The organism is Pseudomonas sp. NY15181, assembly GCF_048068055.1.
Classification (GTDB): Bacteria; Pseudomonadota; Gammaproteobacteria; order Pseudomonadales; family Pseudomonadaceae; genus Pseudomonas.
The window spans coordinates 170,920-227,582 of the sequence record NZ_JBLUPT010000011.1; the positions used below are offsets into that span (position 1 = coordinate 170,920).

General features: G+C 66.3%; 46 protein-coding genes and 1 pseudogene (2 of these 47 only partly in view). 23 read left to right on the forward strand and 24 right to left on the reverse strand.

Translation table 11 applies throughout. The annotated features are described in order from the left end of the window. Nucleotides 1–2,210, forward strand: partial view of a LuxR C-terminal-related transcriptional regulator gene (locus ACNFBT_RS23105; protein ID WP_416753063.1) — the 3' portion only. Its footprint begins 208 nt before the window's first position; 2,210 of the gene's 2,418 nt are visible here — the last part of the coding sequence; its start codon lies beyond the left edge, outside the window; the stop codon is at nt 2,208–2,210. Here the strand turns inward: ACNFBT_RS23105 and ACNFBT_RS23110 are convergent. Next, nucleotides 2,207–4,846, reverse strand: a complete 2,640-nt coding sequence (locus tag ACNFBT_RS23110) for a LuxR C-terminal-related transcriptional regulator (RefSeq protein ID WP_416753064.1) — start codon at nt 4,844–4,846, stop codon at nt 2,207–2,209. The genes ACNFBT_RS23105 and ACNFBT_RS23110 overlap by 4 nt on opposite strands. Nucleotides 4,847–5,093: 247 nt before the next feature. Between ACNFBT_RS23110 and ACNFBT_RS23115 the strand changes: the two genes are divergently transcribed. The 10 genes from ACNFBT_RS23115 to ACNFBT_RS23160 all read left to right on the forward strand — a co-directional run bounded on the left by ACNFBT_RS23115 (nt 5,094) and on the right by ACNFBT_RS23160 (nt 15,228). Further along, nucleotides 5,094–6,221 carry a CaiB/BaiF CoA transferase family protein gene (locus ACNFBT_RS23115; RefSeq protein WP_416753065.1) on the forward strand — a complete coding sequence of 376 codons (1,128 nt, stop codon included), beginning with the start codon at nt 5,094–5,096 and terminating at the stop codon, nt 6,219–6,221. Nucleotides 6,222–6,348: 127 nt separating this feature from the next. Next, nucleotides 6,349–7,536, forward strand: a complete 1,188-nt coding sequence (locus tag ACNFBT_RS23120; RefSeq protein ID WP_416753066.1) for a lipid-transfer protein — start codon at nt 6,349–6,351, stop codon at nt 7,534–7,536. Between the two features lie 10 nt (nt 7,537–7,546). Beyond that, nucleotides 7,547–7,987: a MaoC family dehydratase N-terminal domain-containing protein gene (locus ACNFBT_RS23125; protein ID WP_416753067.1), complete on the forward strand. Its 441-nt coding sequence runs from the start codon at nt 7,547–7,549 to the stop codon at nt 7,985–7,987. Nucleotides 7,988–7,997: 10 nt separating this feature from the next. Then, on the forward strand, nt 7,998–8,417 hold the full coding sequence (locus ACNFBT_RS23130; RefSeq protein ID WP_416753068.1) for a MaoC family dehydratase: 420 nt from the start codon (nt 7,998–8,000) through the stop codon (nt 8,415–8,417). Nucleotides 8,418–8,454: 37 nt separating this feature from the next. Beyond that, a complete protein-coding gene (locus ACNFBT_RS23135; protein ID WP_416753069.1) occupies nt 8,455–9,285 on the forward strand; it encodes an SDR family NAD(P)-dependent oxidoreductase in 831 nt (276 codons plus the stop codon). A gap of 18 nt (nt 9,286–9,303) precedes the next feature. Continuing rightward, nucleotides 9,304–10,455, forward strand: a complete 1,152-nt coding sequence (locus tag ACNFBT_RS23140) for an acyl-CoA dehydrogenase family protein (protein WP_416753070.1) — start codon at nt 9,304–9,306, stop codon at nt 10,453–10,455. An 86-nt stretch (nt 10,456–10,541) separates the two neighbouring features. Beyond that, nucleotides 10,542–11,078, forward strand: a complete 537-nt coding sequence (locus tag ACNFBT_RS23145) for a DUF2889 domain-containing protein (RefSeq protein WP_416753071.1) — start codon at nt 10,542–10,544, stop codon at nt 11,076–11,078. A gap of 85 nt (nt 11,079–11,163) precedes the next feature. Then, on the forward strand, nt 11,164–12,732 hold the full coding sequence (locus ACNFBT_RS23150; protein ID WP_416753072.1) for a long-chain-fatty-acid--CoA ligase: 1,569 nt from the start codon (nt 11,164–11,166) through the stop codon (nt 12,730–12,732). Between the two features lie 44 nt (nt 12,733–12,776). Then, nucleotides 12,777–14,177, forward strand: a complete 1,401-nt coding sequence (locus tag ACNFBT_RS23155) for a DUF1254 domain-containing protein (protein WP_416753073.1) — start codon at nt 12,777–12,779, stop codon at nt 14,175–14,177. A gap of 10 nt (nt 14,178–14,187) precedes the next feature. Beyond that, complete coding sequence (locus ACNFBT_RS23160) at nt 14,188–15,228, forward strand: DUF1214 domain-containing protein (protein ID WP_416753074.1); 1,041 nt, start codon at nt 14,188–14,190, stop codon at nt 15,226–15,228. 48 nt (nt 15,229–15,276) lie between these two features. Here the strand turns inward: ACNFBT_RS23160 and ACNFBT_RS23165 are convergent, their stop codons facing one another. The 8 genes and pseudogenes from ACNFBT_RS23165 to ACNFBT_RS23200 all read right to left on the reverse strand — a co-directional run bounded on the left by ACNFBT_RS23165 (nt 15,277) and on the right by ACNFBT_RS23200 (nt 22,938). Next, nucleotides 15,277–15,873 (reverse strand): GNAT family N-acetyltransferase, encoded by a 597-nt coding sequence (locus tag ACNFBT_RS23165; protein ID WP_416753075.1) that lies wholly within the window; start codon nt 15,871–15,873, stop codon nt 15,277–15,279. Beyond that, nucleotides 15,870–16,937, reverse strand: coding sequence for an alpha/beta fold hydrolase (locus tag ACNFBT_RS23170; RefSeq protein WP_416753076.1), 1,068 nt, complete (start codon nt 16,935–16,937; stop codon nt 15,870–15,872). The genes ACNFBT_RS23165 and ACNFBT_RS23170 overlap by 4 nt, the downstream gene beginning before the upstream one ends. Nucleotides 16,938–16,940: 3 nt before the next feature. Beyond that, nucleotides 16,941–17,354, reverse strand: a complete 414-nt coding sequence (locus ACNFBT_RS23175) for a hypothetical protein (RefSeq protein ID WP_416753077.1) — start codon at nt 17,352–17,354, stop codon at nt 16,941–16,943. Between the two features lie 17 nt (nt 17,355–17,371). Then, nucleotides 17,372–18,646, reverse strand: a complete 1,275-nt coding sequence (locus tag ACNFBT_RS23180; RefSeq protein WP_416753078.1) for an alpha/beta hydrolase — start codon at nt 18,644–18,646, stop codon at nt 17,372–17,374. A 101-nt stretch (nt 18,647–18,747) separates the two neighbouring features. Next, nucleotides 18,748–19,527: an SDR family NAD(P)-dependent oxidoreductase gene (locus ACNFBT_RS23185; protein WP_416753079.1), complete on the reverse strand. Its 780-nt coding sequence runs from the start codon at nt 19,525–19,527 to the stop codon at nt 18,748–18,750. A 13-nt stretch (nt 19,528–19,540) separates the two neighbouring features. Then, nucleotides 19,541–20,728 carry an acetyl-CoA C-acyltransferase gene (locus tag ACNFBT_RS23190; RefSeq protein WP_416753080.1) on the reverse strand — a complete coding sequence of 396 codons (1,188 nt, stop codon included), beginning with the start codon at nt 20,726–20,728 and terminating at the stop codon, nt 19,541–19,543. Between the two features lie 15 nt (nt 20,729–20,743). After that, a pseudogene (locus tag ACNFBT_RS23195) lies at nt 20,744–21,028 on the reverse strand (3-hydroxyacyl-CoA dehydrogenase family protein); the annotation flags it as partial. A 107-nt stretch (nt 21,029–21,135) separates the two neighbouring features. Next, nucleotides 21,136–22,938, reverse strand: a complete 1,803-nt coding sequence (locus tag ACNFBT_RS23200) for an acyl-CoA dehydrogenase (RefSeq protein WP_416753081.1) — start codon at nt 22,936–22,938, stop codon at nt 21,136–21,138. Nucleotides 22,939–23,249: 311 nt separating this feature from the next. On the opposite strand from ACNFBT_RS23200, the gene ACNFBT_RS23205 reads away from it, so the two are divergent. Further along, nucleotides 23,250–25,892 (forward strand): LuxR C-terminal-related transcriptional regulator, encoded by a 2,643-nt coding sequence (locus ACNFBT_RS23205; protein ID WP_416753082.1) that lies wholly within the window; start codon nt 23,250–23,252, stop codon nt 25,890–25,892. Nucleotides 25,893–25,910: 18 nt separating this feature from the next. Here the strand turns inward: ACNFBT_RS23205 and ACNFBT_RS23210 are convergent, their stop codons facing one another. Next, complete coding sequence (locus ACNFBT_RS23210; RefSeq protein WP_416753083.1) at nt 25,911–26,249, reverse strand: hypothetical protein; 339 nt, start codon at nt 26,247–26,249, stop codon at nt 25,911–25,913. A 130-nt stretch (nt 26,250–26,379) separates the two neighbouring features. Here ACNFBT_RS23210 and ACNFBT_RS23215 point away from each other — a divergent pair, with 130 nt between their 5' ends. Continuing rightward, the gene (locus ACNFBT_RS23215; protein WP_416753084.1) at nt 26,380–27,153 is read left to right on the forward strand and encodes an ABC transporter ATP-binding protein; all 774 of its coding nucleotides are present in this window, start codon (nt 26,380–26,382) and stop codon (nt 27,151–27,153) included. Nucleotides 27,154–27,308: 155 nt separating this feature from the next. Here the strand turns inward: ACNFBT_RS23215 and ACNFBT_RS23220 are convergent, their stop codons facing one another. From ACNFBT_RS23220 to ACNFBT_RS23255, 8 genes are all read right to left on the reverse strand, one after another. After that, nucleotides 27,309–27,614, reverse strand: a complete 306-nt coding sequence (locus tag ACNFBT_RS23220) for a DUF971 domain-containing protein (RefSeq protein ID WP_416753085.1) — start codon at nt 27,612–27,614, stop codon at nt 27,309–27,311. After that, entirely contained in the window at nt 27,611–28,582 is a 972-nt protein-coding gene (locus tag ACNFBT_RS23225) for a HEAT repeat domain-containing protein (RefSeq protein WP_416753086.1), read from the reverse strand. The genes ACNFBT_RS23220 and ACNFBT_RS23225 overlap by 4 nt, the downstream gene beginning before the upstream one ends. Further along, nucleotides 28,579–29,427 carry an ABC transporter ATP-binding protein gene (locus tag ACNFBT_RS23230; protein ID WP_416753087.1) on the reverse strand — a complete coding sequence of 283 codons (849 nt, stop codon included), beginning with the start codon at nt 29,425–29,427 and terminating at the stop codon, nt 28,579–28,581. Before ACNFBT_RS23230 ends, ACNFBT_RS23225 begins: the two co-directional genes overlap by 4 nt. Beyond that, a complete protein-coding gene (locus ACNFBT_RS23235; RefSeq protein ID WP_416753088.1) occupies nt 29,424–30,212 on the reverse strand; it encodes an ABC transporter permease in 789 nt (262 codons plus the stop codon). The genes ACNFBT_RS23230 and ACNFBT_RS23235 overlap by 4 nt, the downstream gene beginning before the upstream one ends. A 47-nt stretch (nt 30,213–30,259) precedes the next feature. Continuing rightward, nucleotides 30,260–31,666: an ABC transporter substrate-binding protein gene (locus ACNFBT_RS23240; protein WP_416753089.1), complete on the reverse strand. Its 1,407-nt coding sequence runs from the start codon at nt 31,664–31,666 to the stop codon at nt 30,260–30,262. Nucleotides 31,667–31,890: 224 nt separating this feature from the next. Then, nucleotides 31,891–32,136 (reverse strand): 4Fe-4S dicluster domain-containing protein, encoded by a 246-nt coding sequence (locus tag ACNFBT_RS23245; RefSeq protein WP_081517023.1) that lies wholly within the window; start codon nt 32,134–32,136, stop codon nt 31,891–31,893. A gap of 252 nt (nt 32,137–32,388) precedes the next feature. Then, nucleotides 32,389–34,140 (reverse strand): fumarate reductase/succinate dehydrogenase flavoprotein subunit, encoded by a 1,752-nt coding sequence (locus tag ACNFBT_RS23250; RefSeq protein ID WP_416753090.1) that lies wholly within the window; start codon nt 34,138–34,140, stop codon nt 32,389–32,391. Continuing rightward, entirely contained in the window at nt 34,137–34,886 is a 750-nt protein-coding gene (locus ACNFBT_RS23255) for a GntR family transcriptional regulator (protein WP_416753091.1), read from the reverse strand. The genes ACNFBT_RS23250 and ACNFBT_RS23255 overlap by 4 nt, the downstream gene beginning before the upstream one ends. Nucleotides 34,887–35,301: 415 nt before the next feature. On the opposite strand from ACNFBT_RS23255, the gene mqo reads away from it, so the two are divergent. Together mqo and ACNFBT_RS23265 are read left to right on the forward strand one after the other, a co-directional pair. Then, nucleotides 35,302–36,936: a malate dehydrogenase (quinone) gene (gene mqo, locus ACNFBT_RS23260; RefSeq protein ID WP_416753092.1), complete on the forward strand. Its 1,635-nt coding sequence runs from the start codon at nt 35,302–35,304 to the stop codon at nt 36,934–36,936. Between the two features lie 295 nt (nt 36,937–37,231). Then, the gene (locus ACNFBT_RS23265) at nt 37,232–38,143 is read left to right on the forward strand and encodes a LysR substrate-binding domain-containing protein (protein WP_416753093.1); all 912 of its coding nucleotides are present in this window, start codon (nt 37,232–37,234) and stop codon (nt 38,141–38,143) included. 133 nt (nt 38,144–38,276) lie between these two features. On the opposite strand, the gene ACNFBT_RS23270 is transcribed toward ACNFBT_RS23265, so the two are convergent. Beyond that, nucleotides 38,277–39,566 carry an OprD family porin gene (locus ACNFBT_RS23270; protein WP_416753094.1) on the reverse strand — a complete coding sequence of 430 codons (1,290 nt, stop codon included), beginning with the start codon at nt 39,564–39,566 and terminating at the stop codon, nt 38,277–38,279. 56 nt (nt 39,567–39,622) lie between these two features. Then, nucleotides 39,623–40,276 (reverse strand): hydrolase, encoded by a 654-nt coding sequence (locus ACNFBT_RS23275; RefSeq protein WP_416753095.1) that lies wholly within the window; start codon nt 40,274–40,276, stop codon nt 39,623–39,625. 244 nt (nt 40,277–40,520) lie between these two features. On the opposite strand from ACNFBT_RS23275, the gene ACNFBT_RS23280 reads away from it, so the two are divergent. After that, entirely contained in the window at nt 40,521–41,477 is a 957-nt protein-coding gene (locus tag ACNFBT_RS23280) for a GlxA family transcriptional regulator (protein WP_416753096.1), read from the forward strand. Nucleotides 41,478–41,636: 159 nt separating this feature from the next. Beyond that, complete coding sequence (locus ACNFBT_RS23285; RefSeq protein ID WP_416753097.1) at nt 41,637–43,010, forward strand: ATP-binding protein; 1,374 nt, start codon at nt 41,637–41,639, stop codon at nt 43,008–43,010. Between the two features lie 125 nt (nt 43,011–43,135). Here ACNFBT_RS23285 and ACNFBT_RS23290 read toward each other — a convergent pair whose 3' ends face one another. Beyond that, on the reverse strand, nt 43,136–43,531 hold the full coding sequence (locus ACNFBT_RS23290; RefSeq protein WP_416753098.1) for a helix-turn-helix domain-containing protein: 396 nt from the start codon (nt 43,529–43,531) through the stop codon (nt 43,136–43,138). 293 nt (nt 43,532–43,824) lie between these two features. On the opposite strand from ACNFBT_RS23290, the gene ACNFBT_RS23295 reads away from it, so the two are divergent. The 5 genes from ACNFBT_RS23295 to katG all read left to right on the forward strand — a co-directional run bounded on the left by ACNFBT_RS23295 (nt 43,825) and on the right by katG (nt 52,613). Continuing rightward, on the forward strand, nt 43,825–46,623 hold the full coding sequence (locus ACNFBT_RS23295; RefSeq protein ID WP_416753099.1) for an ATP-binding protein: 2,799 nt from the start codon (nt 43,825–43,827) through the stop codon (nt 46,621–46,623). A gap of 137 nt (nt 46,624–46,760) precedes the next feature. Further along, nucleotides 46,761–47,330: an antibiotic biosynthesis monooxygenase gene (locus tag ACNFBT_RS23300; RefSeq protein ID WP_416753100.1), complete on the forward strand. Its 570-nt coding sequence runs from the start codon at nt 46,761–46,763 to the stop codon at nt 47,328–47,330. Between the two features lie 72 nt (nt 47,331–47,402). Further along, on the forward strand, nt 47,403–48,221 hold the full coding sequence (locus ACNFBT_RS23305; RefSeq protein ID WP_416753101.1) for an alpha/beta fold hydrolase: 819 nt from the start codon (nt 47,403–47,405) through the stop codon (nt 48,219–48,221). A gap of 11 nt (nt 48,222–48,232) precedes the next feature. After that, nucleotides 48,233–50,086, forward strand: coding sequence for an amidohydrolase (locus ACNFBT_RS23310; protein ID WP_416753102.1), 1,854 nt, complete (start codon nt 48,233–48,235; stop codon nt 50,084–50,086). 340 nt (nt 50,087–50,426) lie between these two features. Beyond that, the gene (gene katG, locus ACNFBT_RS23315; RefSeq protein WP_416753103.1) at nt 50,427–52,613 is read left to right on the forward strand and encodes a catalase/peroxidase HPI; all 2,187 of its coding nucleotides are present in this window, start codon (nt 50,427–50,429) and stop codon (nt 52,611–52,613) included. 146 nt (nt 52,614–52,759) lie between these two features. On the opposite strand, the gene ACNFBT_RS23320 is transcribed toward katG, so the two are convergent. Both ACNFBT_RS23320 and ycaC read right to left on the reverse strand, forming a co-directional pair. Further along, on the reverse strand, nt 52,760–53,329 hold the full coding sequence (locus ACNFBT_RS23320) for a cysteine dioxygenase (protein WP_416753104.1): 570 nt from the start codon (nt 53,327–53,329) through the stop codon (nt 52,760–52,762). A gap of 188 nt (nt 53,330–53,517) precedes the next feature. After that, nucleotides 53,518–54,147, reverse strand: a complete 630-nt coding sequence (gene ycaC, locus ACNFBT_RS23325) for an isochorismate family cysteine hydrolase YcaC (RefSeq protein WP_416753105.1) — start codon at nt 54,145–54,147, stop codon at nt 53,518–53,520. Between the two features lie 158 nt (nt 54,148–54,305). Here ycaC and ACNFBT_RS23330 point away from each other — a divergent pair, with 158 nt between their 5' ends. Beyond that, nucleotides 54,306–55,211, forward strand: a complete 906-nt coding sequence (locus tag ACNFBT_RS23330) for a LysR substrate-binding domain-containing protein (RefSeq protein ID WP_416753106.1) — start codon at nt 54,306–54,308, stop codon at nt 55,209–55,211. Nucleotides 55,212–55,218: 7 nt separating this feature from the next. Here ACNFBT_RS23330 and ACNFBT_RS23335 read toward each other — a convergent pair whose 3' ends face one another. Next, nucleotides 55,219–56,663, reverse strand: the 3' portion of a protein-coding gene (locus ACNFBT_RS23335) for a PLP-dependent aminotransferase family protein (protein WP_416753107.1). 55 nt of this gene lie beyond the right edge of the window; only the last 1,445 of its 1,500 coding nucleotides appear in the window; its start codon lies off the right edge, out of view; its stop codon occupies nt 55,219–55,221.

The following is a 56,663-nucleotide window of genomic DNA, read 5'->3' on the forward strand; positions in this document are numbered from 1 at the left end:
TTGAGGTGGAGGAGCTCACCCACCTGCTGGCGGAACAGCTCGGCCTTGCGCCGAGGATCACGCCGGAAGCCCTGCGGATGCAGCTGTGCCAGTCGAGCGTCCCGCGCTGTCTGATCCTCGACGACTACCCAGCCGCCGCCGGTGAACTGGATGACTGGCTACTGCGCCTGCTGCAGGAATGTGGTCCACGGATACGCCTGTGGATCAGCACCCGGCAGCGTCCGCGCTGGCAGTTGGCGAGGCTGGCCCTGGAAGGCGGCGTAGTGGAGCTGGGCGCGGCGAGCCTGGCGTTCACCCGGGAGGAGTTCGAGCGTCTGGTTGGTCTGGCCGCTGGCGGCAGCCGAGAGTCTTCCATCGAAGACCTGTGGGATGCGACACAAGGCTGGCCCGCCATGGTGCACCTGGGCTTGCGCAGCCCGGGGGAGAGGGGGCGGTCGCAGGCCATGATGCAGCGGGAGTACGTCCGCGAGACCGTGCTGGCGCGTCTGACCACGGCACAACGTGCCATGCTGCTTGGCGCCGCCCATCTGCCCAGGTTGTCGTCGGCGCTGTGCGCCGAACTCTGGCCGGAGCTGGAGGCGAGCCGGGATTTTTCCGGGCAGCTGTTGCCGCTGGGCCTGTTGCTGCCGCTGGGTGCCGAGGCGCGCTGGTGGCAATTGCAACCGCTGCTCGCCAAGGCGCTGGAAGATGAACTGCCGCCGCGGGAAGCCAGCCGGCTGCGCCTGCAGGGCTGTCGCCTGCTGCGCGAGGCGGGGTTCGTGGGTGAGGCGGTGGAGCTGGCGCTCAAGGAGGGGCAGGTGGAAACCGCCGCCTGCTACATGGAGCGGGTCCACTTGGCCTGGTTGTATGCCGGCAGGAACCTGGACAGCTGGTTGAGCTGGCGCGAGCGGCTGTCCTGCGGGCTGCTGGAGAGCACTCCGTTCCTTATCTATCTCAATGCCCAGGCCCTGCTGATCAGTTGGCGCCTGGAGGAAGCCGAAGCCTGCATCGGCCGGCTGGCCTGGCAGTTGCCGCAACCCAGCGCCGGCCGCCAGCGCCGTATGCCGGCCAACTGGCAGGCGTTACAGGGCTCGCTGCTGGGGCTGCGAGGTGACGCCGAGCAGGCGCGGGAGCACTGCCTTTCCGCGCTGCGCGATCTGGATGCGCGGGACTGGCAATCGGTCCACCTGTGCTATTCGACCCTGGCGCGCATCGCCATGTCCGAGGGGCAGGTCGCGCAATCCGAAAAGTTGCTCGACCAGGCGGTGCGGCTGGCTCGCCGCCAGGGCTGCCTGGCCAGTGAAGTGCTGATCGACGCCGACCGCATTCGATTGCTGATCATGACCGGTGAGTGGACCCTGGCGGCGGATCTGCTTCGCCATGATTTCCAATTGCTGGAAGCCCAGGGCATGGAGCATCCGCTGCTGGCCGGGCGCCTGTACCTGCTGCAGGCGGAGCTTGCCCTGCTGCAGGGGGATCTGGCGGATGCGGAAGTGAAATTCCGTCGTGGCTACCAGTATGCACGGAGTTGCAGCGATCCCTTCCTTCTGCATGCCGGCGTCGGATTGTCCGAAGCGGCCGCGCGCGGCGGCGATGTCGAGCGGGCGGAGGCTTGTCTGCGCGAAATACGCCGCCACCTGCAATGCATGCGCGCCGAAGCGGTGTGCTACGAGCCGGTGCTCGCTTTGCAGGAGCTGCGCTTGGGTGTGCGTCGGCAGCGCTGGGCGGAGATTCTCGAGCCATCCCGACAACTGGTGGAGCGCTTGTCCAGGCCGGGTGTTCTGCCTCCCTTGAACACGCCGTCCCTGCGCTACCGCGCCCAGCAGGTGCTGGCGCTGACGCTGGAGGGCTTGGGGCGCCGGGAGGCTGCGTTGGAGGCCTCGCGCAATTGGCGCGAGGCTTGCGAAAGAAGGGGCCTGGCCGGGCTGACCCGTTCGCGTGCGGAGATGCTGGTCCTGGTTCGGCAGGGGGTGGGCGGCGATGGTCCATGGCTGCCGACGGGCGCCGGCGAAGAGTTGTCGGATGCGACGCTGACGCGTGTACTGACCCCCCGGGAAATGGGTGTGCTGCAACTGATGGCCGAAGGCCTGACCAACCAGGAAATCAGCGGCCGGCTGTTCATCTCCCTGAACACGGTCAAGGCCCACACCATTCACATCAACCATAAACTCGGCGTCAAGCGCCGTACCCAGGCGGTACGGCGTGCGCGGGAGCTCGGGCTGCTGGCCTAGTCGATCAGCTGCCGCGCGCGGGCGATGGCGATGACTTCGGTGCGTCCTTCTGCGCCGAGCTTGCTGCTGATGTTGCGCAAATGGGTTTTCACCGTATGCAGCGACAGGCAGAGGCGGTCGGCGATGGACTGGTTGCGATTGCCGCCGGCGAGCAGCCGCAGGACATCCAGCTCGCGGGGGCTGAGCGGCTGGCTGTCGTCTCCGGCGCTGCTAAGTGTGCCGCCAGTCTTCTGCACCAGGCGATGCACGAAGTCGGCCGTAATCTCCAGGCTGCTGCAGGCAGGGCCGACCTTGATCATCCAGTCCCGCAGCAAGTGCCCCAGGCGTGCGCCTTCTTCGACGAAGGTTTGCACGAAGCCTTCACGGCTGGCCCATTGCAGTGCCGGCACCAGCACCTCGAAGGCTTCCTCCTGCTGGCCGCCGGTGTACAACGCCAGGGACAGCAGCAGGCGCAGCTTCAGCGCGCGGCGCCAGTGGCCGCGCTGCCCGGCCTCGGCGAGCGCATCGCGCAGGTCCCGGGCCGCCGGCTGGAACTCGCCTCGGGCGATGCGCCAACGCTGCCGGGCGATGAACAGGGTGTCGACGTCGTTCCCGTACAGCAGCAGGCCGGGGCGTTCCCAGCCATTGTTGAATTCCGCCGAGCGCAGCGCCTGGGCAGCCTGGTCCAACTGGCCTTCCAGGGTGGCGATGCGTGCACGCTCCAGCCAGACCGCACAGAGCAGGCGGCAGGGGCCGCCCTGGCGGCCCAGTTGCTCCAGGCCCGCGAGCTGGTTCATCCAGCCCGCCCGGTCTCCCCGCAGGTAGGCGATGCGCGCGAGCATTATGTGGCTGCTGATCAGGACATCCGGCCCCGCGCTGAGCGTGGCGAAGATCGGGGCATTGAGCAGGATGTGTTGCGCCTGGTCGAGTTCATCGGCTTCATAGAGAACCTGCGCCCGCATGGCGTCGACCGATATGCGCCCGGCCAGCCATTGCTCCCCGGAGTCTCGCAAACGCCGGTGCACGACCGCTTTCACGCGTGCGCGGGCCGCCGCCAGATTGCCTTGCACCAGCTCGATCACACTCTCGATGCTGTCGGTCAAGGACTCCACCACGACCAGCGTGCTCTGCCCGGAAGAGCGCGCCAGGCTCGCCAGCACCTCCCGCGCTTGCTCGGTGTGCCCACTGGCGAACAGGCAGTAGGCCAGGCAGATACCGAGCAGGCCGCGCTGCTGGATTTCCGCTTCCGGCAGGCTGGCGAACAGGGGGCCGCCGAGCTCGCAGGTGGCCTCGATCTGGTCGCTGAAGGCCAGCAGCACACACTGGATGACTTTGCCCTCCGGGGTGCTCGGGTTGCGCTCCACCACCTGCAGCGCCTGCTGGTAGCGGCGAGCCAGCAGCAGGGTCCAGGCATGCACCAGCGCGAGGCGCGGATGCTGGTCGACCAGCGCAACGGGCAGCTGATCGATGCAGCGCAGGAGCGCGCGATAGCGTCCGCTGTTGAGCAGTGCGTCCAGGTGTTGAGCCAGTTGCTGGACCGCGGCACTGGCGTCGTCGATCTTCAGCAGGTGCTCGATGGCTTCCAGCGGGATGCCGTGCTGAAGATGCCATTGAGCGGCGGTGCGATGCAGGGCTTTCAGCTCTGCTTCGGGCCGTCGGGAAAGCACGTGGCGGAGGAAGCCGGCGAAGAGCCGGTGATAGCGGAACCACTCGCCCTGATTGTCCAGCGGTATCAGGAACAACCCCAGGCGCTGGATCTGCTCCAGCAGGTCGACGGCATCGCCGCGGCCGGTCAGGGTGGCGCACAACGGCGCGCAGAAGCGATCCAGCACGCTGGTCCTGAGCAGGAAGTCGCTCAGGGTGTCCGGCAGGTGGGCCAGGATATCCTCGGTGAGATACTCCGCCAGTTCGTGCTGCGATCCGCTGAAGGTGGCAACGAAGGCGCCGGGGTCACGGCGGTCCTGCAGGGACAGCGTGGCCAGGTGCAGGGCGGTCACCCAGCCTTCCGTGCGTAATTGCAGGGTCTCGATCGCGCTTTCCTCGAGGACGCCCCCCAGGCGTTCGCGCAGGAAGAGCCGGGTTTCATCGATGTCGAAGCGCAGGGCGTCAGCGTTCAACTCCAGTAATTGGCCCTGGACCCGCAGCTGGCCGAGCTTGAGGTTGGGCGTGCTGCGGCTGGCGATGACGAGCTGGCCGCCGGGAGGAAAGGCTTCCCACAGCTCGCGCAGCAGTTCGAGTGTCCCGGCGGTCTGCAGGACCTCGAATTCGTCCAGGAACAAGGTGAACGGCTTTGCCGTTTCCAGCCTCGCCAGCAGCGTTCCCACCTGCGTCTCCGCCCCTTGAAGCGAGGAGGTTTCGCCAAGCATCGCATCCAGACTCAGCGCCAGGGCCTGGGTCAGCACCTGGGGATCGTTGTCGGCGAGGTCGAGGCTGAGCCAGGCACAGTTATCCCGTAGTGCATGCAGCTGCGCCATCAGGGTGGACTTGCCGAATCCGGCGGGAGCACGGATCAGGACCAGGCGGGCATCGCGGTGGGCCTCGATGCGGGCGAGCAGTTGCGGCCGAAGCTGGTGAGACTTGCCCGCAACCGGAGCCCGGGTTCTGCCTTGCAGCAGGTCGGCGGTCATCCTCGACTCGCCGCGACTTTCGATGGGCATCCCGTGCTCTTCCGGCGTGCGCGCCAGGAGTGCCAGGAGTGACTGCTGCTCGGCCATGATGCAATGGGCTCCCTCTGAACATCCTGCGCGCATATTGCCATGCCGGCCGAGGCTTGCCACCTCGCTCCGCCCACTCAGCCATTCGAGCGATTGCGCCTGCTGTCGCGCCATTTAGTGTCTCTTGTCGCAGCCTGCAACGGCGCTGCTCGTCCGGAAAACCGATCGACCCAGAACAAGAGGAAAAGGCATGGCGGGACCATTGGCGGGAATCAGGGTAGTGGAGATGAATGCGATCGGCCCCGCGCCATTCGCGGTGATGATGCTGGCGGACATGGGGGCCGAAGTCATACGGGTGGACCGGTTGCAATCGGGCTTCCTCAATGGCGACGGCAGCGTGATCGGCAGGGGGCGCCGCAGCCTCGGCATCGACCCGCGCAAGCCGGGCGCGACAGATGTCCTGCTGGCGTTGATCGACAGCGCCGACGTGTTGGTCGAGGGTTTCCGTCCTGGTGTCATGGAGCGCCTGGGGCTGGGGCCCGAAGTCTGTCTGCAGCGCAATCCGCGCCTGGTGTACGGACGCATGACCGGTTGGGGGCAGAACGGCAGCCTGGCGCCGGTGGCCGGCCATGATCTGAACTACATCGCGCTGACCGGCGCCCTGCATGCCATGGGGCATGCCGATCGCGAGCCCACGCCGCCTCTGCATCTGGTGGGCGACATGGGCGGTGGAGCGCTGTTCCTGGTGGTCGGTGTGCTGGCGGCGTTGTTCGAGGCGCAGCGCTCGGGCAAGGGACAGGTGGTGGATGCCGCGATCACCGACGGAGCGGCCTTGATGTCCACCATGTACTACGAATTCCGCCAGCGCGGCGAATGGCGGGAGCGGGGCAGCAATATCTTCGACGGCGGCGCGCCGTTCTACGGCTGCTACACCTGCGCGGACGGCCAATGGATTTCCATCGGTTCCATCGAGCCACAGTTCTACCGGCAATTGCTGGAGCTCTGCGAGATCGACGATCCCGCCTTCGAGCGGCAATGGGACCGCGAACAATGGCCGGCGCTGCGCAGCAAGCTGGAGGCGGTATTCCGTCGGCGCAGCCGCGAGCAATGGTGCCTGCTGCTGGAAGGCACCGATGTCTGCTTCGCACCGGTGCTGGACTTCGACGAGGCGCCGAACCATCCGCACCTGCGCGCGCGCGGCACCTTCATTCATGACGCCCAGGGGGTCTATCCGGCGCCCGCGCCACGTTTCAGCCGCACCCCCTCCGCACCGGGAAGCCTGGCGCAGAACGGCGCGCAGACCCAGGAGATTCTCCGCGAACTGGGGCTGGACGCGGCGGCGGTTGCGGCCTTGCGCGCCGCCGGGGCGATTGCCTGACGGGGTGGAGGGGGTTGGGCCGCCCACCCCTTCCGGGCGGGATACAGTCCGCCCCGCTTGCATGACCATGGTCGAAGGACGCGCCGGTTCGAGCGCGCCTTCCGAACAATGATCACTGGAGATCGCGATGTCGCAGAAAACCTATGTTGCCGGTGTGGGCATGATTCCGTTCGCCAAGCCCGGCGCCAGCGGCTCCTACATCGAGATGGGCGCCGAAGCCGTGCGTCTCGCGTTGAAGGATGCCGGTCTGGGTTACGAGCTGGTGCAACAGGCCTACGCCGGGTACGTCTATGGCGACTCCACCTGCGGTCAGTCGGCGCTGTACGAGGTCGGCATGACGGGAGTCCCCGTCATCAACGTCAACAACAACTGCGCCAGCGGCTCGACCGCACTGTACCTGGCGCGCCAGGCGGTGGAGAGCGGGGCGGTGGATTGCGCCCTGGCCTTCGGCTTCGAGCAGATGCAGCCCGGCGCGCTGAAGAATTTCTGGACGGACCGCCCCACCACCATGGGCAAGGGCTTCGAGGCGGCGGCGGAAGTCTTCCCCGAAGGCGTTGGCATGCCCGGGGCACTGATGTTCTTCGGCGGCGCCGGTAAGGAGCACATGCTGAAGTACGGCACGCGGATGGAGACCTTCGCGGCGATCCGTGCCAAGGCCAGCCGTCACGCGGCGAACAACCCGCTGTCGGTGTTCCGCAAGGTGGTCACCACCGAAGAAGTCATGGCCGATCAGGTCGTCTGGGAAGGGGTAATGACCCGTCTGATGGCTTGTCCGCCCACCTGTGGCGGCGCCGCGGCGATTATCGTCTCCGAGCGTTTCGCGAAGAAGCACGGCCTGCGCACCGACGTGAGCATCCTGGCCCAGGCTATGGCCACCGATACCCCGGAAGCCTTCGATCCGCCCTCGATGATCAGCATCGTCGGCGTCGGCATGACCCAATCCGCCGCGCAGCAGGTTTACGAGAAGGCCGGCGTCGGTCCGGAAGACATCCGGGTCTGCGAGCTGCATGACTGCTTCGCCCATAACGAACTGCTGACCTACGAGGGGTTGGGCTTCTGCAAGGTCGGCCAGGGCGAGAAGTTCGTCATGGACGGCAACAACACCTACGGCGGCCAGGTGGTGGTCAACCCGTCCGGTGGCCTCCTGTCCAAGGGCCATCCGCTGGGCGCCACCGGCCTGGCCCAGTGCTACGAGCTGACCCATCAGCTGCGCGGCACGGCGGACAAGCGTCAGGTCGAGGGGCTGCAGCACGCTCTGCAGCACAACCTGGGCCTGGGCGGCGCCGGCGTCGTGACCCTCTACGGGCGTGGCTGAGGAGGCGAGCATGGCAGACAAGTCTCTGATCGGCCGCTCCACCGGCGTCACCACCAGCGAGGTGGAGAAGGGCCGTTTGCGCTTCTTCGCCAAAGCGATCGGTGAAACCGATCCGGTCTATTTCGATGAAGAGGCCGCGCACGCCGCGGGCTATCGAGCGCTCCCGGTACCGCCGACCTTCCTCATGTGCCTGGAAAGCGAAGGCCGTAATCCGCAGGCCATCGTCGAGGAAGTGATGGGTTTCGACCTCGGCCGCATCCTGCATGCCGAGCAGGAGTTCATCTACCACCGCATGGCCTTTGCCGGTGACGTTCTGACCTTCGATACACGCATCGTCGACGTGTACGAGAAGAAGGGCGGGGCGCTGCAGTTCGTGGTCCAGGAAACCCGTGTCAGCAACCAGGATGGCGAGCATGTCGCCGACATCCGTTCTTCGCTCGTACAGCGCTGAGGTCACTCCGATGAACATTCCTCTCTACAGCGACGTACAGGTTGGCGATGAGCTGCCGCTGCTCAAGCTGCGCCCGATCAACCGCACCATGCTGGCGCTCTATGCCGGTGCCTCGGGCGACCACAACCAGATCCACATCGATATCGATTTCGCCCGCAAGGCGCGCCAGCCCGACGTGTTCGCCCACGGCATGCTGTCCGCCGCCTACCTGGGGCGCCTGCTCACCCAGTGGGTGCCGCAGCCGCGCATGCGCCGGCTCGCGGTCCGCTTCGTCGGTATCACTCAACTGGGGCACATCCCGCATCTCAGCGGACGGATCGCCGAAAAGTTCGAGCAGGACGGCGAGAAGCGCGTGCGCCTGGAGATCCAGTGCGGCAACCAGTATGGCGAGCCCAAGATCGTCGGCGAAGCCGTCGTGGCGCTGGCCTGATTGATCCAACGAATCCAACAGCAGGAACAGAACGAACATGCAAAAGCTTGAAGGAAAAGTAGCCCTGGTGACCGGCTCCGGTCGTGGAATCGGCCGCAGCGTCGCGCTGAAGCTGGCCTCCGAGGGCGCCCGCGTGGTGGTCAACGACCTGGACGCGGCGCCTGCCGAAGAAGTGGTGGCGGAGATCCGCGCGGCCGGCGGTGAAGCCGTCGCCTGCATCGGCAGCGTCACCGCGGTGGATTTCGCCGAGCGCTTCGTCAAGACCGCGGTCGAAAACTACGGCGGCATCGACATCATCGTCAACAACGCCGGCTACACCTGGGACAACGTCATCCAGAAAATGACCGACGAGCAGTGGTACGCCATCATGGACTGCCACCTCACCGCGCCGTTCCGCATCCTCCGCGCCGCCTACCCGGTCATCAGCGCGGCGGCGAAGCTGGAAGCGGCCGAGGGCCGGGTGGTCAACCGCAAGGTGGTGAACATTTCCTCGGTTTCGGCCAGCGGCAACGCCGGGCAGGTCAACTACTCCACCGCCAAGGCGGGTGTGATGGGCCTGACCAAGGCACTGGCCAAGGAGTGGGGCCGCCACAAGGTCAACGTCAACGCCGTCGCCTACGGTCATATCGAAACCCGCATGACCGTGCCGGTCGAGGGTGAGGTGAAGACCGTCAAGATCGAGGGCCGCGACATCCGCGTGGGCATCAGCTCGCAATTGGTCGAGCAGTCCAGGCACATGACCCCGCTGGGGCGTCCGGGCACACCGGACGAAGCCGCCGGCGCGGTATACCTGTTCTGCATTCCCGAGTCCGACTACGTCACCGGCCAGGTCCTGGTCTGCGGCGGCGGTCTGGGCACTGTCGTCTGATCCGCGGAGGTTCCTGACATGCGTGTGGAAAATTATCGTTCGCCGTGGATGGACGCCGACCTGGACGCCTTCCGTGACAGCATCCGTCGTTTCGTCCGCGAGCAGTTGCTGCCCCATGAAGAAAAATGGCGTGCCCAGCACCGCTCCGACCGCGAGGCCTGGCTGGCCTGTGGCGAGATGGGCATGATCCTGCCGGACATGCCGTCCGAGTACGGCGGCGTTGACGGCTCCCCGGCCTATTACGCGGTGGCCATGGAAGAGCTGACCTATGCCGGCGCCATGAGCATCGCGCTGAGCATCAACCACATCGTCGGCCACTACATCCTGGCCAGCGGTACCGAGGAGCAGAAACGCCAGTGGCTGCCGGGCATCGCCTCCGGAAAGATCATCACCTCCATTGCCATGACCGAGCCGGGTACCGGTTCGGACCTGCAGGGCGTGAAGACCCGCGCGGTGAAGAAAGGCGACAACTACGTGATCAATGGCTCCAAGACCTTCATCAGCAACGGTCAGAACAGCGACGTGGTGATAGTCGTGGCCAAGACCGATCTGGAAGCCAAGGGCTCCCGTGGTATTTCGCTGTTCATCGTGGACACCGCGACGCCCGGCTTCCATCGCGGCAAGTGCCTGGACAAGATCGGCCTGCCGGGCCAGGACACCTCGGAAATGTTCTTCCAGGACTGCGAAGTACCGGCGCACTGCCTGCTGGGCGGGGTGGAAGGGCAGGGCTTCATCCAGCTGATGCAGCAACTGCCCTACGAGCGTGCGGAAATCGCCATCCAGGCCGCCGCCGCCATGGAGCGTGCGCTGTCCCTGACGCTGGAGTACACCCGGGAGCGGAAGGCGTTCGGCAAGTCGATCCTGGAGTTCCAGAACACCCGCTTCACCCTGGCGGAAGTGAAAACCACCGTGCTCGCTTCGCGCACCCTGGCCGACCTGATCGTCCAGCGCTGGGTGGACGGCACGCTGGATACTACCCTGGCCTCGATGGGCAAGTTCTGGCTGACGGACCGTCAGGGAGAAGTCATCGACACCTGCCTGCAGTTCTTCGGCGGTTTCGGCTACATGAACGAGTACCCCATCGCCCGCATGTTCGCCGATGCCCGTGTGTCGCGAATCTATGGCGGGGCCAACGAGATCCAGCGCGAGCTGGTGGGCCGTTCGTTGTAATCGGTGACCGGCACCCTGGTGCCGGTCCGAGCGACGCCAGGGGTGATCCTGTCACCTTTGGTGTCATTGACGACGCGAGAACTCTGATGCCGGTTGAACTGGAACGCTATCCGCTGCATACCCGCCAGGTGGTGTGCGAGGGATTTCGCCGCAGCGATGGCCTTTACGAGTTTGAAGGGCGCCTGCTGGATCGCAAGACTCACGACTTGCACCTGCTGTTCAAGCAGGTGCCGGCCGGACAACCGGTTCACCAGATGCGGGTCGTCCTGGTCGTCGACCAGGATTGGGTAGTGCGAGAGGCCCGGGCGAGCAGCGATTCCGCGCCGACGCCGCATTGCGGGGAAATCGCCGCGGCCTACGCGGACCTTCAGGGCATGAAGGTCGGCCCTGGTTTCAGGCGCGAGCTGCTACGGCGCCTGGGGGATGAACGGGGCTGTACGCACCTCACCGATCTTGTGCAGGCCATGGCAACCACGGTATTCCAGACACTCATGACCTTGCGCTACGACGGCAGGCAAGCGCCCGGTGACACCACCGACGGCAATCCGATCCTCCAGGTGCTGGGCACCTGCCATGCCTATCGGCGGGGTGGTCCGGCCGCCAGGAAATTATCCGGTCCATGAGGATTCATCAGTAAGCAACGAGCACCAGCGCAGTGCATCCGTGTGCCGAGTGTGTTCCCCGATAACAAGAACACTGGAGAACGACATGTACATCACCCAAGGTCTACATCGCCACATGCAGCAACGGCCCCATGCGAAGGCGATTCGCTGCCAGGGGCGCGGCATGACCTTCGCACAACTGGGCGGGCGCGTCGCGCGTCTTGCCGGGGCGCTGAAGGCGCTCGGACTGCAGAGCGGCGACTGCGTGGCCATGCTGTCGCGCAACTCTCCCCAGTACATCGAATACAGCCTGGGCGTGCCCTGGGCCGACGGCATCCTCAACCCGGTCAATACCCGCTGGAGCGTGGCCGAGGTGGTCTACTCCCTGGACGACTCCAGCACCTCGATTCTCCTCGTCGACGACACCTTCAAGGACATGGGGCTGGCGATCATGCGGCAGGCCAAGACCCTGCGGCATGTGATCCACGTCGGCGAGGAGGAAACCCCCGAGGGCATGTTGAGCTACGAGGCGCTGCTGGCCGGGGCCGAGCCGGTGGCCGATGTGCGCCGGCATGGCGATGCGTTGCTAGGGATCTTCTACACCGGCGGCACCACGGGATTCCCCAAGGGCGTGATGATCAGCCACAACAACCTGGCCTTCGCCGCAATGGCCTCCGCCAACAAAGGCTTCTTCGGGCGTGAGGCCCGTTTCATGCACGCCATGCCGATGTTCCATCTGGCGGACTTCTCGGCGATGTACTGCCTCATCATGTCCGGCGGCGTGCACGTCATACTCCCAGCGTTCAGCGGAGAGGCGGCTATCCGTGCGGTGGCGGAGGAGCAACTGACCGACCTGATGCTTGCGCCGACCATGATCCAGATGATGTTGCAGGCCCGCGAAGCCAATCCGGAACTGGCAGCGCTGCAACTGACCAGCATCCGCAACATCATCTATGGCGCTTCGCCCATTTCCCCGGCACTGCTTGACCGCGCCTGCATCGCGTTCCCAAAGGCGCGTTTCTTCCAGGGCTACGGCATGACCGAGCTGACTACCGGCGGCACCATGCTCGATGCCGAGTTCCACAGCGCCGAGCACCAGGCCAGCGGCAAGATGTATTCGGCGGGCCGGGCGATCGGCTGCGTCGAACTGCGCATCGTCGACGAAAACGACCGGGAAGTGCCGCGCGGCAGCGTGGGCGAGATCGTGGTGCGCGGTCCCAACGTGATGCTCGGCTACCTCAACCAGCCGGTGCTGACAGCCGAGGTGCTCAAGGATGGCTGGATGCATACAGGCGACGGTGCCTACATGGATGAGGACGGCTTCGTCTATATCGTCGATCGCCTGAAGGACATGATCGTCAGCGGTGGTGAGAACGTCTATTCCGCCGAAGTCGAGAACGCCGTTGCCAGCCATCCCTCGGTGGCGCAGTGCGCGGCGATCGGGATTCCTTCCGATAAGTGGGGCGAAAGCGTGCACGTGGTGATAGTGCTCAAGCCCGGCGCCGAACTGCTCGAGGAACAGATCATCGCCCACTGCAGGGAGCGAATCGCCGGCTACAAGTGTCCGCGCAGCATCGAGGTGCGCGAGAGCCTGCCGCTGTCCAGCGTCGGCAAGATTCTCAAGAGCGAACTACGCAAACCCTACTGGGAAAAGCACGCGCGCAACATTGCCTGATGCCGATTTGGCTCGAAGCAACCCTGCTGACAAGGAAATTGCCGATGCATTCTTATCCGACTCGCTTCTTCGCAGCCGGTGTGGCGCTACTCGCCGCCGGATTCGCCTGGGGCAGCCAGCCTACCCCGGAAGAGGCCAGGGCCATCGCTCGCGAAGCCTATGTCTATGGCTTCCCGCTGGTAGACAACTACCGCATCCAGTACACCTACTTCCAGGACCGCTCCAACCCCGAGTTCAAGGCGCCCTGGAACAGGCTGCACAACGAGGCGCGGCTCTACACGCCCGCGGATACCGCGATCCAGACGCCCAATGCCGACACGCCTTATTCGCAACTGGGCGCCGACCTGCGCAGCGAGCCACTGGTGCTGAGCGTGCCCGAGGTGGAGGCGCAACGGTACTATTCGCTGCAGTTCGTCGACGCCTATACCTACAACTTCGCCTATGTGGGCAGCCGCGCCACCGGCAACGGGGCCGCGCGCTACCTGCTGGCCGGCCCCGACTGGAAAGGGCCGACGCCCGCGGGCATCGCCCAGGTCATCCGCTCCGATACCCAATTCGCCTTCGTCTTCTATCGGACCCAACTGTTCAATCCACAGGACATGGAAGGGGTACGCAAGGTGCAGGCGGGATTCAAGGTGGAACCGCTGTCGGCTTACCTGGGACAGGTGGCGCCGCAGCCGGCTCCCGCGCTGAACTTCATCAAGCCGCTGAGCGCGGAGCAGGAGCGCAAGTCGCCGGAGTTCTTCGACGTCCTCAACTTCGTCCTGACCTACTGTCCGACCCTGCCGTCGGAGAAGGAGCTGATGGCGCGTTTCGCCCGACTGAACATCGGCCCTGGCAAGACTTTCGACTTCCAGGCGCTGACGCCTGAACTGCGTGAGGCCGTGCAGGCGGGGATGGCCGACGCCTGGAGCCAGTCCATGGCCGGGTTCGAGCGTCTGCGTAATGCCGGCAAGGTCTCCAGCGGCGATGTGTTCGGGACCCGAGAGCATCTTGCCGGAAATTATCTGTACCGGATGGCAGCCGCGGTAGGCGGCATCTACGGCAACTCCGCCGAGGAGGCGCTGTACGCCAGCTACAACCAGGATGCCGGCCAACAGAAGCTCGATGGCAGTCATCGCTATGTCCTGCGTTTTGCCAAGGACCAACTTCCGCCGGTGCATTCGTTCTGGTCGCTGACACCCTACACCCTGCCTGAGCGCGCACTGGTGGCCAACCCTCTGCAGCGCTATCTGGTCAATTCACCGATGCTGCCGGACATGCAGCGCGACGCCGACGGCGGCCTCACGCTCTACCTGCAGAACGCCTCACCGGGGGGCGAGCGCGAACACAACTGGATTCCCGTACCCAAGGGGCCGTTCCTTTTGGCCATGCGTTTCTACTGGCCGAAGCAGGAGCTGATTTCCGGAAGCTGGCAGCGGCCGGCGCTGCAACGAGTCGAATGAGGAGAAGGGAATGATCCGCATGAACAAAACCCTGCAGCGGGCGCTGTTGCTGTTCACCACGTCCTGGCTGGCTACGCAACAGGCCGTCTGGGCTACAACCGCTCCAGCCCCGGTCAATGTCGACAATTTTGCCCGGGCGGAGTCGGACCGCTACCTTGCCGCGATCGTCAAGCGCTATGGCCTTGGCCGGCTGGAGCACAATCGCCAGGTGGCCTCCATCGACCAGCAGACGGTCATCCGGCTCAACCGCGACACGCTGTATTCGGTGGGGGTCTTCGACCTGGAGGCTGGTCCGCTGACCCTGACCTTGCCGGATGCGGGCAAGCGCTACCTGTCGCTCCAGGTGATCAACGAGCAGCATTACGTACCGGCAGTGTTCTACGGGGCAGGAACGCATCGCCTGACCCGCGATGCCATGGGTAGTCGCTATGTGGCCGTTGCCCTGCGTATTCTCGCCAATCCCGCCGACGCCCAGGACATGCAGCGCGCACATGCATTGCAGGACGCGGTGCGCGTCGAACAGGCCGGCACCGGGCACCTCGAACTGCCGCAATGGGATGGCGAAAGCCAGGGCAAGGTTCGCAGCGCACTGTTGGCCCTGGCCGCGCTGGAGCCGGACCTCAACCGTGCCTTCGGAGTCCAGGGGCGGGTCGATCCGGTCCGTCATCTGATCGCCACGGCCTCGGCATGGGGAGGGTTTCCGGAGCAGGATGCGACCTACCTGAATGTTACGCCGGCACGCAACGACGGCTCGACGCAATATCGCCTGAGCGTCAAGGACGTACCGGTGGACGCGTTCTGGTCGATCAGCGTGTACAACGAGAAAGGCTATTTCCAGCCCAACCTCCAGGGGGCCTATAACCTCAACAGCGTGACGGCACAGAGGGCGGAGGACGGCAGTATCGATGTCGCGTTCGGCGGTTGCGATGGCAAGGTGCCCAACTGTCTGCCGATAACATCGGGATGGAACTACATGGTCCGGCTGTATCAACCGCAACCTTCGGTGCTCGAGGGGAGCTGGCGTTTCCCCGAGGCCGTTCCGGTGAACTGAACCTCGCGGGAATCGAAAAAGGGGCAGCGTGAGCTGCCCCTTTTTCGTTCACTCGTTCAGGGCCGTGGGCATGCCCTTGCTCGTGGCACGAGCGCCCAGTTCGCTGACCTCCAGGCTCAGCAGCGCGAGATCGTAGCTGTGGCCGTCAAGATCCTTGACGTGATTGCGCAGCACCGATTCAGGCCGGAAACCCAGCTTTTCGAAGGTCTTGATCGCGGCGCTCTGGTCGACTGTCATCTGCACGGTGAGTTTTTCCAGGCCGAGGCTCAGTGCAAGGTTGACGCATTCCCTGATCAGCGCCTGCCCCAGCCCGACACCGCGCCAGGCGGGGGCGACCAGGATGCGCAGGTCGCCGACATGGGGGGACCAGGACTGAGCGTCGACGACCACGGCGGTACAGCCCACCAGTTGACCGTCGGCAACGGCCACCAGACTGGTCACTTGTTTACCGAGAGCCGTCAGCCAGGCCGCAATGACTTTCGGGTGGCTGAGATTGCGCCGTACGAACAGCAGGTCGTGCACTGGCAGGGTATCGATGAACGCGGTGAGCGCGGGTGCATCCTCAGGCTTCATCAGGCGGAACTCCACCTGCGTGCCATCGAGTGCGAGATAACGAGGGTAGCGGCGTTGAACGGGCTTCTTCATATGGAGCGTTTCCCCAACCAGTGATCCAGTGATGGCCACATGCGTTTGATGGCCGCGGGCCCGGCGACCAGGCTGACGTGCCCGCCGGGAATGATCAGTTCTTCCTTGTCGACGGAGCCCACCTTGTGCAGCAGCGGCCGGGCACTGGCAGGGGGCACCAGGGAGTCGTGCTCGGCGATGACGTGCAGCAGGGGCACCTTGATCGCGTCGAGCCGTACGGGACGGCCGCCGATACGCAGGGTGTCGTCGAACAGGCGGTTCTTCCACACCAGTTCCTTGATGATCTGCCGGTAGTAGTCCCCCGCCAGCGGCAGAGTGTCGGCGCCCCAGCCGGTCATCATGCGGTAGCCCTTGACGTACTGCTCGTTCCACAGGTTGTCCCACAGGCGAATCTGCCCGGCGATGCGGCCCGCCGGGCGCAGCAGGTCGAAGCCGTTCTGGATCATCTTGGAGGGGAGGATGCCCAGTCGGTCCACCAGTTCGTCGACGTCGAAGTAGTCAGGGTTCGCCAGCGTCCGGGTCCAGTGCACCTGGCTCCAGTCCACCGGGGTGGTGAAGCACACGAGGTTCTTCAGCGGGCCTTCCGGATGCAGGGCCGCGTAGATGCAGGCCAGGATGCCGGCCATGCAGTATCCGACCAGGGTGACATCCTCCACACCCGCATCGCGCTGGACGCGACGCAGGCAGTCGGGCAGGAAGTCGAGGACGTAGTTCTCGATCTTCAGGTGCTGCTCGGTACGGGTCGGCGGGTTCCAGTCGATGACGTAGATGTCGTAACCACGATGTAGGAGGAACTCGATCAGGCTCTGCCCCCTGGCGAGGTCGAACAGATAGGCGCGGTTGGTGGTGGCCATGACCAGCAGCAGCGGAGTGCGGTACACCTCATCGGCCGAGGAGTAGTAGTGATACAGGCTGAGCGTGCCCCGGCGGTGCAGGAGACGCTTGGGCGTCGCGCCCACCGCAGGGCCGGGGGAACTCAGGTAGTCCAGAGCGTTGAGCCTGCGTTGCAGCATCCGCTTCGCTTCGGTTTTCAGGCGTCCGGTGAAGGTCTTATCGAATGGCATGGCTCATGACTCCCTCTTGGCCTTGGCGGCGGGGCGCTTCGCCCGCTGTCGTGCTTTCGTCAGCGCCAACTCGGGTTGCAGGTCCAGGGGTTGGCGGCTGCGGGGCGGACGAGGCACCAGGGATTTTGCCGCCAGGTCGGGCAACAGCTCGTCGAGCTTGTCTTCGATTCGGCGTACCGCGTCGGCAAGCTCCCGGACTTCCCCGCGGCTGGGCAGGTCCAGCTGCTCCAGCAGGCGGGCGATGGAGCGTTCAGCCAGGTAGCGGGCGCCGGTGGATGCACGCGTGTAGATAGCCATGGCCTGGGCGAACTCGCTGGAGTCCATCTTCCGGGCGGCCACGTCGTTGATACCGTTTTCGAGCTTGTTCAGGGCCTCGCGGCACAGGCGCAGTGGGTCGGGAAAGCGTGAAGCGGTCATGCCGGACTCTCCTGTTCTCAGGATGACGGGGGGTAGGTCTGAAGTGCCGTGCGCGGGTCGCGGCCCTGCAGGCAGCGGCGCAGGAGGTGGGTGGTGGTCGAGTAGGGCAGCAGCGCCCAGCGGGTCGTGCGGGCCAGCCTGGGGGCAAGCCGGGTCAGGAGCGCGTCGCGCCAGCCATCGGTGGCGTTCCAGAGGGTCACCGCAGTGCTGCGGAGCTCGCCGCCGACTTCCCGGTCCGGCGCGGTATCGGCTATCTCCAGGGTGGTGTCCGCATGCTGTCCTTCGAAAGCCTCGGTCAGTGCTGCGCTGATGCGCAGCAAGGCGTCGCTGGCGGCACCATTGATGGCGTCGAAATTGAGGAAACCGTGGAACTGCCCCGGATAGTGCAACAGCAGCACCGGAATCCGGGCATTGCGCAGCCGCGCCGCGTAATCCAGGCCATCGTCGCGAATGGGATCGAGACCGGCGCTGATGATGAGCGCCGGCGCTACGCCGCGCAGGTTGCGTTGCCGACGGGGCGACAGCAGGGGCGAGCTGAGGTCCAGGTGCGCGACGGAATGGGCGATCGTGCGCTGGATGTGGCCGAGCATGTGCTGGGTGACCATGTAGCCGTCGGCGTTCTCCGTCAGCGAGGGGAAGGATTCCAGCAATTCAGTGGCGGGGTAGGCAAGCACCTGCAGCGCCAGCTTGAGGCCCTGGCTACGCGCCTCTTGGGCGATGACCGCCGTGAGGTTGCCGCCTGCAGAATCGCCGCCGATGGCCAGGCGCTCGGCGTCGATCCCCAGCTCCTGGGCGTGCTCGACTATCCAGTTCAGCGCTGCCAGGCAGTCTTCGCGGCTGGCGTTGAGGTCATGCTCCGGGGCCAGCCGGTAACTGATGGCCACGGTGATGCAGCCGGCCGTCCGCGCGATGTTGCGGCAGATCGACTCCGCCGAGTCCAGGCCGCCCACCATGAAGCCGCCACCATGGACCCAGATGAACGCCGGGAGGAGCGCGTCACCGCGCGAGGGGCTGTAGATACGCAGGCTCAACTCGCCGCCCGGCCCGTCGATCTCGAACTGACGCACGCTGGCGAGGGGAGGGCGAGTGCCCAGCGCCAGGGCGGTGAGCCGCCACAGTTCGCGGATTTCGCCCAGGGAATAGGCTTCGATGGGTTTGAGCTGCGTCGCTAGGTTCAGCATGCGCAGGAAGGCGCGCGCGTCGCGATCCGGGGCGGCCGCGCGCCAGGTAACGGGAAGGCCCTTGCCGGACGGACGCGGCGCTTGGACGGTCGGGGTAGCGTGGGTGGTCACGACGGGACTCCTTGTGGTCGTGGAAGTGCCGATATGCTATTGCCCCGGTCGCTCCCGCGCGCCCCCTCCTGTGGAACGGGATGGCTACCAACCCGTTCCGGTCAGAGACCGTTCACCAGATGGCCTCCGTCCACCGCCAGGACGCTGCCGGTCATGAAGCTACCGGCGTCGCTGGCCAGCAGCAGGAAGGGGCCATCCAGCTCGGACAGCTCGCCGAGGCGGCGCATCGGGATGGCGTCCTGGATGTACTGCCGGCCGTGCTCACTGTCGAAGTAGCCGTCGGTCATCTCCGTGATGAAATAGCCGGGCGCGATGGCGTTGACGCGGATGCCCCGACGCGCCAGCTCCAGGGCCAGCGCTTTGGTCAACTGCACCACGCCGGCCTTCGCCGTGCAGTAGTGGCTGTAGCCTGCGCCCACACGAATGCCCAGCATCGAGGCGATATTGACGATGCTGCCGGGGCGGCCGGCTGCCACCAGGCGCTGTGCGGCGCACTGTGCCACACGCCAGACCCCGTCCAGGTTGGTCGCGAGCATGCTCCGCCAGTCGTCCTCGCTCACTTCCAGGGCGCGCTGGCCGTTACCGATGCCGGCGTTGTTCAGCACCACGTCGACTACCCCGAAGCAAGTTTGCGCCGTATCGAAAGCTGCCTCGACGCTGGCTCTATCGGTGACATCGAGAGCGACGGGCAGGGCCTCGCCCCCCTGGGCGTGAATCTCGTCCGCCAACTGTCCCAGCCGCTCAATGCGCCGTGCACCCACCACGACCCTTGCTCCGGACGCGGCGGCGACCCGCGCCAGGTGAGCACCGATACCGCTGGAGGCACCGGTCACCAGAACAACCTTGCCGGCCAGGGAAAAACGCTGTGATCGTTCAGTCATTGTGCTTCTTCGCTCAGTTGAATACTTCGAACAGCCCGGCGGCACCCATGCCGCCGCCCACGCACATGGTCACCACCACGTAGCGCACACCGCGTCGGCGCCCCTCCAGCAAGGCGTGGCCGACCATGCGGGCGCCGCTCATGCCGTAGGGATGACCGATGGCGATGGCGCCGCCGTTGACGTTCAGCCGGGCGTTATCGATGCCCAGCTTGTCGCGACAGTAGAGGACCTGGCAGGCGAAGGCTTCGTTGAGTTCCCACAGGCCGATGTCGTCGACACTCAACCCGTGCTGTTTGAGGAGCTTGGGCACGGCGAGCACCGGGCCGATGCCCATTTCCTCGGGTGCGAGACCTGCCACGGCGATGCCCCGATAGGCGCCCAGGGGCTCCAGATTGCGCTGCTCGGCCAGCCGGCCGTCCATCAGCACGCAGGCGCTGGCGCCGTCTGACAGTTGGCTGGCGTTGCCGGCGGTGATGCAGCCGGCCTCGATCACTGGCTTGAGGGCGCCGAGGTCTTCAAGGCGGGTCTGCGGCCGGTTGCCTTCGTCGCGGTCCAGGGTAAGCGGCTGGTAGCTGACCTGGCCGCTGGCCTTGTCGGTCACCGCGTTGCTGACGTTCACCGGCACGATCTCCCCGGCGAACAGGCCAGCCTGCTGGGCCGCAGCGGTGCGTTGCTGGGATTGCAGGGAATAGGCGTCCTGCTCCTCGCGGCTGATGCCGTAGCGCCGGGCGACCCGCTCGGCGGTCTGCAGCATGGGCATGTAGGCGTGTTCGGCATGCCGCAGCACCAGCCGGTCCTGCTCGCTCATGGCCCATTCCACGTGGCGGTTCTGCACGCGGCTGATCTGCTCCTGGCCGGCGCCGATGGTCACCTGCATGCCGTCTACCATGATCTGCTTGGCGGCGGTCGCGATGGCCATCAGCCCGGAGGCGCATTGGCGGTCCAGGGTCTGGCCGCTGACCGACAACGGCAGCCCGGAGGCGAGGGCGCTCATGCGCCCGAGGTTCCAGCCGGCGGTGCCGGCGGGCATCCCCGTGCCCATCACCAGGTCGTCGATTTCCGCGGCCTCGATGCCGGCGCGCTCGACGGCGGCACGGATGGCGAAGGACGCCATGGTGGGGGAAGTGGTGTTGTTGAAGGCGCCGCGGAAGGCCTTGCCGATCGGCGTGCGCGCGGTAGAGAGAATGACGGCTTCTTTCATGTTCTGCTCCTGCAGTCAGATGCGTTCGATATGGGTACGGCCGGACGCCACCAAGCGTTCGAGCAGCGGTGCCGGTTGGTACCACTGGGCGCCATAGGCACCCAGGCTGTCGCGGTAATGGCGGATGCGCTCCAGTACATTGGGAAGGCCGAGAGCCTCGGCGTAATGCATCGGGCCGCCGCGCCAGGCGGGGACGCCGTAGCCGTTGATCCAGACCAGGTCAATGTCGCCGCTGCGCAGGGCGATGCCTTCGTCCAGCAGCCGGATGCCTTCGTTGATCCGCATGAACAGGCAGCGGTCGACCCAGGGCGTTGACGAGCACGCGGGCGAGGCCGATGAAGGCGATGTCGCCGTCCTGGTGATAGCGGATCAGTTCAGTCATTAGATTTCTCCAGATCGGCACGGGGTCAGTACCAGGCGTCCCGCATATCGCAGGCCAGACGGTCTGCGCTGGTGAGCAGGCGGGCGATGCCCGCCAGCGGGGCGAGTTCCCAGGTCATGAAGTAACGCGCGGCATGCACCTTGCCCTGGTAGAAGGCGGCCTCGTCGTCGCTGCTGGCCCGCGGCAGGGCGGCACCGGCGGCCAGGGCCTGGCGCAGCCAGGTCCAGCCCACCACCACGCGGCCGAACAGGTCGAGGAAAGGGGTGGCGTTGGCCAGCCCCCTGGTCGCATCGGCGGCAACCTGCGCCTGCAGCTCGGTGGTCGTCTCCTCCAGCAGTTGCAGGGCGAGTTCCAGCTGCCGCGCCATCGGAGCGCAGCGGGTATCGGTGGCGGCCCGGCTCAGGCAGCGGCGGATTTCCTCGCGCAGCAGCCGATAACCGTCGCCGCCGCGAGAGCCCAGCTTGCGGCCCAGCAGGTCGATCGCCTGGATGCCTTCGGTGCCTTCATGGATGGGGTTGAGGCGATTGTCCCGGTACAACTGCTCCAGCGGGTACTCGCGGGTGTAGCCCGCGCCACCGAGGATCTGGATGCCGAGGTCGGAAGCCAGCAGGCCGTAGCGTGACGGATAGGACTTCACCACCGGGGTCAGCAGGTCGAGCAGTTCGGCGGCGTTGCGCCGTTGCTCCGGGGTGTCGCCGGTATGGGCGTCCTCCACCAGCGAGCTGGCATACAGGCAAAGACTCAGGCTGCCTTCGGCATAGACCTTCTGCTGCAACAACATGCGCCGGACATCGGCGTGCTCGATAATCGACACCTGGGGCGAGGCGGGGTCCTTGCAGCCCGGCAGCCGTCCCTGCGGGCGCTCCCGGGCGTACTCCAGCGCGTGGACGAAGCTCTGGTAGCCCAGCGCGGCGGCACCCAGGCCGACGCCGATGCGGGCCTCGTTCATCATCTGGAACATGTAGCCCAGCCCCTGGTGAGGCTCGCCGATCAGGTAGGCCTCGGCGCCGTCGCGTTCACCGAAGTTGAGCACGGTGGAGGTGGTGTTGCGGTAGCCCATCTTGTGCAGCAGGCCGGCCAGCGCCACGTCGTTGCGTTCGCCGCAGCTGCCGTCGGCCTGCACCAGGCGCTTGGGCACCAGGAACAGCGAGATGCCGCGGGTGCCCGCCGGCGCGCCCTCGATGCGGGCCAGGACCATATCGACGATGTTCTCGGTGAGTTCGTGGTCGCCACCGGAGATGAACATTTTCTGGCCGAATACACGGTAGGTGCCATCGCCCGCCGGCCGTGCGCTGGTGCGCAGGTCGCCCAGCGCCGAGCCCTGGCCGGGTTCCGTGAGGGCCATGGTGCCGCTGAAGCGGCCGTCGAGCATGGCCGGCAGGAAGCGCGCCTTGAGTTCGTCGCTGGCGAAGCTCCTGACCAGATTGGTGGCGCCGATGCTGAGGAAGGAATAGCCCAGGGTGGCAATGTTGGCGGCGTTGAAATAGGCCATGCAGGCGCGTAGCACGACTTCGGGCAGTTGCAGGCCGCCATCGGCATAGTCGTGGTGGGCAGCGAGGAAACCGGCCTCGGCGAAGGCGTCCCAGGCCTGCTGGGTTTCCGGGATCAGGTGCACGCGTTCACCGTCGAAGGTGGGTTCGTGCTCGTTGCCCTTGCGGTTGTGCGGCGCGAAAAAATCGCTGGCGAGCTGGCGGGCGGTCTCCAGGGCGGCATCGAATACCGCGCGGTCATGCTCGGCGTAGCGCTGACGCCGGAGCAGGGACTGGGTGTCGAGCACTTCGTAGAGCTGGAAACGCAGGTCGCGTTCGTTGAGCAATGCACTGGTCATGCGCGGTCTCGTCGAGATGGTGCGGGGAACCCGCTGCGGAGGTTGACGGGAGGATAGGCGGACAGGCCGCCGCGGCACCCCACTCGACTGGAGTGGGGTGGGGGCGGACGAGGGGTGGTTGAATGGCTGTCCGGGGGAGTGGGCCCGCAGGTGGCTGCTGTGCCTGTGCGGTGGTCCCGCTCCTGATGTGCCCGCGTGTTGTACCGATGCCCCGTATGGACAGTCCCGGTGCCCTTCATCACTATGCGGGGGCTGCTCCGTCCGTCCCGGCGGTCGGGACGAAGAACAATATCCAGATGACGGCCATATCCATGCTCAGTACCAAGTTTGCCCCGCCCCGGGTGAGCCCCGGCGCGGTGATCCGCGAGGATCTGCTCAGCCGACTGCAAGCCGCCGGCGAGAGCCGCCTGTTCCTGGTCATTGGCGGTGCCGGGTTCGGCAAGTCGACCCTGTTGGCGCAGTGGCGGCAGGAATTGGTCAAGGGCGGTGCCGCGGTCGCCTGGATGTCGGTGACGCCCGACGACGGGGAGGCCGAAACTTTCGTTGCCCATCTGGGCGGTGCCCTGCGCCATGCCGGGGTGGGCATCCCGGCGGAACCCGGAAGCGGCATCGACGGTGATCCGCATTTCATGCTGTCGCCGCTGATCAATGCGCTGCTGGAGTGGGGCGACGAGGTCTATCTGCTGCTCGATGATTTCCACCAGGCGGAAACGGCCTCGGTACTGCCCGTCGTCCAGGCGCTGATCGACCACGCCCCGGCCAACCTGCACCTGGTATTGGCCTCGCGGCGGGACCCACCCCTGTTGCTCGGGCGCTGGCGGGCCATGGGCGAGCTTTGCGAGATCGGCAGCGACGGGCTGAGCTTCGACCTCGCCGAGGCCCACGCCTTCCTCAAGGCCTACCTGGACCCGGCGATCGCCATGGACACCGCGCATCGCCTGCATGGCCAGGCGGACGGCTGGCCCATCGGCCTGCAACTGCTTTCCCTGTCGATGAAGGCCAATCCCCGGCGCAAGGAGCACGCCGTAACCCTGCAGCCCGGTGCGCCAGGGCTGTCGGAGTACCTTGCCGAGGACGTACTGGCGGGATTGCCCGCGGAGTTGCTGGGCTTTCTCCAGCAGATTTCCATTCTGCGCCGTTACAACCTCGACGTGGCCCGGTACGTCACCCAGTCCGAGGATGCCGAGCGGTTCATCCGCCACATCGAAGAGAGCAACCTCTTCGTGCAGGCGGTGGACATTCCCGGCGAGGCCCAGTGGTACCGTTTCCACCCGATGTTTCAGGAGTTCCTCGCGCAGCGCCTGCGCGCCTCCGGCGCCGACCTGGCCAGTCTGCACCAGCGCGCCTCGGCCTGGTTCGAGCAAGGCGGCCTGGTGGGTGACGCCATGCAGCATGCGCTGGCGATGGATGATCTGGACTACCTGGTGGCATTGCTGGAGCGGGTCCAGCCGCCGCAGAAGAACGTCAGCCACCTGGGCCAGTTCGTCCGCTGGCTGCAGCGCGTACCGCTGGAGCGGCTTGCCCGCCACCCGGCGTTGTTGCTGCTCGGGGCCTGGGGGGCGGTGATGACCGTGCGTACCGCCCAGGCCGAAGAATGGCTGGGGCGTTTCGAGGCGCTGCCCGATGCCGCGGCGAACCGGCACCAGGTGCTGCTCCTGCGGGCGGCCATGGCCACCCAGCGGGACGACGCAGCCCTGTGTGCGCAACTGCTGGCCCCAATTGCCGAAGCGCCGCTGAACAACGTCTTCCTCGAACAGGTACGCGCCAGCCTCTATGTGCCCGCCTTGAGCAGCCTGGGGCAGCACGCGGCAGCCCGGCGCTACCTGAACTCCACAGCCGCGCGAGCATCTCGCGGCAGCACCCACGAGATGGCACTCATCGGCGCGCTGTCCACCGCGCTCGTGGCGCTGTTCGAAGGGCAGCTGCTGGAGCTGGAGCAGATCGCCTCCGCCACGCTCGCCAAGGCCGAGCAGAGCCACGGCAGGCGCTCGGTCAGCGCCTGCCACTGCGCCGCGCTGCTGGCGTTTGCCTACTGCGAGTTCGGCCGTGACGAAGCCGCCCATGGGGCCCTGGCCAACCGGCTGGACATCCTGCATTTCTCGGTGCCGGAATACATGATCGTCGCGGCCCTGGCCCATGCACGCCTGCAGTCGCGAGCGGCGGCGATGGAGTACCTGCGCCAGCGCGAAGAGTATTTCCGCGAGCGCGAGTTGGACCGCTGTGCGGCGAACATGCTCGCCGAGCGCATTCGCCTGTTGCTGCTGGATGCCGACTGGCGTCGGGCCGAGGGCCCGCTGGTGGCCCTGGAGGATCTGCGCCAGGCCCATGTCACCACACCGCAGCACGCCGAAGTGAGCGTGCTGGCCGCCCTGGCCAAGGCCCGCCTGGTGCTGGCCAGGGGGCAGCCGGAACTGGCGATCCAGGTGCTGGACTCGATCCAGGGATTGATCCGCGAATACGCCCGGGGCGCCTGGACGGTAGCCAGTGCCGTCCTCCGCTGCCTGGCGCTGGATCATCTGGGGCGCGACGGCGAGGCGCTGGAATGCCTGCGTGAAGCGGTCCTGCAGGGTTACCGGATGGGCCTCTTACGCACCTTCCAGGACGAAGGCGAGCCGCTGCGCCGCCTGCTGGCGAAGCTGGGCGGCCTTGGCACGGAGGAGCTCGACCGCTACCTCGGTGCCTTGCTATCGGACTTCGCACCCGGTGCGCCGCTGGAGGCAGGTACAAGCCCGGAACGGGGCCCCCTGGTCATCGACGCGCCGATGCTCACGCCGCGCGAGCTGGAAATCCTCGTCTTGCTGGAGCAGTCGATGTCCAACAAGCGCATCGCCCTGGCGCTGAACCTGAGTCTGCAGACGGTGAAGTGGAATCTGCGCAACATCTTCGCCAAGCTGGGTGTCTCCAGCCGCTACGACGCCATTCTGTTCGCCCGGCGCAACGGTGGGGTGCGTTGAGCGCCGGCCCTCAGGGGCTCAGGCGGTCGCCAGCTTTATCATCCAGGTGATGATGCCCGCATTGACCGCGGTGAACACCAGCGCGATCAGGAAGACCGCGTCAGCAATGCGCATCATCATCCGGCCGCGCCGCGTGCGGTGAGCCCGCAGGCTCCAGTAGGAGCAGAAGGCGGAGACCAGGTAGAACATCATGTTCACGGTCACCAGGTCGTCGATGATCAGGTCCTTCTGGTGCAGGGTGATGATCACCTGGATGATCCCGATGACCGTCAGGCAGACCCCGACCATGGTGGCCGAGACGGAGAAGATGTGGACGCAGATGTCATCGTCCAGTGAGGGTGTTTCCGGATCGTTCATGGCGGGGTACCCCAGGGATGGGAGACTGGCGGGCCTCACGCTAGCCGCTACTTGTTAGGGAGCACTTAAGACAGGGTGGCACGGCTCGTGGTAGAACTGACGCCCCGCTGACCGTTGACGTATGAGCCGCATGATCGAGTTCAACAATGTAACCGCCTACCAGCAGCAGACCCGCGTGCTGGACGGGTTCTCCCTGCACATCGGCGAAGGCGAGAAAGTCGCCATCCTCGGGCCCAACGGCGCCGGCAAGAGCACGCTACTGAAGCTGATCAGCCGCGAACTCTACCCGGTGGATCGGGAAGGCAGCTCGCTGAGCCTGTTCGGCCTGCAGAACGTCACCCTCTGGGACCTGCGCAGCCGCATCGGCTTCGTCTCCCAGGACCTGCAGGAGGACTACACGCCCTTCACCCAGGCGCTGGACGTGGTGATCTCCGGCTTCTTCGGTGCCATCGGCAGCCACGGCCACCTGCAGCCATCGCCGGAGCAGGTCGAGAAGGCCCGCGCACTGCTCGCCACTGTGGAGATGGAGGGCTTCGCCGACCGCATGTTCCAACGCCTGTCCACTGGCCAGAAGCGTCGCCTGTTGCTGGCCCGCGCGCTGGTCCACGAACCTCGCGCGCTGATCCTCGACGAGCCGGCCAACGGCCTGGACATGGGCGCCAGCCTGCAGATGCTCAAGCTGCTGCGGCGCTTCTGTGGTGCGGAGCACGCGATGATCATCACTACCCACCACATCGACGAGATCATCCCGGAGATCGAGCGCGTGGTGCTGATCGCCCAGGGCAAGGTGGTGGCGGACGGGCCAAAGGCCGAGATTCTCACCAGCGAATACCTTTCTTCGCTGTACCACGTGCCGTTGAAGGTCACCGAACAGGATGGCTGGTACCGCTGCTGGCATGCCTGATGGCGAGCCAGGTGTAGGGCGTATAACGTTCGACGTTATACGCCGTTTGACCTTGATACCCGGGCGCTCCGGTGTTGGCACGGGGCGCTTCGAGCCTGCCCGGCGCTGCTCATGCGTGCGGTGAATCGGCGTACAACCGCGAACGGTTGTACGCCCTACGCGGATGAGGCCGACGTTGAAGTTCCCGCCAGACCGCGCAGGTACTCCCACGGATAGATGCCCCGGTCGTGGCCATCGTCGAACACCAGTTGCACACCGTAGCCTTGCAAGTTGATGGCCCGTAAAGCCACGGACGCCGACACCAGGTCGATGCGCCCCCGCAGCCGCGCCGCACGGCACTGCGAGCAGGGGCAGGCACCACGCAGGCGGGCGAAGGCGATGCACTGTTCGACACCGTCGTCCCAGCGGATGCGCAGTTCGCCGTCGGCGCGGGCGCGATGTAGTGCGACGGGGGTGTTCATGCCGATTGTCCCAATTGCGCCAGGGCGATACGCACGGCCTTGCGGACTTCCGGGTCACCGTCGTTCTCGGCGTTGCGTAGCGCGTCAATGGCATCGGCACTGCCCAGTTCGCCCAGAGCCAGCGCGGCCTCCTTGCGCAGGTTGCTGATGCCGTGGCCGAGCACGACCTTCAGGCCTTCCAGCGCCGGCAGGTAGCGCAGTTTGCCCAGCGAGCGGGCAGCGCGCAGGCGCACCTGCCAGAAGTCGTCTTCCAGTGCGTTCACCAAGGCTTCGCCGGCTTCCGGCAGGGCCAGTTTGCCGAGGGTTCCGGCGGCTTCTTCGCGCACCTGCCAGGCGGGATCGGCCAGCGCGGATTGCAGCGCCGGCAACACGCTGGCGTCGATCGCCAGGCCCAGTGCGCCGGCAGCGGCGCGGCGCACTTCGGCGTCCGGATCGTCGCGGGTCAGGCGGGCTAGGTGCGGCAACGCATCGGTGCGCTTGAGCCAGCCGAGGATGCCCACGGCTTCGCGGCGTACGCCGGCGTCATTGTCTTCCAGTGCGTTGAGTGCGGGCCCGGCGGCATCTTCCAGACGCAGTTCGCGCAAGGCGCGCAGCGCGCTTCGGCGGACGAATATGTCGGCATGAGTCGCCCACGGCAGCAGGCGCACGCCGGCCTCCGCAGTCTTCAGTTCGCTCAGACTCTGGGCGGCGGCCTCGCGCACGTCGTTGTCGCTGTCGGCGAGGGCCTGACAGAGGGCGTCCACCACTTCCGGTTCTTCCCAGGCTTCCAGCAGGCGCGCGGCTTCGGCGCGGACGCTGGCGGCGTCGTCATGGTTAAGGACGTGGGCGAGCCAGGGCAGGCCGTCGGGTTCTTCCAGATCGGCCAGTTCGATCAGGGCGATGCGGCGCACGCCGGCGTCGGCGGCTTGCAGGCGCGGTTGCAGGTCGAGGATGTCGGGGTTGTCGGTGCTCACATTGAAGGTAGTCATATGGCGAATCGCGGTATCCGTTGTGGAGTGGGCAGGCCCAGTGGCGTCAGGCGTGGCAGCTGGCGGCCGTCTTCGTGGCGCAGCAGTTCCAGGCAGTGGCGTTTGAGCCGGGAGAATTCAGGCGTGGTGAGCAGGTCGGCGTGGCGAGGGCGCGGGAAGTCGAGGCGGATGTCTTCGAGGATGCGCCCCGGTCGCGGGCTCATCACCAGGATGCGGTCGGCGAGGAACAGCGCCTCGTCGATGTCGTGGGTGATGAACAGCACGCTGGTACGCAGGCGCGTCCAGATATCCAGCAGCAGCTCCTGCATCATCATCCGCGTCTGCGCGTCGAGGGCGCCGAAGGGTTCGTCCATCAGCAGCAGGCGCGGCTGGTTGATCAGCACGCGGGCGATTTCCACGCGCTGCTGCATGCCGCCGGAGAGCTGCGACGGCCAGCGCCCGGCGAAGCCGTTCAGGCCCACCAGTTGGAGCATTTCGTCCGCCAGGCGATGGCGCTCGGCGCGCTGCACGCCGCGCATCTTCAGGCCGAAGGCGACATTGTCGCGCACCCGCCGCCAGGGCAGCAGGGTGTGGTGCTGGAACACCATGCCGCGCTCCGGCGAGGGGCCGGCGACGGCGAGGCCGTCCACTTCCAGCTGGCCGGCACTGGGCGTCAGGTGCCCAGCCAGTACGCCCAACAGAGTGGACTTGCCGCAGCCGGAGGGGCCGAGCACGCAGACGAATTCGCCCGGCTCGATGGAAAAACTCAGTGATTGCACGGCCTCGAAGGCGTCGCGGCCGCTGCCCAGATGGATCGACAGGCCGTCGACGCGCACGCGTCCCGGAGCGCTGGCGGGCAGGGTCATGGCTTGCCTCCGGCCTGGCGCTGCCAGGGTGTGACCAGATCGCCGAGCTGGCGCACCAGCAGGCTGCTGGCCATGCCGAGCACGCCGATCAGCAGCATGCCGACGACGATGTCGGGGTAGTTCTGCAAGGTGTAGGACTCCCAGGTGTAGTAGCCGATGCCCCATTGCCCGGAGATCATCTCGGCGGTCACCAGGCAGAACCACGAGGTGCCCATGCCGATGGCAAGGCCCGTGATGATGCTCGGCGTCGCGCTCGGCAATACCACTTCGCGCAGCAGCGCCAGACGGCCCGCGCCCAGGCTGCGGGCGGAGGCGAGCAGTCGGGGGTCGACCGCCTCCACGCCGTGGATGGTGTTGAGCAGGATGGGGAACAGCGCGCCGGTGAAGGTGATGAAAATCATCGACAACTCGGAGCTGGGGAACATCAGGATCGCCAGCGGAATCCACGCCACCGCGGGGATCGGTCGCAGCACTTCCAGCGGCGGCAGCAGGCTGTCGCGGGCCCAGCGGCCACGGCCGATGATCAGTCCCAGGAGGATGCCGGCGACGGAAGCCAGCAGGTAACCGGCGATCACCCGCAGCAGGCTGCTGCCCAGGTGGCGGCCGAGCTTGCTCGATTGCGCGAGGTTCCAGCCGGCTTCCAGCACGTCACGCGGGCCGGGCACGTTGGCGAAGGTCACTACGCCGAGGCTCACGTGGCGCGCGCTGAGCACCTGCCAGAGCGCCAGGCAGACCAGCAGCGAGGCCAGGCGCAGGCTCCAACGGGAGAGTGTGTTGAGGTTCATCGTCGTTCTCCATCGAGTCCCGGCGCACGGGGCGCCGGGACTTCACCTCAGCGGCTGGCGACCGCCTGCTGGCTGGCACCGGCGAAATCAGCGACTTCACCGCCGTGCTGGCGGGCGAAAGCGTCGGCCTGCTCGCGCAGCAGGAAGGCATCCAGCGCGCCGTCCTTGCCTCGGACGAACCAGGCCTGACCGGCGAGCAGCTTGATGCCGCTGTCGCTGGCCTGGGCGTATACCGCGCGGATGTCCTTGCCCTGTTGCTTGAGTTCGGCGAGCTGGCCCAGCGCTTCCTTGGCGGACGCGTAGCTGCGCACTTTCGGCTCGCCACGCACCCAGATCTGCGCAACCTTGCGGGTATCGCTGATCGGCTTGTTGGTCAGCGCGTCATTGCCCAGCAGCGGCTGCTGCGCGTAGTTCTTCAGCGCCTGCTCGTAGTCGGCGCCGGACGCCTTGAAGGCGGCACGGAGGTAGCGGTCATCGACGAACTGCTCGACGTTCAGCCCGCGGTCGGCTTTTTTCAGCAGCTTCAGGGTGTCGATGGCGGTGGCCACGGCCTGGCGGTATTCCGGCTTCCAGGTCAGGTCGCGGGTCTGCAGGCCGAGCGGGCCGTGGAACAGGTAGTTCACCTCGGCGGGAATGCCGGCGACCTTCTCGATCAGCTCGCTGTACTTCTCCGGGTCTTTCGCCAGCAGCTGGTTGGCCTCGTAGGTGGCGCGCAGGTAGGCCTCGACGATTTCCGGATGCTTCTGCGCGTAGTCGGCTTCCACCAGCGCACCGTGGAAGGTCGGTGCCTTGGCTTGCGAGCCGTCGTAGATCTTGCGGGCGATGCCACGGCTTTCGAACAGTTCGGCGAAGGGCACGAAGTCGGCGTGGGCGGCGATCTTGTTGGCCTGCAGGGCGGAGCCGGCGACTTCCGGCGGCTGCGCGATGATGGTGACGTCTTTCTCCGGGTCCCAGCCTTGCGCGGCGATGGCGCGCAGCAGCAGGCCGTGGGCGGTGGAGGCGAAGGGCACGGAGATGGTCTGGCCCTTGAGTTCGGCCAGCGATTGCACCTTGGAGGATGCGGGTACGACGATGCCGTTGCCGCTGCCTTCGATACTGCCCGAGAGCACGCTGATGAACAGGCTGCGCTTGCCGGCGGCCTCGTGGGCGACGCCGTTGAGCGAGCCGGGGAAGTCGGCCATGGCGCCGAAGTCGAGCTTGCCGGCGAGCATCTCGTTGGTCAGCGGCGCGCCGCTGGTGAAGTTCTTCCACTGGATGTCGTACTGCGCATCCTTGTAAGCGCCGTCGTGGGGCAGGTGCTTGTCGAGCAGGCCGAGTTCACGGATCAAGAGGCCGCCGGCGGCGCAGTTGATGGTGGTGTCCTGGGTGCCGATGGCGACGCGGATGGTTTCGCCGTGGGCGGTGATGCTGGCGATGGCGAGCGCAAGGCCAGCCAGGGTGGTGCGCAAGGTCATGGGTGTTCCCCTCGAATCATGAGTGTTGGAATCGTCTCCGCCGCAGGCCGTGCGGTGGGAAACGAGGGGCGGTGTGTCAGGCGTCCGGCGGTGTGGCCGGATGGCGTTTCTTATGGGGTCTTCGGGCTCTTCGTAGGAGCGAGGGGGGGGCGCCCAGCTCTTGCTCGCGAACAGCCCCGCTGCAGGTGTTGGTTCGCGAGCAAGCTCGCTCCTACAGGTTCGGTTCAGCGCAGCAGGTAGGGGATCTCGACCTTCACCGCACCGGTCGGGCAGTCCTTCTCGCAGGGCATGCAGTACCAGCATTCGTCGAAGGCCATGTAGGCCTTCTGGGTGGCGGGGTTGATCGCCAGCAGGTCCATCGGGCAGACCTCGACGCAGACGGTGCAGCCCTTGTCGGCGATGCACTTGTCCTCGTCCACCGTCACCGGGGCGCTGGAGCGGAAGAAGATTTCCTGGGGTTGGTAGGCCATTGCACGCGGTCCTCATTGTGTTGCTTGCCGGTCTTGGTGCCGGTGGTCTGGTGGTTCTGTTCGGTGTTCCTGGGATGCTTATGGTGCTCGGGCCTTCCCTCACCCTAACCCTCTCCCAGAGGGAGAGGGGACTGTCCTGAGCGGGTAGGAACCCAGTGCACACCGGTTGACTCCGTTGTTGCCAAACACGCCGAACGGCTCCCTCTCCCCTTGGGAGAGGGCTGGGGTGAGGGGCTCTTCAACGGGAAAAGATCAAGCCGCCTCGCTCTTAACCCGCAGCCGCTCATAGGCCTGCTGCTCGTCCTGATCCAGCGCGATCACATAGGGCTCGATGTGTTTCTTGAAGCTGGTCATCTCGCCGTCCTCGCCCTTCTTCAGATGGGCATGGCAGAACCACTCGGCGTCGTTGCGCAGCGGATAGTCCACGCGGTGGTGGTACAGGCCCCAGCGGCTCTCGGTGCGGAACAGCGAGGCGCGCGCGGCCATTTCGGCGCAGTCGCGGATCACGCTGACTTCCATGGCGCGCATCAGCTCGTGGGGGTTGTTGGCCTTGAGCTGGTCGAGGTCGCGGGCGATCTCGGCGAAGCGCTGCAGACCGATCTCCATCTTCTTCGTCACCTTGGGCGGCTGCAGGTAGTCGTTGACCATCCGCCGCAGCTTGTACTCGACCTGCGCCGGCGGCAGGCCATGCTCGCGCTTGAGCGGGGCGAAGACGCGCTCGCGCTCGCGCTCCACCTGGGCGGCATCGACCTCGCTGAACTCGCGGCCGGCCACGTACTGCGCAGCGTTGGCCCCGGCGAACCAGCCGTAGGTGAAGGCGCCGAGCATGTAGTTGTGCGGCACGGCGGCCATGTCGCCGGCCGAGTACAGTCCCTTCACGCTGGTCTCGGCCTTCTCGTTGACCCAGACCCCCGAGGCCGAATGGCCGGAGCAGAAGCCGATCTCGGAGATGTGCATTTCCACCATCTGCTGGCGGTAGTCGGTGCCGCGATTGGCGTGGAACTGACCACGGCTGGGGCGCTCGTTGCTGTGGAGGATTTCCTCGATGGTGTGGATGGTTTCCTCGGCCAGGTGGTCCAGCTTGAGGAATACCGGGCCATTGCCGCCTTCGAGCTCCTGGTGGAACTCCCACATCATCTGGCCGCTCCAGTAGTCGCACTCGATGAAGCGCTCGCCCTTGCTGTTGGCGGTGTAGCCGCCCAGCGGGCCGGTGACGTAGGCGCAGGCCGGGCCGTTGTAGTCCTTGATCAGCGGGTTGATCTGGAAGCACTCCAGGTTCGAGAGTTCCGCGCCCGCGTGGTACGCCATGGCGTAGCCGTCGCCGGCATTGGTGGGGTTCTCGTAGGTGCCCATCAGGTAGCCGGAAGAGGGCAGGCCCAGGCGCCCGGCGGCACCGCAGGCGAGGACCACGGCCTTGGCGCGGATCACCTGGAACTGCGCGGTGCGGCAGTCGAAGCCGAGCAGGCCGTTGACCGCGCCGTCCGCGTCGGTGAGCAGGCGGGTGGCCACCAGGCGGTTGGTGATCTCGATGCGAGCGCGCTTGAGCTGGCGGTACAGCACCTTCTTGATGTCGTGGCCTTCGGGCATGGGCAGCACGTAGGCGCCCATGTGGTGGACCTTCTTCACCGCGTAGTCGCCGACTTCGTCCTTCTCGAACTTCACGCCCCAGCGGTCCAGCTGCTGCAGGGTCTCGAAGCTGTGGGTGGCGTAGGCGTAGACCGCCGCCTGGTTGACGATGCCGTCGTTGGCGACGGTGATTTCCTTGGTGTACTGCTCGGGTGTGGCGTGGCCGGGAATGATGGCGTTGTTCAGGCCGTCCATGCCCATGCTGATGGCGCCGCTGCGCTTGACGTTGGCCTTGTCCACCAGCAGCACGCGCAGCTCGCGGTTGGCTTCCTTGGCCTTGATCGCGGCCATCGGGCCTGCGGTGCCGCCGCCGATCACCACGATGTCGTAGGCGAGTTCCCTGTCCTCGGGAACCTGGGAGAGGTCGAACTGGCTCATTGATGCTGTCCCTTGTGACGGTCGATACGCAGGCGGTACTGGAAGGCATCGCCGCGGTAATAGAGGTGTTCGTAGTCCAGCGGCGCGCCGTCGGCGGTGTGGGTCAGGCGCTCGATGCGCATCACCGGCGAGCCTTCTTCCACCTCCAGGGCGCCGGCCAGTTCGGCGTCGGCGAGGATGGCGTCGATGGCGAGATCGGCGTGGCCCAGGGGCAGGGCGCAGTCGTTCTCCAGGATCAGAAAGATGTCGCGGCTGACCAGGTCGGCCTTTTCCAGGCGTAAGCCGACCGCTTCGGGCAGCCAGGTGATTTCCAGCGACACCAGCTCGCGGTTGACCAGGCGGGCACGCTTGATCTGCACCACGTTCTCGCCCTCGGCCACCTGCAGGCGCGCGGCGACCTGGGCGTTTGCCGGCACTGTCTTGAAGCTGCGCAGGCGGTTGATCACCTCGTAGCCGTGCTGGCTCATGGATTCGCCAAGGCCCTGCAGGGTGCTGACGTTCTGGAAGGCCTTGGGCTTGGCGACGAAGGTGCCCTTGCCGTGGATCTTGAAGATCAGCCCTTCCTTCTGCAGGTCGCCCAGCGCCTGGCGCACGGTGATGCGGCTGACGTCGAAGGCCTTGCCCAGCTCGGCCTCGGAAGGCATCCGGCTGAGCGGCGGGTAGGTGCCATCGAGGATGCGGGTACGCAGCAGCTCCTTGAGCTGGCTGTAGAGCGGAACGGGGGAGAGTGGGAATAGTTCGGCCATAGCTCATAACTTGTTATGACGAGTTGGGTGACTATAGATCGAATAACCGCGAGAGATGAAGGAACCAATTTGCATATGGTTATGCGGTGGAGTCGGAGCGAACGCCCGTTCGTCCCGCACGGCCGATAGTTGACCGCAACGGTTGGTGAAGCCGCATCGTTTCTATAGAATGCGCAAACGTTTCAGCAGACCATGCATCCCTCCCACAACAAAAGCCAAAGCCGAAGGCTTTGCGTGTCTCTCTGCGCAGGACGTGTCTCCCACTCCATCGAACCGGTCCCAGAACCAGCGGAGCAGGGAACTGAGCCCTGATTCCATCCCGTCGTACTGTCGCCCTGGCTTCCCACGAGCCCAGGGCCTTCACGCTGCATGACGCCGGTGGGACAGGCCAAGCCCTAACGACGAGATTCATCGAATGATCAAGAAAGTGAGCGGGGCACTGCTGGGCCTCGCCCTGGCAGTGAATTGCGCGCCGGCCTTCGCGGCCGAATCCAAGAAGGTCGATGTGCTGCTGATTGGCGGCGGCATCATGAGCACCACCCTGGGCGTCTGGCTTAACGAGCTGGAGCCGGGCTGGTCGATGGAGATGGTCGAGCGCCTGGACGGCGTCGCCCTGGAAAGCTCCAACGGCTGGAACAACGCCGGCACCGGCCACTCCGCGCTGGCCGAGCTGAACTACACGCCGGAAGACAAGGACGGCAAGGTCAGCATCGCCAAGGCCATCGAGATCAACGAATCCTTCCAGATTTCCCGCCAGTTCTGGGCCTGGCAGGTGAAAAACGGCGTGCTGAAGAACCCCCGTTCCTTCATCAACTCTACGCCGCACATGAGCTTCGTCTGGGGCGACGACAACGTCGCCTTCCTGAAGAAGCGCCATGAAGCGCTGCAGGCGAGCCCGCTGTTCCGTGGCATGCAGTACTCCGAGGACCCGGCGCAGATCGCCAAGTGGGTGCCGCTGATGATGCAGGGCCGCGACCCCGCGCAGAAGGTCGCCGCCACCTGGTCGCCGCTGGGCACCGACGTCAACTTCGGCGAGATCACCCGCCAGTTCGCCGGCTACCTGCAGAGCAAGCCCAACTTCGCGATGAAGCTGTCCAGCGAGGTGGAGAACATCACCCGCAACGACGACGGCACCTGGCGCGTCGAGTACAAGAACCTGAAGGACGGCAGCGTTACCGAGACCGACGCCAGGTTCGTCTTCATCGGTGCCGGCGGCGGCGCGCTGCGCCTGCTGCAGAAGTCCGGCATCGAAGAGGCCAAGGACTACGCCGGCTTCCCGGTGGGCGGCTCGTTCCTGGTCACCGAGAATCCGACCGTCGCCCAGCAGCACCTGGCCAAGGCTTACGGCAAGGCGTCGGTCGGCGCACCGCCCATGTCTGTGCCGCACCTGGATACCCGCGTGCTCGACGGCAAGCGCGTGATCCTGTTCGGGCCGTTCGCCACCTTCTCCACCAAGTTCCTGAAGGAAGGCTCCTACCTGGACCTGCTGGCCAGCACCAACGTGCACAACGTCTGGCCGATGACCCGAGTGGGCATCGACGAGTACCCGCTGGTGGAATACCTCGCCGGCCAGCTGATGCTCTCCGACGAGGACCGCCTTGCCGCGCTGCGCGAATACTTCCCCGAAGCCAAGGCCGAAGACTGGCGTCTGTGGCAGGCCGGCCAGCGTGTGCAGATCATCAAGCGTGACGCCGACAAGGGCGGCGTGCTGAAACTCGGCACCGAGATCGTCGCCTCCGCCGACGGCAGCATCGCCGGCCTGCTGGGCGCCTCGCCAGGCGCCTCCACCGCCGCGCCGATCATGCTCAGCGTGCTGGAGAAGGTGTTCAAGGACAAACTGGCCACTCCGGAGTGGCAGGCCAAGGTCCACCAGATCGTCCCGAGCTACGGCACCAGGCTGAACGACAGCCCGGAGAAGACCCAGCAGGAGTGGGCCTACACCAGCGAAGTCCTGCAACTGGACCCGCCGCCGGCCATCGATCCGGCACCCGCCGCGCAGCCCGCCGCTGCCGCACCGGCCGACAAGGCCGCCAACGACATGGCGCTCTGAGTCGACCCCATGAAAAAAGCCCCGCGAGCGGGGCTTTTTTTCAGCCGGCGCACGTCTCCAGGCGCGCCGGCCGCGGGTGCCGAGCGACCAGGACCAGCAGGATGCCACGGCCCAGGTGGGCCAGCACCGCTGCTTCCCTGGCATGAAACCAATGCAGCAAGTGGATTGCCTTGTAAGGAGTCCTTCCCGTGCGGCAGGGCGTGGCCTTGAGCACAGCCATACAAGAAGAACGCGGCGGTTCATGATCGACTGTGGCGGCGACCGTCACAGACCCCACAGCCCCGAGCGACGAACCATGAACCGAAACGACCTGCGCCGCCTGGATATGAATCTGCTGGTGATCTTCGAATCCCTGATGCTGGAGCGGAACCTCACCCGCGTCGGCGAAAAGCTGTTCATCACCCAGTCCACCGTCAGCGCCGCCCTGGCGCGCCTGCGCGACCTGTTCGACGACCCGCTGCTGGTGCGCGCCGGCCGCGCCATGGAGCCCACCAGCCGGGCGCTGCACATCTTCGAGGAGCTGCGCCCGGCGATGGACGTGATCTCCGCCGCCGTCAGCCGCGCCAGGAGCTTCGATCCGCAAAGCAGCTGCAATATCTTCCGCCTGGGGCTCTCGGACGACGCGGAATTCGGATTGTTCCCCCGGCTGCTCGCGCGCCTGCAGCAGGAGGCGCCGAACATCACCGTGGTGGTGCGCCGCGCCAACTTCCTGCTGATGCCGGCGCTGCTGTCCTCCGGCGAGATCACCACAGGCGTCAGCTACACCACCGACCTGCCGGCCAACGCCAAGCGCCGCAAGCTGCGCGATATCGGCGTGAAGGTATTGCGCGGCGACGACCGGGACGGCCCGCTGACCCTGGACGAATATTGCTCGCGGCCGCACCTGATGGTGTCCTTCTCCGGCGACCTCAACGGCGCCATCGACCTCGACCTGGAGCGCATCGGCCGCCGTCGCCGCGTGGTGCTCGCCGTGCCGCAGTTCGGCAGCCTGCGCGCACTGCTGCGCAACACGGAGATGATCGCCACCGTGCCGGACTACGCCGCCTGCGCCCTGGTCGAAGACAGCTGCCTGCGCGCCGAAGATCCGCCACTGGAAATCAAGCCGGCGGAACTCTCCCTGGTGTGGGGGGCGGCCCACGACAACGACCCGGCCGAGCGCTGGCTGCGTGAGCGGATGGTCGAATACATGAGCACGCCGCTGCCCTGAGCCCAGCGCTGTATTGCTTTTCGTAGGAGCGAGCTTGCTCGCGAATCAGCTTGCCGATAGTGCCGGTGCCGGGGGGTTCGCGAGCAAGCGCGCTCCTACAGTTCCCGGCGGGCCAGCGGCGCCTTGCTGATACTCAGAACACGCCCTTGAGCGGGTACTCGACGATCACATAGAGGCGGTCGATATCCGCGCCGCCCTGGGCCTCGTTGGCCCGGTGCGAGACCTGCGCGAAGCTCAGCGCCAGGTCTTTGGCCGGGCCGGACTGCACCACGTAGTGCAGGTTGAGGTCGCGCTCCCAGTGGCGTCCGTCGGAACCGTACTGCCCGGCATAGGCGCCATCGGCCGGCGCATGGCTGCCGTCGATGCCGCTGCCGCGTACGTAGCGGGTCATGACGTTCAGGCCGGGTACGCCGAAAACACCCAGGTCGAGGTCGTAGCGCGCCTGCCATGAATGCTCTCCGGGGCCGTTGAAGTCGGCGTACTTGACGGAGTTGGCGAGGTAGATGGAGTCGCCGCCGACGAAGTCGAAGGGCGTGTCGCCCTCGATCTTCTGGTACGCCAGGCTCAGCGCGTGGCTGCCCAGGGTGACCTTGCCCAGCAGGCTCCAGGCCAGGGTGTCGATCGCGCCGGCGCGGGCGCCGCCGGTGTCGCGGGTCTTGTACAGGTTGGCGTCCACCGACCAGCGGCCGAAATGGCTATTGAGGTTGGCATAGGCCTGGCGCCAGGTCTCGTCCAGCTGGCTGGCATAGAGGGCGCCGCCCCAGTTTTCCCCCGCGTCGCTCCAGGTCGCACCGGCCAGGCTCAGGCCGCCGAAGCGGGTGCTCGCGCCGTAGCCTTCGAACTCTCCATGAGCGGAGCTGGAGTCCTGGTTCTTGAATGCGGTGAAGCGACCAGCCTGCAGGCGCAGGCCCGGCTGAGACTTGTCGTCGAGGAGCCAGCCGGTGGCGTATTCGGGTTGCAGGCGCTTGTCGCCGGTGTCGAACACCGGGGTTGCCACGTCCATCTCGCCCCAGGCGAGGGTGGTGTGTTCGTGCGCCAGACGCAGGGCGCCGCCGCCATCGGAATAGTCGCTTTCGCTGCTGCCGTCGCTGTCCAACGGCAGCAGACCGGTGCCGGCGTGGCCGCGTCCACCGTCGAGTTTGAGGCCGAGGAAACCGTGCAGGTCGACGCCCAGGCCGAGGGTGCCCGGCGTCAGGTCGCTGCTGAAGTTGCCGATGAAGCCCTGCGCCCACTCGCGGCGCAGGCTCTGGCCATTCGGGCCGGGGCTGCGGAAGTCGTTGTCCAGCAGGTAGTTGCGCGACAGCAGTGACCAGTCGGCGGCGTGGGCATGGGGGCAGGGGAGTGCCAGGGTGCAGGGAAGCAGGGCGGCGGCAGCGCGCAGGAACGGCAGCGCCCCGGTATGGATACGGGCCTTCGGGGACATGGGGGCTACCACGAAAAAGAGGGAAGGGAGCGGCAGCGCCGCTCCCTCGCGTGGGCTCAGTGGCCTTCGCTGGCGTTGAACATGGTCTTGGCGTAGATCAGGCCCAGGCCATAGGCGCCGCCGTGCTCGATGGAGGTCTTCACGGTCTGGTCGTAGGTTTCGCCGCGAGCCCAGTCGCGTTGCAGTTCGAGCAGGTATTGCAGGGAGGTCATCGGGCGGGCGCCGAGTTGGATCATGCGTTGCATGGCCATCTCGTGGGCCTCGGTGGACACGTCGCCACAGGCGTCGGCGATCACGTAGACCTCGAAGCCCTGGTCAAGGGCCGACAGCGCCGGGCCGACGATGCACACGGAAGTCCAGAGGCCGGCGAGGACGATCTTCTGCTTGCCGAACTTGTTCACCTCCACGGCGATGCGCGGGTCTTCCCAGGTGTTCATGCTGGTGCGGTCGATGATGTTGTGCCCGGGGAAGACCGACTTGATCTCGTCGAAGATCGGGCCGGAGAAGCTCTTCTCGGCGACGGTGGTGAGGATGGTGGAAACGCCGAATTCCTTCGCCGCCTTGGATACCAGGGCGGCGTTGTTGCGCAGGGTCACCGCGTCGATGGACTTGGTCGCGAAGGACATCTGCGACTGGTGGTCGATCATGATCAGCGTGTGGTCGATGGGGCTGAGCAGGGTCTTGCCGGGAACGGCGGAAGCGATAGCCATGGGTAGGTCTCCTGGGACGGTGGCGCGCCGGCTGGCGCAGAAGGGCGCGCCGGCCGGTGGCCGGCGCGATGGGGTCACTATCACCGGAGAGGCGGAGGGATTATTGGACTGATGTGCTCGGCACAGACGCGTTGTGTGCATCGCAGGTAAGATGGCTGTTTTGTGTAGCTTGTTACGCAGAACAGCCATTCGGCGCTGCGATCTTGTGATGGTGTAAGGGTGGTTGGAATTGGACGGTAGTGCGATGAAAACAGTGGTGATGGTGCTTTACAGCGATGTGCTGATGCTCGATGTTTCGGGGCCGATGGAGGTGTTTTCCATCGCCAATCGCTTCCTCGCACCGGAACGTCAATACCGCCTGTTGACCGTCGCCGAGAGCCGCGAGCCGGTTCGCAGCTCCTGCGGTGTGAGGATGCTCGCCGACCTGCCCCTGGATGAGCTGCACGCTGAGGTCGACCTGCTGCTTGTGCCCGGCGGCCCCGGTGCCTACAACTCCCCGCAACCGGCACTGAGTGCCTGGCTGCCAAAGGCGGCGGGGCGCGCGCGGCGCCACGGGGCGATCTGCACGGGTGCTTTCCTGTTGGGCGATGCCGGCCTGCTCGACGGCTACCGTTGCACCACCCACTGGAACTACCAGGAACGCCTGGCGCAGCGCTTCCCCTGTGCGCAGGTGGAAGCCGAGCGGATCTACGTGGTGGATCGCAACCTGGTCACCACCGGCGGCATCACCGCCGGCATCGACATGGCCCTGGCGGTGCTCGGCGAGGACCATGGCAAGGAACTGGCGCTGGAGGTGGCCAAGGTGCTGCTGGTGGTGATGAAGCGCCAGGGCGGCCAGACGCCCTTTGCACCGCTGCTGGCCACGGTGATGCGCGATGGCTCGGCGATCGCGCGGGTGCAGGCCTACGTGGCCGATCACATCGAGGAGGCGTATACCATCAAGCGCATGGCCGAGCTGGCGGCGATGAGCCCCCGCAACTTCTCCCGCGCCTTCCAGCGCGAAGTGAAGATGACGCCCATGCAGTACCTGCAGAATGCCCGCATCGAGCACGCGCGGCGATTGCTGGAAAGGACCGACCTGCCATTGAAGGTGGTGGCCTGCCGCAGCGGATTCGGCAGCGCCCGGCATCTGCGCGCGGCGTTCAGTGAGCGCATCGGCATGACGCCCAGCCAGTATCGCCAGCAGTTTGGCGCTGCTTGACCGTCCGATGTAGCCTTCTTGGCCGTCTCCTTCCCCCTGGCCGAATTGCACCGTCATCGGGAGAACGGAAAATAGAGCCATCGACAGACAGGAGCCGCCACCCCGACTTGCCCGGACACCTCGTACTAGAGGGGTCCGTGCAGTCAGGCGCGAGATGACATGAGCGCAACTACGCAGATCGGCACAGAAACGGTCTTACAGTTCGGCCGCTTCCAACTGCACCCCTACAAACGTCAGCTGCTGCAGGGCGACCGCCCGGTGCGCATCGGCAGCCGCGCCCTGGACATCCTCCTGGTACTGGTGGCGCAGCCCGGCGAGATCATCGCCAAGGAGACCATCATCGCCCGCGTCTGGGGCTCCACCGTGGTCGAGGAAATCAACCTGCGGGTGCACATCGCCGCGCTGCGTCGCGCCCTGGGCGAGGGCCACACGGGCGAACGCTACATCGCCAACGTGCCGCTGCGTGGTTACGGCTTCGTCGGCGTGGTGGAGACGCTGCAGGCGCAGCCGAGCCGGGTCGCGCCTGTCGGCAATCTGCCTGTGCTGCTGGTGGGGCTGGTGGGACGCATGCGCCTGGCCCAGCACCTGATTGAACAGATGCCGGGCACCCGCCTGCTGACCCTGGTGGGGCCGGGCGGAATAGGCAAGACCTCGCTGGCGATCCAGGCCTGCGAGTCACTGCAATCGCAGTACGCCGGAATCCTGTTCCTCGACCTGTCGCCGGTTGCCACTCCAGAGGCGCTGGCCCGCTTGCTCGCCACCGAACTCGACGTGGCCGGCGAGGGGCGGTGGCTGCTGGTGTTGGACAACTGCGAGCACCTGGCCTGCGCCTGCGCCCAGCAGGTCGAGCGGTTATTGCGCCAGTACCCGGCACTCGGCGTGCTGGCCACCAGCCGCGAACCGCTGCGCGCCGAGGGTGAACACGTACTGCGACTGCCGCCGCTGGAAGTGCCCGCCGACGACGAGGTGTCGCTGATGGGGGCGATGTGCTGTTCGGCCGTGCAACTCTTCGTGCAGCGCGCGCGCGATGTGCATGGCCGCCTGGGGCTGAACCCGGTCCAGGTGCGCGCGATAGTCGAAGTCTGCCGGCGTCTGGACGGCATCCCGCTGGCCATCGAGATGGCCGCCCGGCAGATCGATACCCTGGGCCTGGCCGGGCTGCCGAAGTTGCTCGACAGCGGCTTCCTTCTGCATATGCCCGGCCGCCGCACCGCCCCTGCGCGGCAACGCAGCCTAGGCGCCATATATGACTGGAGCTTTGACCTGCTCAGCGACACGGAACAGGATTGCCTGCGCCTGCTCGCGCGACTGGGTGGCAGCTTCACCGCGGAAGCGGCCGTGAGCGCGTTGGTGGACACCCGCCTGTGCCGCGAACGCATCCTGGCGGCGCTCTGCCAGTTGGTCGACAAGTCGTTGCTGCTGGTGGAGGAGGGGGAGTACGGCGTGCGCTACCGGATGCTCCATACGGTTCGCGCCTATGCGCTCGAAGGGCACTCCGGCGGCTGGCCTGACCACGCCAGCCCGGCGGCGTGACGCAGGGCCCGGTCGAGCAGGTTCCAGGTAATTTTCGCGCAGCGGGTATCGGGAATTGTCCCGTCACCGCTGATGTGGGCGAGCGTTGCCGGCAGTCCTTCGCCTATCGCCCGATGGCGCGGCTATCAAGCGGCGTCGGGGGAGCAGGCCCGTGCATGGTGTATCCAGCCTTTGGGAGAAATGCCCGTCAGCCGGTTGAACACGCGGCAAAAATGCGCCTGGTCGTAGAAGCCGCATTCCAGCCCGATTTCCGCCAGCGGCCGATCGGCTTCGGTCAGCAGGCGCTTGGCCTTTTCCACCCGCTGCAGCCTAACCCACTCCTGCGGCGAGTGGCCGGTGCTGACCTTGAACTTGCGCGAGAAATCGCTTCTGGACAGTGCGCAGGCGTCCGCCAGCCAAGTGACGGTGATGCCACTCTCCAGGTGCGAGAGGATGAGTTTCAATGCGTGTTCTTCCTGCCGGCCGGAAAGCTTGCGGGGCTCGGCGGGCCTGGTGGGTCGCTCGATACTCTGGTTCGGCATGGGGTTTCTCGCTGGTCAAGACGTATCGCTATCTTTCGCAGGGAGGGGCGGAGTGGCCAGTTAAGGCCGGTTAAAGCTCATTAAGCGGCGCTTGCCTGGGCCCATGAACGTTGTGATGGCGCGGCCGTCATACAGTACGAACGCGGCCCGGGGTTGTTAATTTTTATGAAGAGCCCTCGGCAGCTCACCCTTTTTGCAATAAAACGAAGACGGCGGCTCTGCGGAGTTGCGTTCCAGGCCTCTCGCCAGAAAGAGGCCGGCACCCAGCCTGCGTGCAGGACGTGTTGGTAACGATGAGAAAAGAACAACTGATACCGGTCGAGTCCGCGTTGTGCTTCGGCCCCTATGTGGTCTATCCCGCGTCGCGCTCGATCCTGGACAGTGGCCGACCGCTGCGTTTGGGGCAGCGCGCCTTCGACCTGCTTCTCGTGCTGTTGGAAAATGCCGGCGAGGTCGTCGCCAAGCGCGATCTGATGGCCAGGGCCTGGCCCGGGCTGGCGGTCGACGAGGGCAACCTTCGCGTGCACATGGCCGCCTTGCGGAAGGCACTGGGAGATGGCCAGGAAGGGCGCCGCTACATAGTGACCGTGGCGCTGCGGGGCTACAGCTTCGTCGCGCCGATCAGCCAGGTCGGCAGCATCCCGCCGATGGCCAGCATGGACCCCTCGGGCCAGCACAACCTGCCCGCGCGGCGCAGCCGCCTGGTGGGCAGGGAACAGGAGGTCGCGCATATCATCAGCCAGTTGCAGAGTTGCCGCTGCGTCTGTGTGGTGGGCAGCGGGGGAATCGGCAAGACCAGTGTCGCCCTGTTGGTGGCTGAGCAACTGATCGGCCGCTATCGCGATGGCATCCGCATGCTCGACCTCACGCTGCTTCAGGATGCTGGGCCGCTCGCCAGCACCGTCGCCGCGCTGCTGGGCATACCCGGGCAAGCCGGTAGTTCGCTTGAGACGCTCTGCAGCCAGCTCGGCGCGCGCCAGATGCTTCTGCTGATCGACAACTGCGAGCACCTGGTCGGGGCGGCGGCGCACCTTATCGAGTGCCTGGCGTGCTCCGCTCCGGGGATTCACGTGCTTGCCACCAGCCGGGAGGCGTTGCGTACCGCGCACGAGCGCGTCTATCGATTGCCGCCGCTGGCCAACCCGCCGATGCAGGTCACCGAGGTTGCCGAGGCGCTCGCTTATCCGGCGCTCGCATTGCTGGTCGAGCGGGTCAGGAACATCGACGAAAGCTTCGAGCCCGGTGCGGCAGAGCTGCCGCGCCTGGTCGATATCTGCCATCGACTGGATGGCATGCCGCTGGCGATCGAACTGGCCGCGGGCCAGATCGCCGGCGAACGGGACATCGGTGTGACGCTGCTTGGCGGCGGGGACTACCTGGACTATCCCATCGGCGCCCTGGGCAACCATCCACGACACCGGCACTTGCGTGCAGTGTTCGACTGGAGCTACGCGCTGCTATCCGCCGAGGAGAGGGCCAGCCTGCGTCGCCTGGGGGTGTTTCGCGGCAGCTTCTCCCTGGAATCCGCCACGACGCTGCTCGGCCACCCGGGCGATTCGGGGGCCAGCTGCCTGATGATTCTGCAGTTGACGATGAAGTCGCTGATCAGCGTCGAGGTCAGCGATGACGAGTGCGCTTACCGCCTGCTCGAGCCGGCCCGGCTGTATGCCCTGGAAAAGCTGAGCGAGGCGGGTGAGCTCCATGAGACCCGCGTCAGGCACCTCGGGATCTGCATGGCGCGCATGAAACAAGCGCAGCTCGAATGGGAGAGTCTGCCAACCAGCCGCTGGCTGGAGCGATACGCCAGGTGGCTGGGTGACCTGCGCTCGGCGTTGAAATGGGGACTGGATGCCGGGGTGAGCCACCCCTTGGCCATTCGCCTGACGGCCTGCTCGGCGCCGATCTGGCAGGAGATGTCTCTCCTGCACGAGTTTGGCTCCTATGTGGTCCGTGCCCTCCGACTGCTTACCGCGGCTTTCGATGCTGAAAGCGACGAGGCGCTGCAACTGGCGACGCAGTTGCAACTGGCGCTGGGCAACTGTTCCTACCACGGTCAGATCGCTTCCGCGCAAGCCATCGGGGCCTTCCAGAGCGCCAGGGCGCTCGCGGAGAGAGGCGGTGACCTGGGCGCGATGCTGCATGCCATTTCGGGCCAGGTCGCGGCCAACCTGCGCTCCGGACTGTACTTGCATACCCTGGCGCTGAGCGAAGAGTTCGAGCAGTTGGCCCAGGGCCGTGGTGAAGAGCTGGCGGTCAGCTCGCAACGCCTCAAGGTCCTCGCCCTCCATTACTCGGGGATGCAGGAGCAGGCTCATCGCCTGGCTGAAACGGTGCTGGAGACACTCGAGCGCGAAAACCGTCCGAACCGCTTCGCGCTCTGCATGGGTGTGCAATACGAGCAGCGGGTGGCATCGCTCACCGTCCTGGCGCGTATCCTCTGGCTGCGCGGCTACCCGGAACAGGCCGAACAGCGAGTGCAGCAGGCCCTGGACCTGGCCTGCCAGCTGGAGCACACCCCATCGATAGCCTATTCGTTGGCCACCGCCGGCTGCGTGATCCCCTACTACAACGGCGACTACGAGAAGGCTTCCCGCCGACTGCAACTCCTGTTCGACTCCTCCTCGCGCCACTCCATCCCATTGTTCAGCGACTGGGCGCAGCACTATGCCGGGGTGATGCACTGCGAAGAGCTGCCCGAGCCAACGCTGCCGGCCAGTGGGTTGGTGAGGGATATCGTCATGACTCTCGGAGGGGTGGCGGCGTGCGAGGGCCCGCCAGTATCGATCAGGAGCAGCATCGGCGCCACTGGATGGTGTGCCCCGGAGATGCTTCGACTTGAGGCTTGCCAACTGCTTGAGGCGGATGCGCAGGCGGCCGAGGCACTGTTGTCCCGGTCGCTTGAGCTGGCGCGCAGAGGCGGTGCGCTTGCCTGGGAGCTTCGCAGCGCGATCACCCTGGCCGAGGCATGGCGTGACCGGGGGCAGGGGCAGGCGGCGATGGCGCTGCTGGACCCCGTCTACCGTCGCTATGAAGAAGGCCTGGGGACGCCCGACCTCATGGCCGCGCGCGCGTGCCTGGAGACGCTGCGCTGAGGATGGAAGCCGGCCCTCCGTAAGCCACTGAAGCCGGTCAGTCCCGGCCGCCGGCGGCGATTCAGCACATCTATCCAATAGCGCCCCCCGGCCGCGCCGTCATAGTGGCTGCATCCAAATCAGCCGCCGGGAAATCCATGAGCGCCGAAGCGATCGATCTGAACAGCGTGGTGACGCTGGTGGTCCACCACAAGGTGCGCTGCGAAGCCTTGCCCAGCTATGAAGCCTGGCTGCGCCGTACCGTGACCGCCGCGCGCCGGCAGCCTGGCCATCTGGGGGTGAACGTGATCCGCCCGGACGCCGAGGGCGCGATGTTCACCACCGTGGTGCGCTTTGCCCGGGCAGCGCAGTTGCAGGCCTGGATCGAGTCCACCGAGCGCGCGGCGCTGATCGCCGAGGTCTCGCCGCTGCTGGAAGACGGCGATCACCCGCTGATCCACGACGACGCCGAGTTCTGGTTCACACCGGTCCGCGGCAACGTCAGCCCGCCACCCAAGTGGAAGCAGGCCGTGCTCACCTACCTGGTGATCTGCCCGCTGACCATGGTCATCCCGCGCCTCTGGGCTCCGGTTTTCGAGCGCTACCCGGTGCTGCACGGCGTGGTGCCGAGCAACCTGCTGATCACCCTGTGCATCGTGGTGCCGGTGGTGTTCCTGATCATGCCCTGGGTCACCCGGCGCTGCGCCGGCTGGCTGCGCGCCAGCTGACTTTCCCCCTCCGAGGCGTCCCGCGTGGCGCCCGTCCCACAACGACCTGCACGGCAGGCAAAGGAGTTTTCCATGAGCACTTTCGTAACCCGTGACGGCACCGAGATCTATTACAAGGACTGGGGCAGCGGCAAACCCGTGCTGTTCAGCCACGGCTGGCCGCTGGACGGCGACATGTGGGAATACCAGATGCAGTACCTGAGCAGCCGCGGCTACCGCACCATCGCCTTCGACCGTCGCGGTTTCGGCCGCTCCAGCCAGCCGTGGAACGGCTACGACTACGACACCTTCGCCGATGACATCGCCGGCCTGATCGAGCACCTGGACCTGCGCGAGGTCACCCTGGTCGGCTTCTCCATGGGCGGCGGCGACGTCAGCCGCTACATCCGCCGCCATGGCACCTCTCGCGTCGCCGGCCTGGTGCTGCTGGGCGCGGTGACGCCGATTTTCGGCCAGTCCGCTGATTTCCCCCAGGGGGTCGAGAAGGGCGTGTTCGACGGCATCAAGGCCGGCCTGCTGCAGGACCGCGCGCAGTTCATCGCCGATTTCGCCGCGCCGTTCTATGGCACCAACCACGGCCAGAAGGTCTCCAATGGCGTGCTCACCCAGACCCTCAACATCGCCCTGCTGGCCTCGCTCAAGGGCACCCTGGACTGCGTTACCGCATTCTCGGAAACCGACTTCCGCGCGGACCTGGCCAAGGTCGACGTGCCGACCCTGGTGATCCACGGCGACGACGACCAGATCGTGCCGTTCGAAACCACCGGCAAGCTGGCCGCCGAGCAGATTCCGGGCGCCGAACTGAAGGTCTACGCCGGCGCGCCCCACGGCTTTGCCGTCACCCACGCGCAGCAACTCAATGAAGACCTGCTGGCCTTCCTGCAACGCTGAGGTACCCGAGCATGAGCAACGCAGAACGCAACGCAGACCTGATCCTGTTCAACGGCAAGCTGCACACCGTCGACCCGGAACGCCCGCACGCCACCGCCGTGGCCATCGCCGACGGCAAGTTCCTGGTCGTCGGCACCGACGCCCAGGCAATGGCTTACCGCGACGCCTCGACCCAACTGGTCGACCTCAACCGCCGCACCGTCATCCCCGGCCTCAACGACTCGCACCTGCACCTGATCCGCGGCGGCCTGAACTACAACCTCGAACTGCGCTGGGAGGGCGTGCCGTCGCTCTCCGACGCACTGGAGATGCTGCGCCTGCAAGCCCAGCGCACGCCGTCGCCGCAGTGGGTACGGGTGGTCGGCGGCTGGAACGAGTTCCAGTTCGCCGAGCGTCGCCTGCCGACCCTCGAGGAGCTGAACAAGGCGGCGCCGGACACCCCGGTGTTCGTCCTGCACCTGTATGACCGCGCACTGCTCAACCGCGCCGCGCTGCGCGTTGTCGGCTACACCAAGGACACGCCGAACCCGCCCGGCGGCGAGATTGTCCGCGACAGCAACGGCGAGCCCACCGGCATGCTGATCGCGCGGCCCAACGCGATGATCCTCTACGCGACCCTGGCCAAGGGACCGAAGCTGCCGCTGGAGTACCAGGTCAACTCGACCCGGCAGTTCATGCGCGAGCTGAACCGTCTCGGCCTTACCAGCGTGATCGACGCCGGCGGCGGCTTCCAGAACTATCCGGACGACTACCAGGTAATCCAGCAACTGGCCGACGCCGACCAGCTTACCGTGCGTATCGCCTACAACCTGTTCACCCAGAGGCCCAAGGAAGAGCTGGCCGACTTCAGGAACTGGACCTCCAGCGTCACCTACGGCCAGGGCACCGACTTCCTGCGTCACAACGGCGCCGGCGAGATGCTGGTGTTTTCCGCCGCCGACTTCGAGGACTTCCTCGAACCGCGTCCGGACCTCCCCGGCACCATGGAAGCGGAGCTGGAACCGGTGGTGCGCCACCTGGTCGAGCAGCGCTGGCCGTTCCGCCTGCACGCGACCTATGACGAGTCCATCTCGCGCATGCTCGACGTGTTCGAGAAGGTCGACCGCGACATTCCGTTCAACGGCCTGCCGTGGTTCTTCGACCACGCCGAGACCATCTCGCCGAAGAACATCGAGCGCGTCCGCGCCCTGGGCGGCGGCATTGCCATCCAGGACCGCATGGCCTTCCAGGGCGAGTACTTCGTCGACCGCTATGGCAAGCAGGCCGCCGAGGCCACGCCGCCGATCAAGCGCATGCTGGCCGAAGGCGTGCCGGTGGGGGCGGGTACCGACGCCACCCGTGTGTCCAGCTACAACCCCTGGACCTCGCTGTACTGGATGGTCAGCGGCAAGACCGTGGGCGGCCTGAGCCTGTACCCGGAGGGGCTGTCGCGCGAAGTGGCGATCCAGTTGTTCACCCACGGCAGCGCCTGGTTCTCCAGCGAGCAGGGCAAGAAGGGCATGCTCAAGGCCGGCCAACTGGCGGACCTGGCGGTGCTCTCGGAGGACTTCTTCAGCGTCGAGGAAGAGGCCATCAAGACCATCGAGTCGGTGCTCACCGTGGTGGGCGGCAAGATCGTCCACGGCGACCGCGAGTTCGACAAGCTGGCCCCGCCGAGCATCCCGGTGGTGCCGGAGTGGTCACCGGTGGCCATGGTGCCCGGCCACTGGCGTCCGCAGGCGCCGCTGCAAAACGCCGTGCACCAGTGCGTCGGCTCCTGCGGTGTGCATGGCCACAGTCATGAGCGCGCCCGTACCAGGGACGTGCCGGTGAGCGACTTCGCCGGGTTCTGGGGCGCGTTCGGCTGTTCCTGCTTCGCGTTCTGACAGAGCAGGGCGCCTGCGCGTAGACCACGTCCGCGATCCCCGCGATAACCGTCGCGGACAAGGTCCTCTCTCCCGCCAGCGGGAGAGAGGACTGTTCGGCGCAGGATCAAGCCATGGCGTCAGACGGGAGGGCCGGCCCGCCGTCTTCTCCCGACGGAGCGGGCCATGCCCGCGATCCGCAGCCACACGCCAACCCCGAACCTGCGGCAACCGGCATCGATAGCCTTTTACCGCAGGTATCGATCAATAACTGTAATAGCAGCCCGGCCCATTTGATCTATCTTCTGATGGTTAAGCGAAGCCACAGCGCCGGTGCCTGGGCGCAGACGAGGAGCCTGTGATGAGTGACGAGAAGAAAGCCAGCTGCCCGTTCAACCACGCCGCTGGCGGCGGCACGACGAACCGTGACTGGTGGCCGAACCAGCTGAGGCTGGACCTGCTCCACCAGCATTCCTCCAAATCCAATCCCATGGAGGAATCCTTCAACTACGCCGAGGCGTTCAAGAGCCTCGACCTGGCCGCAGTGAAGAAAGACCTGACGGCCCTGATGACCGACTCCCAGGACTGGTGGCCGGCCGACTACGGCCACTATGGCCCGCTCTTCATCCGCATGGCCTGGCACGCCGCCGGCACCTACCGCATCGGCGACGGCCGGGGTGGCGCGGGGCGCGGTCAACAGCGCTTCGCCCCGCTCAACAGCTGGCCGGACAACGTCAGCCTGGACAAGGCCCGCCGGCTCCTCTGGCCGATCAAGCAGAAATACGGCAACAAGCTGTCTTGGGCCGACCTGATCATCCTCACCGGCAACGTCGCGCTGGAATCCATGGGCTTCAAGACCTTCGGCTTTGCCGGCGGCCGTGCGGACGTGTGGGAACCGGACATGGACGTGTATTGGGGCGACGAGAAGACCTGGCTGGGCGACCAGCGCTACACCGGCGACCGCGACCTGGAAAACCCGCTGGCCGCCGTGCAGATGGGCCTGATCTACGTGAACCCGGAAGGCCCCAACGGCAACCCTGACCCGCTTGCCGCCGCCGTCGACATCCGCGAAACCTTCGCGCGCATGGCCATGAATGACGAAGAGACCGTGGCGCTGATCGTCGGCGGCCACACCTTCGGCAAGACCCACGGCGCCGGCCCGGCCGACAACGTCGGGGCCAACCCCGAAGCCGCTCCGCTGGAAGAGCAGGGCCTGGGCTGGCGCAGCACCTACAAGACCGGCGTCGGTGCCGATGCCATCACCAGCGGCCTGGAAGTGGTCTGGACCAACACCCCGACCCAGTGGAGCAACAACTTCCTGAACATCCTGTTCGGCTACGAATGGGAACTGACCAAGAGCCCGGCCGGCGCCCATCAGTGGAAGCCCAAGAATGGCGCCGGGGCCGGCAGCATTCCGGACCCGTTCGACCCGAACAAGCGCCGCGACCCGACCATGCTCACCACGGACATCTCGCTGCGCACCGACCCGATCTACGAAAAAATCTCCCGGCGCTTCCACCAGAACCCCGACCAGCTGGCCGACGCCTTCGCCCGCGCCTGGTTCAAGCTCACCCACCGCGACATGGGCCCGCGCGCCCGCTACCTGGGCCCGGAAGTCCCCGCCGAACAACTGATCTGGCAGGACCCGATCCCCGCCGTCGACCACCCGCTGGTGGACGCCAACGACATTGCCGCGCTCAAGACCCAGGTGCTGGCCTCCGGGCTCAGCGTCTCTGAACTGGTTTCCACCGCCTGGGCCTCGGCTTCGACCTTCCGTGGTTCGGACAAGCGCGGTGGCGCCAACGGTGCGCGCATTCGCCTGGCGCCGCAGAAGGACTGGCCCGCCAACGACCCACAACAGTTGGCCAAGGTGCTCAAGGTGCTCGAAGGCATCCAGGGCGACTTCAACAAGTCCGCTTCCGGCGGCAAGAGGATCTCCCTGGCCGACCTGATCGTGCTGGCCGGCGGTGCTGCCGTGGAGAAGGCGGCGAAGGATGGCGGCTGCAGCGTGTCCGTAGCCTTCGCGCCGGGCCGCATGGACGCCAGCCAGGACCAGACCGACGTGGACTCGGTCGGCATGCTCGAACCGCGCGCCGATGGCTTCCGCAACTTCCTCAAGGCCAAGTACCCGGTCCTGCCGGAACACCTGCTGGTGGACAAGGCCCAGTTGCTGACCCTGACCGCGCCGGAAATGACCGCACTGGTCGGCGGCCTGCGCGTGCTGGGCGCCAACGTCGGGCAGTCGGCGCACGGCGTGTTCACCAGCAAGCCGGGCACCCTGAGCAACGATTTCTTCGTCAACCTGCTGGACATGGGCACGGTGTGGAAACCGACTTCGGCCGCCAATGACCTCTACGAAGGCCGCGACCGCAAGAGCGGCAGCGTGAAGTGGATCGGCACCCGCATCGACCTGGTGTTCGGCTCCAACGCACAGCTGCGCGCCCTGGCGGAGGTCTATGCCTGCAGCGACTCCAAGCAGAAGTTCGTCGATGACTTCGTCAACGCCTGGACCAAGGTGATGAACCTGGATCGCTTCGATCTGCGCTGATCCTCGGTAAAACCAACTCCTAGGTAAAGCAACGCCCCGCGAGCGCTATCCGGCTCGCGGGGCGTTTTGTTTTCCGAGTCTGTCTTTTTCAGGACGCGTGGATCAACGCCGCCACAGCCCCGGCAGCCCTTCGTCCCTGGCGGCAATCAACGCGGGTTGTAATCCACCTGCACCATTTCCCGCGTTCCGGCCGCTACGTCGTAGATGTGGTAGTTGTTCATCATCCGCCCGTACAGGTGCAGGCTGACGGCGCGCGGGCGCTCGGCGGGTACGCCGGTGATGTGGATGTGGTCGGGGTTGGGCACGAAGCTGGTGACCGAACCCGGCGGCAACAGGATCACGCCGCCGCGCACCAGCTCTATGCCATCGTCGCGGTTGCGGTCGGGCGACAGGCACACGTAGCTGCGTTCTTCCAGCACGCCTTCGACGATACCGACCACGCCCCAGCTGCCGTGGTCATGCACCGGCGTCCATTGCCCTGGCGACCAGACCAGCGCAAAGAGCGACAAGCCGGCATCCTCGGCGCAATAGATCAGGTTGCGCGAGTAGTGCGCCGGGTCCGCCCGGTAGTGCTCGGGCTCGAGGAAGTCCACGGCGTGGTCGATCAGTTCCATCATCGACGGCGCGAGCGCCAGCACGCACTGGCAGGGCTCGGATTCGGCGTGGCTGAGTTCGACGGCGTGCTCGATGAAGCGGGAAAGGATGGGGTGCGACATTGCTGGCGGCCCTCCGGGCGGTTCTTCTGCGGTACCTGGACGGAACCTTCGGCCCGAGAGGAGCGCTCCCGATGAGGAAGAAAACCCCCGTCGTCACCACTGTAGCCGGCTTTTCGCCGCCACGCCGGCCCATGCAAAAAGGCCGGCACCTCGCTGGAGGTGCCGGCCCGTGGGGCTTGCGTGCTGTCTTACTTGCCGCCGCTGAGGGCGTTGTAGCTGGTGATCAGGTTGCGGTAGTCCGGGATGTGGTTGGAGCACAGCGCGGCCAGGCCTTCGATGTCGTTGCGCCAGTCGCGGTGCAGCTCACAGGCCACGCCGAACCAGGTCATCAGCTGGGCGCCGGCGGCTTCCATGCGGCGCCAGGCGGCGTCACGGGTCATTTCATTGAAGGTGCCGGAGGCATCAGCCACCACGAAGACGTCGAAACCTTCGGCCAGAGCGGACAGGGCAGGGAAGGCCACGCACACCTCGGTTACCACGCCGGCGATGATCAGCTGCTTCTTGCCGGTGGCCTTGATCGCCTTGACGAAGTCTTCGTTGTCCCAGGCGTTGATCTGGCCGGGGCGGGCGATGTAGGGGGCATCCGGGAACATTTCCTTCAGTTCCGGCACCAGCGGGCCGTTGGGGCCGGTCTCGAAGCTGGTGGTGAGGATGGTCGGCAGCTTGAAGAACTTGGCCAGGTCAGCCAGGGCCAGGACATTGTTCTTGAACTTGTCCGGCTCGATGTCGCGAACCAGGGAGAGCAGGCCGGCCTGGTGGTCGACCAGCAGTACGACGGCGTTGTCCTTGTCCAGACGGTTGTAAGTGGCGTTGGTCATGTTGAAATCCTCGATTTGCTTTCAGTGGGTGCCCGGCGTGCCGGAGGTTCTTTTGGACTCGCTGCAGTGCGTCACTGCATGGGATGAATATTAAAAACGGCACCCTTGGTGCGCTAGACTGCGAAAATCATCTCTAGCGTTCTATTTAAGGAACGGAAATGGAAGACCTGAACTCCCTGTACTACTTCACGCAGGTGGTGGAGCACGGCGGTTTCGCCTCCGCCGGGCGTGCGCTGGACATGCCCAAGTCCAAACTCAGCCGGCGCATCGCGGAGCTGGAGGAGCGACTCGGTGTGCGCCTGCTGCAGCGCACCAGCCGGCACTGTTCGCTGACCGAGATCGGCCAGGCCTACTACCAGCGCTGCCTGGCGATGCGGGTGGAAGCGGAGGGCGCGGCGGAGGTGATCGAGCGCAACCGCAGTGAGCCGCGTGGGTTGGTGCGCCTGGCGTGCCCGACGACGCTGCTGAACGCCTGGGTGGGGCCGATGCTGTCGCGCTACATGCTCAAGTACCCGGCGGTGGAGCTGTTCATCGAGAGCACCAACCGGCGCGTCGATCTGCTCCACGAAGGGTTCGACGTGGCGCTGCGGGTGCGCTTCCCGCCGCTGGAGAACACCGACATGGTGATGAAGGTGCTGGCCAACAGCACCCAGTGCCTGGTGGCGCATCCGGAGCTGCTGGCCCGGCTGCCGGCGGACTTCCGGCCGGAGGACCTCGGCGCGCTGCCGAGCCTGCACTGGGGCGGCGCGCAGCGCGAGTACCAGTGGGAGCTGTTCAATCCCGACGGGGAACGAATGGTGATCGGGCACCGGCCGCGCATGGTCACCGACGATCTGCTGGCCCTGCGCAATAGCGTGGTGGCGGGTGTGGGCATCGCGCATCTGCCGAGGGTGGCGGTGCGCGAGGACCTGGCGTCGGGCGCGCTGGTGGAGCCCATGCCCGGCTGGATGCCTCGCTGCGGCATCGTTCATGCCATCTTCCCGTCACGGCGCGGCCTGTTGCCCTCGGTGCGCACGCTGATCGACTTCCTGGCGGAGGAGTTCAGCCACAGCGATATGGCTTGAGGGCCGGTCAGCTTCTCAAGGCCCGTCCCATTACCTCGGCGGCCGCGTGGATGGAGGCTTCGTCATAGGGCGCGAAGCCCATCACGAGTCCCGGCACACGGGGCGCGGCGCTGTAGCGTGCGAGCGGTAGCAGATCGATGCCGGCTGCACTGATCCTGGCGTAGGCGGCGGCTTCGTCGTCCAATTCCAGTTCGACGGCGATGTCCAGGCCGGCGCGGATTTCCGGCACCCGGATCAACCCGCGCCAGTGGCGTTCGGCGGCCTCGGCGAAGGCTTCCGCCCGCGAGGCGTAGAGCTTGCGCATGCGCCGCACGTGGCGGTCGAAATGGCCCTCGCTGATGAAGTCGGCGAGCACCGCCTGGCCAAGGCTGTTGGCGTGCCGGGCGGTGAGGGCGGCGGCGCGGGTGAAGCTTTCCACCAGTTGCGGCGGCAGCACCAGGTAGGCCAGGCGGATCGCCGGGAACAGCAGCTTGCTGAAGGTGCCGGCGAGGATCACCGAGTGACTCGCGCCCGGCATCGAACGAAGCGCCGGGATCGGCTTGGCGATGAAGCGGTACTCGCTGTCGTAGTCGTCTTCGAACACATAGGCGTTGCCTTGGCTGGCCCAGCGCAGCAGGGCGAGCCGGCGTGCCGGGGACATCTCGCCACCCAATGGCGCCTGCCGCGACGGCGTGACGTAGGTCAGGCGTGCGTCGGCGGCCAGGCGGATGCCGTCCTCCACCCGCAGGCCGTCGTGGTCCACTGGCACGTCCACCCGCGTAACACCTGAGACTTCCATCAGCTGCCGGGCGCCGGGATACCCCGGGTCCTCCATCCAGACCTTTTCTCCCGGCGGCACCAGCAGCCGCAGGCAGAGGTCCAGCCCCTGCTGCACGCTGCCGAGAATGAGGATGCAGTCGGCGCTCACCTGCACGCCACGGGCGATGGCCAGGTAGCTGGCGACGGCCTCGCGCAGGGCCGGCAGGCCGCCGGGGTCCGCATCCAGCAAGGCCGGTAGCTTGGAGCTGCGCAATTGGTGCAGGTGCAGCTTGCGCCACAGGTCCACCGGGAAGGCGCCGACATCGCCCCGGTGCGGGAAGAACGGCCGCAGCCCTGGCGTGACGCTGCGCCGGGCGAAGATCGGGGTGATCGCGTTCAGCCGTTCGATCCAGGGTGTGTCCGGCGGCGGGAGGGGCGTTTCGGCGGTGGGGGTGACCTTGCGCCGGACGTAGCCGCTGCCGAGGGTCGCATCCGGCAGCACTTCGCTGACCTGGGTGCCGCTGCCCGTGCGCGCCTGCAGGTACCCCTCGGACAGCAATTGCTGGTAGGCCGCCTGCACCGTGCCCCGGGCGACTGTGTAGTGCTCTGCCAGGGCGCGGGTGCTGGGCAAGGTGCTGCCGCCGGGCAGGCGCCCACTGAGGATGGCTTCGCGCAGCGCTTCATACAGCCAGCGCTGCAGCGTGACGCCCGGCT

What these genes read in the sequence shown, in the direction of transcription:
- ACNFBT_RS23135 (WP_416753069.1), top strand. Translation starts at nt 8,455, where the DNA reads ATGCAAAAGCTTGAAGGAAAAGTAGCCCTGGTGACCGGCTCCGGTCGT.
- ACNFBT_RS23190 (WP_416753080.1), bottom strand. Translation starts at nt 20,728, where the DNA reads ATGAAAGAAGCCGTCATTCTCTCTACCGCGCGCACGCCGATCGGCAAG.
- ACNFBT_RS23225 (WP_416753086.1), bottom strand. Translation starts at nt 28,582, where the DNA reads ATGACTACCTTCAATGTGAGCACCGACAACCCCGACATCCTCGACCTG.
- ACNFBT_RS23245 (WP_081517023.1), bottom strand. Translation starts at nt 32,136, where the DNA reads ATGGCCTACCAACCCCAGGAAATCTTCTTCCGCTCCAGCGCCCCGGTG.
- ACNFBT_RS23230 (WP_416753087.1), bottom strand. Translation starts at nt 29,427, where the DNA reads ATGACCCTGCCCGCCAGCGCTCCGGGACGCGTGCGCGTCGACGGCCTG.
- ACNFBT_RS23140 (WP_416753070.1), top strand. Translation starts at nt 9,304, where the DNA reads ATGCGTGTGGAAAATTATCGTTCGCCGTGGATGGACGCCGACCTGGAC.
- ACNFBT_RS23305 (WP_416753101.1), top strand. Translation starts at nt 47,403, where the DNA reads ATGAGCACTTTCGTAACCCGTGACGGCACCGAGATCTATTACAAGGAC.
- ACNFBT_RS23285 (WP_416753097.1), top strand. Translation starts at nt 41,637, where the DNA reads ATGAGCGCAACTACGCAGATCGGCACAGAAACGGTCTTACAGTTCGGC.
- ACNFBT_RS23170 (WP_416753076.1), bottom strand. Translation starts at nt 16,937, where the DNA reads ATGCCATTCGATAAGACCTTCACCGGACGCCTGAAAACCGAAGCGAAG.
- ACNFBT_RS23120 (WP_416753066.1), top strand. Translation starts at nt 6,349, where the DNA reads ATGTCGCAGAAAACCTATGTTGCCGGTGTGGGCATGATTCCGTTCGCC.
- ACNFBT_RS23265 (WP_416753093.1), top strand. Translation starts at nt 37,232, where the DNA reads ATGAACCGAAACGACCTGCGCCGCCTGGATATGAATCTGCTGGTGATC.
- katG (WP_416753103.1), top strand. Translation starts at nt 50,427, where the DNA reads ATGAGTGACGAGAAGAAAGCCAGCTGCCCGTTCAACCACGCCGCTGGC.
- ACNFBT_RS23200 (WP_416753081.1), bottom strand. Translation starts at nt 22,938, where the DNA reads ATGACCAGTGCATTGCTCAACGAACGCGACCTGCGTTTCCAGCTCTAC.
- ycaC (WP_416753105.1), bottom strand. Translation starts at nt 54,147, where the DNA reads ATGACCAACGCCACTTACAACCGTCTGGACAAGGACAACGCCGTCGTA.
- ACNFBT_RS23235 (WP_416753088.1), bottom strand. Translation starts at nt 30,212, where the DNA reads ATGAACCTCAACACACTCTCCCGTTGGAGCCTGCGCCTGGCCTCGCTG.
- ACNFBT_RS23275 (WP_416753095.1), bottom strand. Translation starts at nt 40,276, where the DNA reads ATGGCTATCGCTTCCGCCGTTCCCGGCAAGACCCTGCTCAGCCCCATC.
- ACNFBT_RS23165 (WP_416753075.1), bottom strand. Translation starts at nt 15,873, where the DNA reads ATGAAGAAGCCCGTTCAACGCCGCTACCCTCGTTATCTCGCACTCGAT.
- ACNFBT_RS23150 (WP_416753072.1), top strand. Translation starts at nt 11,164, where the DNA reads ATGTACATCACCCAAGGTCTACATCGCCACATGCAGCAACGGCCCCAT.
- ACNFBT_RS23160 (WP_416753074.1), top strand. Translation starts at nt 14,188, where the DNA reads ATGATCCGCATGAACAAAACCCTGCAGCGGGCGCTGTTGCTGTTCACC.
- ACNFBT_RS23110 (WP_416753064.1), bottom strand. Translation starts at nt 4,846, where the DNA reads ATGCCCATCGAAAGTCGCGGCGAGTCGAGGATGACCGCCGACCTGCTG.
- ACNFBT_RS23175 (WP_416753077.1), bottom strand. Translation starts at nt 17,354, where the DNA reads ATGACCGCTTCACGCTTTCCCGACCCACTGCGCCTGTGCCGCGAGGCC.
- ACNFBT_RS23130 (WP_416753068.1), top strand. Translation starts at nt 7,998, where the DNA reads ATGAACATTCCTCTCTACAGCGACGTACAGGTTGGCGATGAGCTGCCG.
- ACNFBT_RS23210 (WP_416753083.1), bottom strand. Translation starts at nt 26,249, where the DNA reads ATGAACGATCCGGAAACACCCTCACTGGACGATGACATCTGCGTCCAC.
- ACNFBT_RS23270 (WP_416753094.1), bottom strand. Translation starts at nt 39,566, where the DNA reads ATGTCCCCGAAGGCCCGTATCCATACCGGGGCGCTGCCGTTCCTGCGC.
- ACNFBT_RS23250 (WP_416753090.1), bottom strand. Translation starts at nt 34,140, where the DNA reads ATGAGCCAGTTCGACCTCTCCCAGGTTCCCGAGGACAGGGAACTCGCC.
- ACNFBT_RS23205 (WP_416753082.1), top strand. Translation starts at nt 23,250, where the DNA reads ATGCTCAGTACCAAGTTTGCCCCGCCCCGGGTGAGCCCCGGCGCGGTG.
- ACNFBT_RS23290 (WP_416753098.1), bottom strand. Translation starts at nt 43,531, where the DNA reads ATGCCGAACCAGAGTATCGAGCGACCCACCAGGCCCGCCGAGCCCCGC.
- mqo (WP_416753092.1), top strand. Translation starts at nt 35,302, where the DNA reads ATGATCAAGAAAGTGAGCGGGGCACTGCTGGGCCTCGCCCTGGCAGTG.
- ACNFBT_RS23310 (WP_416753102.1), top strand. Translation starts at nt 48,233, where the DNA reads ATGAGCAACGCAGAACGCAACGCAGACCTGATCCTGTTCAACGGCAAG.
- ACNFBT_RS23240 (WP_416753089.1), bottom strand. Translation starts at nt 31,666, where the DNA reads ATGACCTTGCGCACCACCCTGGCTGGCCTTGCGCTCGCCATCGCCAGC.
- ACNFBT_RS23320 (WP_416753104.1), bottom strand. Translation starts at nt 53,329, where the DNA reads ATGTCGCACCCCATCCTTTCCCGCTTCATCGAGCACGCCGTCGAACTC.
- ACNFBT_RS23215 (WP_416753084.1), top strand. Translation starts at nt 26,380, where the DNA reads ATGATCGAGTTCAACAATGTAACCGCCTACCAGCAGCAGACCCGCGTG.
- ACNFBT_RS23220 (WP_416753085.1), bottom strand. Translation starts at nt 27,614, where the DNA reads ATGAACACCCCCGTCGCACTACATCGCGCCCGCGCCGACGGCGAACTG.
- ACNFBT_RS23185 (WP_416753079.1), bottom strand. Translation starts at nt 19,527, where the DNA reads ATGACTGAACGATCACAGCGTTTTTCCCTGGCCGGCAAGGTTGTTCTG.
- ACNFBT_RS23300 (WP_416753100.1), top strand. Translation starts at nt 46,761, where the DNA reads ATGAGCGCCGAAGCGATCGATCTGAACAGCGTGGTGACGCTGGTGGTC.
- ACNFBT_RS23255 (WP_416753091.1), bottom strand. Translation starts at nt 34,886, where the DNA reads ATGGCCGAACTATTCCCACTCTCCCCCGTTCCGCTCTACAGCCAGCTC.
- ACNFBT_RS23295 (WP_416753099.1), top strand. Translation starts at nt 43,825, where the DNA reads ATGAGAAAAGAACAACTGATACCGGTCGAGTCCGCGTTGTGCTTCGGC.
- ACNFBT_RS23145 (WP_416753071.1), top strand. Translation starts at nt 10,542, where the DNA reads ATGCCGGTTGAACTGGAACGCTATCCGCTGCATACCCGCCAGGTGGTG.
- ACNFBT_RS23280 (WP_416753096.1), top strand. Translation starts at nt 40,521, where the DNA reads ATGAAAACAGTGGTGATGGTGCTTTACAGCGATGTGCTGATGCTCGAT.
- ACNFBT_RS23115 (WP_416753065.1), top strand. Translation starts at nt 5,094, where the DNA reads ATGGCGGGACCATTGGCGGGAATCAGGGTAGTGGAGATGAATGCGATC.
- ACNFBT_RS23330 (WP_416753106.1), top strand. Translation starts at nt 54,306, where the DNA reads ATGGAAGACCTGAACTCCCTGTACTACTTCACGCAGGTGGTGGAGCAC.
- ACNFBT_RS23155 (WP_416753073.1), top strand. Translation starts at nt 12,777, where the DNA reads ATGCATTCTTATCCGACTCGCTTCTTCGCAGCCGGTGTGGCGCTACTC.
- ACNFBT_RS23125 (WP_416753067.1), top strand. Translation starts at nt 7,547, where the DNA reads ATGGCAGACAAGTCTCTGATCGGCCGCTCCACCGGCGTCACCACCAGC.